The organism is Pseudomonas sp. GM55 (assembly GCF_000282395.1).
GTDB classification, from domain to species: Bacteria; Pseudomonadota; Gammaproteobacteria; order Pseudomonadales; family Pseudomonadaceae; genus Aquipseudomonas; species Aquipseudomonas fluorescens_CC.
Genome location: NZ_AKJJ01000141.1, coordinates 1 through 49,578, shown reverse-complemented (window position 1 = coordinate 49,578; position 49,578 = coordinate 1). Strand labels below are relative to the sequence as shown.

Here is a 49,578-nt window from a genome sequence, read left to right as displayed (position 1 = left end):
GCCAGCGAAAGCGGTTTACGCAAGTGACATAGAGGTTGGCAGGCCCGGCCTCTTCGCTGGCAAGCCAGCTCCTACGAAGAGCTGGCGGTGTCCGGTCTTACGAATAGCGCAGAGCGGTAGCCGGCTCGATCTTCGCAGCCCGCCATGCCGGGTAAACCGTGGCCAGGAAGCTCATGACGAAGCCCGCCGTGCAGATCAGCGCCACGTCAGCGCCTTGCAGCTCGGACGGCAGGTTGCTGACGAAATACACATCGGAACTGAAGATGTGCTGCCCGCTGACCCGCTCGATCCAGCCCACCATCGCACTGACGTTCAACGCGGCAATCACGCCCAGCACACCACCGATCAAGGTGCCGACGATCCCGATCACAGTGCCCTGCACCATGAAGATCGCCATGATCTCCCGCGGCGTGGCGCCGATGGTACGCAGGATCGCGATGTCCGCGCCCTTGTCGTTCACCACCATGATCAGGGTCGCGATGATGTTGAACGCCGCCACCGCGACGATCATCAGCAACAGCAGGCCGATCATGGTTTTTTCCATTTTCATTGCGCTGAACAGGCTGCCCTGGGTGTGGGTCCAGTCGTCAGCCTTGTAGGCGGCGCCCAACCCCGTGGCGATATCGCTCGACACTTGTGGCGCGGCATACAGGTCCTTCACCGCCAGGCGCACGCTCTGCACCTGATTCGGCTCCCAGTGCTGCATCTGCGCGGCATCGGCCATGTGGATCAGCGCCATCGTGCCATCCAGTTCGGCACCGACCTTGAACACGCCGACCACATTCAGCCGTTGCATACGCGGGGTAATGCCGCCCGGCGCATTGCTGACTTCCGGCACGATCAGGGTGATCTTGTCGCCGACGTTCAAGCGGAAGCGGCGCGCCGTGATCTCGCCGATCACCACGCCGAACTCGCCCGGCTTCAGGGCTTCGAGGCTGCCCTGAACGATGTGCTTGGCGACGATCGACACCTGGCCTTCCAGCGCCGGGTCGACACCGCTGACCTGGATTGGCTGCATCGTGCCCTTGTAAGAGAGCATGCCTTCCATCTCGGTGAACGGCACCGCCGCCGTCACTTGCGGATTTTTCATCGCCGCCGCTGCCACCGGCTTCCAGTCGTCAATCGGGTTGACGCCGACGATGGTGGCGTGAGGCACCATGCCGAGGATGCGCGAGCTCATTTCGCGCTGAAAGCCGTTCATCACCGACAACACCACGATCATCGCCAGCACGCCGAGGGCGAGGCCGATCATCGAGGTCATCGAGATGAAGGAAACAAAGCGATTGCGGCGCTTGGCGCGGGTATAGCGCGTGCCGATAAAGATCGATAACGGTCTGAACATTCGCTGGGGCACCGTATAAGAATAAAAGACCCGACACCCTTTCAGGCATCGGGCTTCAGCCAATCAGATAGGAGTGAGGCAACCTTCCTGCAGGTGCAGGACGCGATCCATCTGGCGGGCCAGGTTCATGTCGTGGGTCACCACCAGGAACGCCGTGCGCATCGAGGTGCTGAGCTCCAGCATCAAGTCCTGGATCCCCTGGGCGGTGTGGGCGTCGAGGTTGCCGGTCGGCTCGTCGAGCATCACCAGGCCCGGTGTGTTCACCAGGGCGCGGGCGATGGCTACACGCTGACGCTCACCACCGGACAATTCGGCCGGCTTGTGCTCCAGACGATGGCCCAGCCCTACCCGCTCCAGCAATGCCGTGGCACGTTGACGCGCTTCAGGGATCGCCGTCTTGCCGATCAGCAGCGGCATGCAGACGTTTTCCAGGGCGGTGAATTCCGGCAGCAGATGGTGGAACTGGTACACGAAGCCGAGGGCGCGATTGCGCAACAGGCCGCGTTTCTTCTCGCTCAGCGCCGACAGTTCTTCGCCGTCGAGCCAGACGCTGCCCTTGGTCGGTGTATCGAGGCCGCCCAGCAGATTGAGCAAGGTACTTTTGCCCGAGCCCGACTTGCCGACAATCGCCACACGCTCGCCCGGATGCATTTCCAGTTGCAGACCGGCCAGAACCTCTACCGACTCCGGACCTTCCTCGTAGGATTTGCCCAGGTTGCGGCAGCTCAAGATTGCTTTATCACTCATGCCCGACTCACTCATAACGTAGCGCCTCCGCCGGCTGGGTGCGCGCGGCACGCCAGGCTGGATACAGGGTGGCGAGGAAACTCAGGACCAACGCCGCGGAGCAGACCATCACGACGTCCTGGCTCTGCACCTGCGACGGCAGGTAATCGATGAAGTACACGTCGGCGTTGAGGAACTTGTGACCGATCAGGCCTTCGAGGGCCGAGATCGCGGCACTGACATTCAACGCGGCGAAGATGCCGACCACGGCGCCAATGGCCGTGCCGACCACGCCAATCACGGTGCCCTGCACCATGAACGTGCGCATGATCGTACCCGGCGTAGCGCCCAGTGTGCGCAGGATCGCAATGTCGCCCTTCTTGTCGTTCACCACCATCACCAGCGTGGAAATGATGTTGAACGCCGCGACGGCAACGATCAGCAGCAACAACAGGCCGATCATGGCTTTTTCCATGCGGATCGCCTGGTACAGGTTACCGTGGGTACGGGTCCAGTCCCGGGCATAGTAGCGGTCTTCACCAAGATCGCGGGCGATGCTCCATGCGGTACGCGGTGCCTGGAACAGGTCGTCGAACTTCAGGCGCAGGCCCTGGACCTGATCCGGTTTCCAGCGATGCAGCCGGGCCAGATCCTGCAGGTTGGTGACGCCGAGATAGCCATCGAGCTCACCGGCGCCGACATGGAAAATGCCGACCACGGTAAAACGCTTCATGCGCGGGAACATCCCGGCCGGGGTCACGGTGACCTCCGGGGCAACGAAGGTCAGCTTGTCGCCGACGGCCGCACCGAGCTTGGCCGCGGCCTTGTCGCCGATGACGATGCCGAACTCACCCGGCACCAGATCGTCGAGTTTCCCCTGGGTCATGAAGTGATCGATGATCGACACCTGGCGCTCTTGCGCCGGGTCGATGGCATTGAGCAGGACTTTCGAGACCTTGCCGTTATTGGTCAGCAAACCCTGCATTTGCGTAAACGGCGCCACGGCCGTCACCTGCGGGTTTTGCTTGACCTTGGCCGCCAGGTTTTGCCAATCGCTGATCGGCTCGCCGGACTCGATGGTCGCGTGGGGCACCATGCCCAGCACACGGGTGCGCATCTCATGATCGAAGCCGTTCATCACCGACAGCACCACGATCATCACGACCACGCCAAGGGCGAGCCCGATCATCGAAGTCAGGGAAATGAATGACACAAAATGATTGCGACGCTTTGCACGGGTGTAACGCGTGCCGATAAATACGAAGAGAGGTCTGAACATGTCGGGGCTTGTTCGGAGGGAAAAGGAACGTCCTTGTGGCGGGGGTCGATAACCAGCTTTACACTCAGACCACCGCCGCTACCATGGGTTCGCCATGTCGACATTAGATGAAGAAGATCGCCGCGAATACTACCGTATCGAGGATACGATCGCACTGGAAATTCGGCCCCTGACCGCTACTGAAGCGGCAGGCCAGGAAGTGTTGCAAGATGCTTCCCCGCTCTTCAACTTGCTCAGCGAACTGCACCTGAGCGAATTCGAGTCGCAACACCTGTTGCGCCAGATCAGCGAACGCGACCGGACGACCGCCGCATTCCTCAAATCCCAGAACAAACGCATCGATTTGCTGAGCCAGGTGATCGCCATCACTGTGCTCGGGCAAATCGGCGAGCCGCAGCCGGTGATCATCTCCGAAGGCGGCATCGACTTTCAGCATCCATCGCCCATAACCACCGGCGCACGCCTGTCGGTCAAGCTGGTGCTGATGCCGCAAGCCCTGGGCCTGCTATTGCGCGCTCGCGTCACCCATTGCGACCGCAAGGGCGATGGTTATGACGTCGGTACCGAGTTCGAGCACCTGACCGACGCCCAGCGCCAACTGTTGGCCCGCCACATCTTGCAAAAGCAGGCCCAGGAACGACGCCTGGCCCGCGAACTACTCGAATCAGGCAATTAATTTAAGGAAGAACCGTGACCCTCATCTACGGCCATCGCGGCGCCAAGGGCGAAGCACCGGAAAACACCCTGACCAGCTTTCAGGAATGTCTCAAGCACGGCGTGCGTCGCTGCGAACTGGACCTGCACCTGTCCATGGACGGCGAGCTGATGGTCATCCACGACCCGACCCTCAAACGCACCACTGACCGTCGCGGCAAGGTCGTCGAACACACGGCGGCCGAGCTTGTGACCTATGACGCACGCAAGGGCGGCCCGGGCTGGATCAAGCCCTGCCCGATTCCGACGCTGGAAGAACTGTTCGAGAAATGCGACTTCGATCACTGGCAGCTGGAAGTCAAAAGCGCATCACGGATGCGTGCCGCAACCACCGTGCTGGCGATTCGCGAAATGGTCCAGCGTCATGGCCTGATGGACAAGGTGACCATTACATCGAGTTCACGCGAAGTATTGAAGGCAGCACTGGAACTGGTCCCGGACGTATCCCGCGGGCTGGTCGCCGAGTATGCCTGGCTCGACCCGCTGAAGGTCGCGGCCAGCTATGGCTGTGAGATTCTGGCGCTGAACTGGACCCTGTGCACGCCGGAACGCCTGCAACGGGCGCAGCGTCAGGGGCTGCATGTGTCGGTGTGGACCGTCAACGAGCCTGCGCTGATGCGCAGACTCGCCGACTTCGGCGTTGACAGCCTGATTACAGACTTTCCCGGTTTGGCCACCGCCACGCTCGAGAATTGCTGAAATCGGTCTCCCCGGCCGGCTCAGGCCACCGGCCGGAGCCGCTCAAAAAAGCCGGTTGAGGCCGTCGTACGCCGCTACCCGATAGGCTTCGGCCATGGTCGGGTAGTTGAACGTGGTGTTGACGAAGTACTTGAGCGTATTCAGTTCGCCCGGCTGGTTCATGATCGCCTGACCGATGTGCACGATCTCCGACGCCTGATAACCGAAGCAGTGAACGCCCAGCACTTCCAGGGTCTCACGGTGGAACAGGATCTTCAGCATGCCTTGCGGCTCGCCGGCGATCTGCGCCCGCGCCATGCTCTTGAAGAACGCCTTGCCCACTTCGTATGGCACCTTGGCCTGGGTCAGCTCCTGCTCGTTCTTGCCGATCGAGCTGATCTCCGGAATGGTGTAGATGCCGGTCGGCACGTCGTTCACAAAGCGCCAGCTACCGTTATCGACGATGCTGCCAGCAGCCGAACGCCCCTGGTCGTGGGCGGCACTGGCCAGGCTTGGCCAGCCGATCACGTCACCGGCGCCGTAGATGTTCGGCACGCAGGTGCGGTACGCCTCGTCGACTTCGATCTGGCCACGGCTGTTGACCTTCACGCCGATGTTTTCCAGACCCAACTGATCGGTGTTGCCGGTACGACCGTTGCACCAGAGCAAGGCGTCGGCTTTGATCTTCTTGCCGGACTTGAGGTGCAGGATTACGCCATTGTCCACGCCTTCGACGCGGTCATAGTCTTCGTTATGGCGAACCGTGATGTTGTTGTTGCTGAAGTGATAACTCAGGGCCTGGGAAATTTCCGAATCGAGGAAGCTCAGCAACTGACCACGGTTGTCCACCAGTTCGACCAGCACACCCAGACCGCTGAAGATCGAGGCGTATTCGCAACCGATCACGCCAGCGCCGTAAACGATGAGTTTGCGTGGGGTGTGGCCGAGACTGAGGATGGTGTCGCTATCGTAGATACGCGGGTGGTGGAAATCGATGTCCGCCGGACGATAAGGACGCGAACCGGTAGCGATGATGATGTGCTTGGCCACCAGTTTTTCGACCACGCCGTTGGCGCAGACCACTTCGATGGTTTGCTCGTCGGCGAAGCTGCCGGTGCCGAAGAACACGTCGACGCGGTTACGCGCGTAGTAGCCGGTACGCGAAGCGACCTGTTTGGAGATGACTTTCTCGGCGCTTTTCAACACGTCCGGGAACGAGAACCAGCGCGGTTCACCAATGGCCCGGAACATCGGGTTGGTGTTGAACTGCATGATCTGCCGCACCGAGTGACGCAGTGCCTTGGACGGGATGGTGCCCAAGTGAGTGCAGTTGCCGCCGACCTGGCGACGGCTATCGACCATCGCCACCTTGCGCCCTGCCTTGGCGGCGTTCATTGCCGCGCCTTCCCCCGCCGGGCCGGAACCCAACACCACCACGTCGTAGTTGTAGACAGCCATGCGTACTCCTCAGAACAGGCCGCGGCACCCTCGGCACCTGCGGCTAAATCACGCCAATCTGTGGCATGAAGGAACAATTTGGGGCCAGTGCAGAACCCGGACACAGTCTATAGAAGCGTCAACGCCGCGCACATTAACCCTTGGTCGCGTCGTAGGCTACTTTTGCCTGCACTACAACGCCAGTTTTCAATGCTCAAATCGCCACAATCACTTGGCTTTTTCGCCACTGAGGCGTTCAAAAGCGTGACTGCTGCGTGTGACGAAACCTGTATCGGCACGAATCACAAAAAATGCACCGATATCGTGCTTTTCTGCGTAGTCCCAACCGCGCTCCGGGCCGAGAATCAGCAACAACGTCGATAAGCCGTCGGCCATCAACGCCGAAGGATGAATGACCGTGACGGACGCCAGGCCATGTGAGACCGGCGCACCGGTACGCGCATCGAAGGTGTGGGAAAAACGCCGACCGCCCTGCTCGAAGTAATTCCGGTAATCGCCGGAGGTGGACAGGCCATAACCGTCGACAAGCATGACGCGCTCGGCCACCTGCCGGTCATCCCGAGGCTCTTCCAGTGCAACACGCCATGGCGAACCGTCAGCCTTCCTGCCGGACGCCTTGAGCTCCCCAGTGGCTTCGGCGAGATAATCGTGAATGCCCATGGCCTCGAGCCTTGCGGCAATCCTGTCCACCGCATAACCGGCGGCGATGCTGTTGAAATCGACCTCGACGGCGGCATCCTTGCACAGCTGGTCGCCATCGATGCGCAAATGTTGGTGGCCGACGCGCTTGCGGACTTCAGCGAGCGCTTCGGCGGTCGGGACCTTTTCCTCACGGGCCTGCGGACCAAATCCCCAGAGGTTCAGCAACGGCTCCACCGTCAGATCGTAGGAACCGTCGCTTTGCACCGACAGTTGCTCGCCCACACGGACCAGTTCGAGGATCGGCGCAGGCATCACCTGACAACGGTTGGCCGGCAATGCGTTGAAGCGTTCGATGTCGGAATCGCTGCGGTAAGTCGACATTTGCCGGTCGACCTCGGCCAGGATCTTTTCGACTTCAACCTGGACGACTGCCGGAGCGGGAAGACCGGCGTGACGGACGTATTTGATCGACCAAGTGCTGCCCATGGTCGGTCCGCCCAAGGCTTCCAGGGAGTCACCATTGCCGCAGGCCGCCAACATGCCGAACAGCACAAAGAAAATGCTCCGCCACCGGATCAACAAATGCTGCATCTCCCGACCATGCCCCTGACACAACGCCATGGCACGCCATTATGCGCCACCTCTGTAGGAGCGGGCTTGCCCGCGAAGGACGTGAATGATGACGCGCGCTGCCTGGAGAACCGCGCCGCCTGTGATTTTTTCGCGAGCAAGCTCGCTCCTACGGAAACGTACAAACAAAAACGCCCCGACCAAGGCCGGGGCGTTTTCATGTGCAGCTAAGGCTTAGCGCGGGAATGCTGGCGGGTTTACACCGGCCATGTCTTCCATCACGCGAACCACCTGGCAGCTGTAACCGAACTCGTTGTCGTACCAAACGTACAGAACAACGCGGTTATCCTGGGTGATGGTCGCTTCAGCGTCCACTACGCCTGCGTGGCGCGAGCCAACGAAGTCGGTGGAAACCACTTCCTGGGAGCTCACGTAGTCGATCTGCTTGTGCAGTTCCGAGTGCATGGCCATCTGGCGCAGGTACTCGTTGATCTCTTCGCGGGTGGTGGCCTTTTCCAGGTTCAGGTTCAGGATGGCCATCGACACGTTCGGCGTAGGAACGCGAATCGCGTTGCCGGTCAGCTTGCCCTTGAGCACTGGCAGCGCCTTGGCGGCTGCGGTGGCGGCACCGGTCTCGGTGATGACCATGTTCAGCGGCGCGGCGCGGCCACGACGGCTGCCCTTGTGGAAGTTGTCGATCAGGTTCTGGTCGTTGGTGAACGAGTGAACGGTTTCGACGTGGCCATTAACGATGCCGTACTTGTCGTTGACTGCCTTGAGCACCGGCACGATGGCGTTGGTGGTGCAGGAAGCCGCCGAGATGATCTTGTCGTCAGGGCTGATGTCGCCGTGGTTGATGCCGTGAACGATGTTCTTCAGCGCGCCCTTGCCAGGTGCGGTGAGGATTACGCGGGCAGCGCCCGGGCAGGCCAGGTGCTGGCCCAGGCCGTCGGCGTCACGCCACACACCGGTGTTGTCGACGATCAGCGCATTTTCGATGCCGTACTGGGTGTAGTCGACTTCGGCCGGGCTCTTGGCGTAGATAACCTGGATCAGGTTGCCGTTGGCGGTGATGGTGTTGTTGGCTTCGTCGATGGTGATGGTGCCATCGAACGGACCATGGACCGAGTCACGACGCAGCAGGCTGGCGCGCTTGACCAGGTCGTTCTCGGCGCCCTTGCGGACAACGATGGCGCGCAGGCGCAGGCCGTCGCCACCACCGGTTTTCTCGATCAGGATGCGTGCCAGCAGACGGCCGATACGACCGAAGCCGTACAGGACAACGTCGGTGCCTTTGCGGGCGGAAGCGTTCTGCTGGCCAACCACGTCGGCCAGCTCTTCACGGACGAACTGCTCGGCACTACGGCCATTGGCTTCGGCCTTGAATTTGCCCGCCAGCTTGCCCAGGTCTACCGAGGCGGCGCCGAGCTTGAGCTCGCTCATCGCTTTGAGCAGCGGGAATGTTTCGTGGACGGAGAGTTCGGTTTCGTCGGTCTGGCGATGACGGGCAAAGCGGTGTGCTTTGAGGATCGAAATCACCGAGCGGTTGATCAGGCTGCGGCCATAGATCGAGCTCACCACGTTGTTATTGCGGTAGAGCTGACCGATAAGCGGAATCATCGCTTCTGCGAGTGCTTCACGGTCGATCCATTCACCAAGACACTGGTCGGGCTTCTGAGTCACGGGAACCTTCCACATGTAGGGGCAGAAAAAAGGGGCTACATTATGCCGCCGAGTGACAGCGGTAGCAATGCGCGCCCGTCGTGCTTTACGTAACAAATCGTCGTTCAAAAAAATTACGCCTCGCTCAAGCCCAATAAAACCGGGGCTTTCAGCACAGTCAATTTTTTGGAGCCAAAATCTCCTTATCCGTAACCCTCCGTAACACTCGTTGTTTTTGCCACTACATATTCATTAATTCTAGGTAAAAAAGCGCAGAATTTTGTCTTTACCACTACATTTCGCCAAACCCGTGCTTTAGACACAGTCAGCAACTGACAGGCGGCATCGTTGACCGCTACAATTACCGACTTTGTCGCAACGCTTGGAGCTCAACCTTCCGTGCCCGTTCTGCGTCTACCGCTTCTCCCTGCCGCGGCAGGTAAACAGCACTGGGGCAACCTGCCCGGTGCCGCCCTGAGCCTGGCCATTGCCGAGGCCGCCAGCGCTGCCAAGCGCTTTACCCTGCTGCTGACCGCCGACAGCCAAAGTGCCGAACGGCTGGAACAGGAGCTGGGTTTCTTCGCCCCGGATTTGCCCGTATTGCACTTTCCTGACTGGGAAACCCTGCCCTACGACCTGTTCTCACCGCACCAGGACATCATTTCCCAACGTATCTCGGCGCTCTATCGACTGCCGGAGTTGAGTCATGGCGTGCTGGTGGTGCCGATCACCACGGCCCTGCACCGCCTGGCGCCCACCAAATTCCTGCTCGGCAGCAGTTTGGTGCTGGATGTCGGCCAGAAGCTCGACGTCGAGCAAATGCGCACCCGGCTTGAAGCCACCGGTTATCGCTATGTCGATACCGTGTACGAGCATGGCGAGTTCACGGTCCGCGGCTCGTTGATCGACCTGTTCCCGATGGGCAGCAAGCTGCCATACCGCATCGACCTGTTCGACGATGAAATCGAAACCCTGCGCACCTTCGACCCGGAGAATCAACGCTCCATCGACAAGGTCGACTCGGTCAAACTGTTGCCGGCCAAGGAATTCCCGCTGGAGAAAGAAGCCGTGACCCGCTTCAAGGCGCGTTTTCGCGAGCGCTTCGATGTCGATTTCCGTCGCTGCCCGATCTTCCAGGACTTGAACAGCGGGATCACCCCGGCCGGTATCGAGTACTACCTGCCCTTGTTCTTCGAAGAAACCTCGACGCTGTTCGATTACCTGCCACAGGACACGCAAGTGTTTTCCCTGCCGGGCATCGAACAGGCCGCCGAGAATTTCTGGAACGATGTGCGCAATCGCTATGAAGAGCGCCGTGTCGATCCATCCCGTCCTTTATTACCGCCAGCCGAGCTGTTCCTTCCAGTGGAAGACTGCTTCGCGCGCCTGAAGAACTGGCCGCGCGTAGTGGCCAGCCAGCAGGACATTGAAAGCGGTGGCGGCCGCGAGCGCTTCCCGGCTCGAGAACTGCCGAACCTGGCCATCGAAGCCAAGGCCACCCAGCCATTGGCGGCACTGGCTGGTTTCCTCGACGAATTCCCAGGACGCGTGCTGTTTACCGCCGAATCCGCAGGCCGCCGCGAAGTGCTGCTGGAACTGCTGGAACGCCTGAAGCTGCGCCCGAAAACCGTCGACAGCTGGCCGGACTTTGTCGCCGGCAAGGAGCGCCTGGCGATTACCATCGCGCCACTCGATGAAGGCCTGCAGCTCGACGACCCGGCCCTGGCCCTGGTTGCCGAAAGCCCGTTGTTCGGCCAGCGCGTGATGCAACGTCGCCGTCGCGAAAAGCGTGCCGATGCCAACAACGATGCGGTCATCAAGAACCTCACCGAGCTGCGCGAAGGTGCGCCGGTGGTGCATATCGACCACGGTGTCGGCCGCTATCTGGGCCTGGCGACCCTGGAAATCGACAACCAGACCGCTGAATTCCTCGCTCTGGAATACGCCGAAGGCGCCAAGCTGTATGTGCCGGTGGCCAACCTGCACCTGATCGCCCGCTACACCGGCAGCGACGACGCCCTGGCCCCGCTGCACCGCCTCGGCTCCGAGACCTGGCAGAAAGCCAAGCGCAAGGCCGCCGAACAGGTGCGCGACGTGGCCGCCGAGTTGCTCGACATCTATGCACGTCGCGCAGCCCGTGAAGGCTACGCCTTCGCCGATCCGAAAGCCGACTACGCCACCTTCAGCGCCGGCTTCCCGTTCGAAGAAACCCCGGACCAGCAAACCACCATCGAAGCGGTGCGCGACGACATGCTCGCGCCCAAGCCCATGGATCGCCTGGTGTGCGGCGACGTCGGCTTCGGCAAGACCGAAGTGGCGATGCGCGCCGCGTTCATCGCGGTGCACGGCGGTCGTCAGGTGGCGATCCTGGTACCGACCACCCTGCTCGCCCAGCAGCACTACAACAGCTTCCGCGACCGCTTCGCCGACTGGCCGGTGACCGTGGAAGTGATGAGCCGCTTCAAGTCGGCCAAGGAAGTGAACGCGGCCGTCGCGGACCTGGCCGAAGGCAAGATCGACATCGTCATCGGCACGCACAAGCTGCTGCAGGACGACGTCAAAATCAAAAACCTGGGCCTTGTGATCATCGACGAGGAACACCGTTTCGGCGTGCGCCAGAAAGAACAGCTCAAGGCGCTGCGCAGTGAAGTCGACATCCTGACCCTCACCGCCACGCCGATTCCGCGCACGCTGAACATGGCGGTGTCGGGCATGCGCGACCTGTCGATCATCGCCACACCGCCGGCCCGTCGCCTGTCGGTACGCACTTTCGTCATGGAGCAGAACAAGAGCACGGTCAAGGAGGCCCTGCTGCGTGAGCTGCTGCGTGGCGGTCAGGTCTATTACCTGCACAACGACGTGAAGACCATCGAGAAATGCGCCGCCGACCTCGCCGAACTGGTACCGGAAGCACGAATCGGCATCGGTCACGGGCAGATGCGCGAACGCGAACTCGAACAGGTGATGAGCGACTTCTATCACAAGCGCTTCAACGTGCTGATCGCCTCGACCATCATCGAGACCGGCATCGACGTACCGAGCGCCAACACCATTATCATCGAACGCGCCGACAAGTTCGGCCTGGCACAGTTGCACCAGTTGCGCGGCCGGGTCGGACGCAGCCACCACCAGGCGTACGCCTACCTGCTGACGCCACCGCGCCAGCAAATCACCCCGGACGCGGAAAAGCGCCTGGAAGCGATTGCCAACACCCAGGACCTCGGCGCGGGCTTCGTCCTCGCCACCAACGACCTGGAAATCCGTGGCGCCGGTGAACTGCTCGGTGACGGACAGAGCGGGCAGATCCAGGCTGTCGGTTTCACGCTGTACATGGAAATGCTCGAGCGCGCAGTGAAGTCGATCCGCAAGGGCGAGCAACCGAACCTCGATCAACCGCTAGGCGGTGGCCCGGAAGTCAACTTGCGGGTACCGGCGCTGATTCCGGAAGACTACCTGCCGGATGTCCACGCCCGCCTGATTCTGTACAAGCGCATTGCCTCGGCCACCGATGAAGACGGCCTCAAGGATTTGCAGGTGGAGATGATCGATCGTTTCGGCCTGTTGCCGGAACCGACCAAGAACCTGATCCGCATCACGGCGTTGAAGTTGCAGGCCGAGCAGCTGGGCATCAAGAAAGTCGATGGCGGTCCCCAGGGCGGTCGCGTCGAGTTCGCCGCACAGACGCCGGTCGACCCGCTGACCCTGATCAAGCTGATCCAGAGCCAGCCAAAACGCTACAAATTCGAAGGCGCCACGATGTTCAAGTTCATGGTTCCGATGGAGCGCCCGGAAGAGCGCTTTAATACTGTAGAGGCACTCTTCGAGCGCCTCGTTCCGACAACTGCTTGAAGGACGCCGCATGCGCCTGTTTCGCTCACTGACCTTGCTGACCCTGTTGATGCCGGCACTGGTCGCACCTACGGCATTTGCCGATGACCTGTATCAGGTCGAAATGATTCTGGTCCGTCAAAACGCTGTGCCGGCGATTGTCAGCCGTGCCGCACCGGAAGACTGGGCGGCTGGCGCCCAACCCGTCAGCCCCGACAGCCTGCGCACGCCAAGCCTGAACGGCGAGGTCGAAAAACTCACCAGCAGCGCTGACTACACAGTGTTGCTGCACAAGGCCTGGCAACAGACCCTCGGCGAAGCTGGCAGCAAAGTGGCGATCAGCGACGGCAAGGAACAATATGGTCAGTTCCCGATCGAGGGCACGCTGAACATGAAGCTGGGGCGCTTTACCGACGTCGACGCCGACTTCTGGGTCAATCAGATCGATGCCAATGGCATGGTGACCGCCAGCGAGCGCTTGAAACAGGAAAGCCACACCAAGAACGGCCAGCTGAACTTCCTCGACAACGGCCACCTGGGCCTGCTGATCAAGATCACCTCGCTGACCGCTCCAGCCCCTCGGCCAGTCCCCGAAGAAATTCCGGACTGATCGAGTCCTTATGTCAGCGACCCTGAGCAAACCCCTGGCACCGTCCTGGGTCAGCCGATTCAAGGAACAGAGCCTGGAGCGTGGCCGCCGCTACGCGCTGGAGAATCGTGTCAGGATCGTTGAAGCAGGCGACGCCACTATCATCGCCGCCTGCGAAGGCTCTGGCGGTAACGTTTACCGTCAGACCATTCGCCTGCGCGAGTCAGCCAAGGGCACTCTGCTGATGGTCGACGCCACATGCTCCTGCCCGGTCCACAACAACTGCAAACATTGCGCAGCGGTGCTCCTGCAAGTGCAAGAAACCCTCGACTACCCCGCCGCCGCCAAAGACGCCGAACTCCTGGAAAAACTCCAGGCCGTCCTGGAAAACCGCAGCCCGAAAGCCCCGCCACAAGTGTTGGTGGACAATGTGCAACCCGTTCCGCGCCTGTGGCTGGCCAGCATCGAGTTCAGCGCGTTCGAACCGCGCAACGGGCGAATGCAGCGTTACATTCAGCATCGTGCGGCGCTGTCTTTCAGTTACCTGGACGAATACGTTTGCGGTCAGAAAAACGCCGACATCCTGATTCGTCAGGAAACCCAGACCCTGCGGATAAAACGCCACCCGGAAGTGGAGCAGTCCTACCGGGAACAGCTGCGAATCCTCGGCTTCAAAGTGGCCACCCGGCAAAGCAAGGCCTTGCCGGAAAGTGCCGGCGAGCTGTTCGAGATGGTCAATGACAGCGCCTGGCTGACCTTTACCCTCAATGAACTGCCGAAGTTGCGCACCCAAGGCTGGGAATTGCAGATCGACGAGGACTTCGGTTTCGACCTGACGGCGGTAGACGACTGGTACGCCACAGTCGAACAGGTACCGGAGCGCGACTGGTTCGACCTGGAACTGGGGATCATCGTCAATGGCGAACGCCTGAGCCTGTTGCCGATCCTGCTCAACCTGATGCGCTCCCACACCGAAATCCTCAACCCGGAACGCCTTGCCCGACGCCGCGACGACGAGCTGATCCTGGTCAATATCCCCAATCGCCCGAACTCCGAACACGGCCCACTGCAAGTCGCCCTGCCCTTCGGCCGCTTGAAGCCAGTGCTGGCAACCCTTGGCGAGTTCTACCTGCAGGAACCCGGCGAAACCACGCTGCGCCTGAGCAAGGCCGATGCCACGCGCCTGAACCCGCTGGAAGACATGCCGCTGCTCTGGGAGGGGGGAGAACAGATCCGCACCTTTGCCCAGCGTCTGCGCGACATCAAGGACCATACGGCCACCGCCCCGGACGGTCTGAATGCAACGCTACGCCCGTATCAGCTCGAAGGCTTGAGCTGGATGCAATCACTGCGACAGCTGGAAGTGGGCGGAATTCTCGCGGACGACATGGGCCTGGGCAAAACCCTGCAGACACTGGCGCACGTTCTGAGCGAGAAAAACGCCGGGCGCCTCGATCGGCCGTGCATGGTCGTGATGCCAACTAGCCTGATCCCCAACTGGCTCGACGAAGCGGCGCACTTTACGCCGCAGCTCAAAATACTGGCGCTGTACGGTGCCAGCCGCAAGAAGCACTTCGACAAGCTGGCCGATTACGATCTGATCCTGACCACCTATGCGCTGCTGCCCAAGGATGTCGAACGCCTCGCGGCGCAGCCCTTGCACATACTGGTGCTGGATGAAGCGCAATACATCAAGAACCCTGGCAGCAAGGCCGCCCAGGCTGCCCGCGAGCTCAATGCGCGGCAGCGCCTGTGCCTGAGCGGTACACCGCTGGAAAACCATCTCGGTGAACTGTGGTCGCTGTTTCACTTCCTATTGCCCGGCTGGCTGGGCGACGTCAAAAGCTTCAACCGCGATTACCGCGTGCCGATTGAAAAACGCACCAGCGAGGCCAGGCTTCAGCACCTCAACGGCCGGATCAAGCCGTTCCTGCTGCGCCGCACCAAGGAACAGGTGGCCACCGAGTTGCCGCCGAAAACCGAGATCATCCACTGGGTCGAGCTCAACGAAGCCCAACGCGATGTCTACGAAACCATGCGCCTGGCCATGGACAAGAAAGTCCGCGACGAGATCACCCGCAAAGGCGTGGCCCGCAGCCAGATCATCATCCTGGAAGCGCTGCTCAAGCTGCGTCAGGTGTGCTGCGATTTGCGCCTGGTGAACGAAGCGACCCTGCCAAGCCGTGGCAGCACGTCAGGCAAGCTCGACAGCCTGATGGAAATGCTCGAAGAATTGTTCGAGGAAGGTCGGCGGATCCTGCTGTTCTCCCAGTTCACTTCAATGCTGTCGCTGATCGAAGACGAACTGAACAAACGTGGTGTGGCCTACGCCCTGCTGACCGGCCAGACCCGTGACCGCCGCACACCCGTGAAGGAATTCCAGAGCGGCAAGCGTCAGATATTTCTGATCAGTTTGAAGGCCGGTGGCGTAGGCCTGAACCTGACCGAAGCGGACACGGTGATTCATTACGACCCGTGGTGGAACCCGGCGACGGAAAACCAGGCGACCGACCGAGCGTATCGCATCGGCCAGGAGAAGCCGGTGTTCGTTTACAAAATGATTGCCCGCGGCACGGTGGAAGAAAAGATTCAGCACCTGCAAAAGGAAAAATCCGACCTCGCGGCCGGCGTGCTGGATGGGCGCAAGGCCGGGGACTGGAAACTGCAGAGCGATGATATCGAGGCGCTGTTTGCGCCGCTGCCGAAAAACCTCGAAAAACGCTGAGATTTGCGGCGCATGAACCGGCCTCTTCGCTGGCAAGCCAGCTCCTACAGTGAGCGCGTCGAACACAATCTCTGCGAACGACACCAATCCTGTAGGAGCTGGCTTGCCAGCGAAAGACGCAACTCGGTACCCAGCGAACTCAGCCCCTGAGCACCCGCGCCAACGTCGATTTCACCTTGCCCATGCCATCATGCAAGGCCTGCTCGATCTCGGCCATGGTGATCACCGCCGTCGACTTGCCCGCCGCCGGGTTCACCACCAGCGCCAGGCAGGCGTAATCCAGTTCCAGTTCGCGGGCCAGGGCAGCTTCGGGCATCCCCGTCATACCGACGATGTCGCAGCCATCGCGCTCCAGCCGGGCGATTTCAGCCACTGTCTCCAGGCGCGGCCCTTGAGTGCACGCATACACGCCATGACTGCTGTAGCCCACGCCTTCCGCTGCCAATGCCGCGATCAGTTGCTGGCGCAACGGTTCGCTGTAGGGGTAGCTGAAGTCGATATGGGTGACGTGCTCCAGATCATCGGCAAAGTAAGTGTGCTCACGACCGCTGGTGTAGTCGATCAACTGATGCGGCACGCAGAAATGCCCTGTGCCCATGGCGCAATGAATGCCACCCACGGCATTGACCGCGAGAATCGCCTGCGCCCCGGCCTGCTTCAGCGCCCAGAGGTTGGCCCGGTAGTTGACCTGATGCGGCGGAAAACGATGGGGATGACCGTGACGTGCAAGGAACAGCACTTCCTTGCCGGCATATTCGCCGATCTGAACGTCGGCCGAAGGTGCGCCGTAAGGCGTGTCCACTGTCAGTGACTGACGAATGCTCAGGCCTTCGAGCTGAGTCAGGCCAGTGCCACCGATAATCGCGTAAACCGTCATAACGAACAGTCCTTAATCAATCAATTGAGCTTCTTTGAGCGCGCCAACAGCGGTCAGCCAGCGCGGGTCCTGACGGTATTCGGTGCTGGCGAACGACTGGCCGCGCATCCGCGCAATACGCTCGGATGGCTTGACCTTCAACCTTTGGGCAGCGCTCAGGGCGAGCTCGGCTGCCGCACGGTCGTTGCACACCAGGCCCATATCGCAACCGGCAGTCAGCGCTGCCTCGATTCGACTGGCGGCATCGCCGGCCACGTGAGCCCCCGCCATGGACAAGTCATCACTGAAAATCACCCCGTCGAATTGCAACTCGCCACGCAGGATTTCCTGCAACCAGCGACGGGAAAAACCGGCCGGCTGGGCGTCGACCTGTGGATAAATCACATGGGCCGGCATGACCGCGGCCAGTTGCTTGCTCAATTTGGCAAACGGCACCAGATCGTTGGCACGGATCTCATCGAGACTGCGCTCATCATTCGGGATCGCGACGTGGGAATCCGCTTCGGCCCAGCCGTGGCCGGGGAAGTGCTTGCCGGTGGCCGCCATGCCGGCGCTGTTCATCCCGCGGATGAATGCACCGGCCAACCGGGCGGCGCGCTCCGGGTCACCCTCGAACGAACGGGTACCCACCACCGCGCTGCGTTGGTAATCGAGGTCGAGCACCGGGGCGAAACTCAGGTCCAGGCCAACGGCCAACACTTCGGTCGCCATGATCCAGCCGCACTGCTCGGCCAGGTATTCGGCGTTCGGGTTGTCGGCAATGGCGCGCATGGCGGGCAGACGCACGAAACCCTGGCGCAGGCGCTGCACGCGGCCGCCCTCTTGATCCACCGCCAACAGCAGATCGGGACGAATGGCGCGGATGGCTGCACTCAGCTCGCGCACTTGACGCGGATGCTCGATGTTACGGGCAAAGATGATCAAGCCACCCACTTCGGGCTGGCGCAACAATTGGCGATCTTCGGCCGTCAGCCAGGTACCGGCGACGTCCACCATCAACGAGCCTTGCAAGCCAGCAGTCATAGTTTTTCCTTGATAACAGAAAACCCGTCCCACACGAATTCGCCGCCAGGGGCAGTGCCCGGCAGGTCGGCGGTATCGATGGAAAACGGGTTCAGAACGAGAGTCGGCATGGGCGGCTAGCTTAGCGGATGTCAGCTGCCGCGCCCACCCGTGTACGGTTAAACCTTGGCGGCAACCGGTGTCGATTTACTGCGTGGACGCAACTGGGCTGTGGCCATGGCCGCATCCGTCACACCGGATTCGGCGCGCATGCCGGCGGCCAGAAATGGCACCATCAGACGCATGACCTGCTCGATCGAGGTGTTCACGCCGAAGTCGGTTTCGGCAATCGCCCGCAAGGCCTTGATACCGGACATGCTGAACGCTGCAGCACCCAGCATGAAGTGCACGCGCCAGAACAGTTCGATGGGGGGAATGCGCGGCGCCGCTTCGTTGACCAGCATCATGTAGCGGCGGAACACCTTGCCGTACATGTCTTCCAGATAACGACGCAGGTGCCCCTGGCTCTGACTGAACGCCAGCCCCAGCAAACGCATGAAGATAGACAGGTCGTTGCCGCTGCGCGGCTGCACCACCAGCGCCTGCTCGACGAGGATTTCCAGCAACTCTTCGAGTGTCGGCCTGATGTCAGGCTTGGCCTGACGCCGCTCCAGCTCTTTATCGAGACTAATGCAGAACGGCCCGAGGAACCGCGAGAAAACCGCCTGGATCAACGCCTTCTTCGAACCGAAGTGATAGTTCACCGCCGCCAGGTTGACACCTGCCTTACTGGTGATCAGACGCAACGAGGTTTCAGCGAAACCTTTTTCCGCGAACAACTGCTCGGCGGCATCAAGAATGCGTTCAACGGTTTCCGACTGGGCCATGGCTACTCCGCCTGACAAACACTTGTTTGAAACATACGTTTCAGCCTGTGCCTTGTCAAGTCTGGCAGTTCGTTTTGGGAATGGTCGGTCAGACATTTAACCACACAACGACAAAGCTTCAATCCACTGACTGATTGACCGTCCGGCGGCGACTGAAAAATGGAGCATTGCCAAGACCGCCTTACTGTATATAATCCCAGTCACTGTATAAAAAAACAGAGCGATCAATATGCTAAAGCTGACGCCACGACAAGCAGAGATTCTGGCTTTCATCAAACGCTGCCTGGAAGACAACGGATATCCACCCACCCGCGCGGAAATCGCTCAGGAACTGGGTTTCAAGTCACCCAATGCGGCGGAAGAACACCTCAAGGCGCTGGCCCGCAAGGGTGCCATCGAGATGACGCCTGGCGCCTCCCGTGGCATTCGCATCCCTGGCTTCGAAGCCAAGGCCGACGACTCCACCCTGCCGATCATTGGCCGGGTCGCAGCCGGTGCCCCGATTCTTGCGCAGCAACACATTGAAGAGTCCTGCAACATCAATCCTGCCTTCTTCCATCCGCGCGCCGACTACCTGCTGCGCGTCCACGGGATGAGCATGAAGGATGTCGGCATTTTCGACGGCGACCTGCTGGCGGTCCACACCACCCGCGAAGCCCGCAACGGCCAGATCGTGGTTGCGCGAATCGGCGACGAAGTGACCGTCAAGCGCTTCAAGCGTGACGGCAGCAAAGTCTGGCTGATCGCCGAGAACCCCGAGTTCGCCCCTATCGAAGTGAACCTTCAAGACCAGGAACTGGTGATCGAAGGCTTGAGTGTCGGCGTCATTCGCCGCTAAAGGAGGCACCATGCAGTTCCCACAGACATCACCACAGCAAGCCCAACTGTCGTTGTTCGAAGCGTTCATGGCACAGCCATTGGCGCCGATTCTGAAAGACGTAGTCGAGTCCCCCTGGAACGCCGAACCTGACGTTTTCAGCGAGCTGTCACTGCGTGGTGCAGCCGGGAACTGCCTGAGCCTTCTGGCCCCCATCCTCAGGGAATTGAGTCAGGACCAGGATGCACGTTGGCTGACATTGATCGCGCCGCCCGCCAGCCTGACTCAAGCCTGGCTGCGAGATGCCGGCCTCAACCGCGAACGCATCCTGTTGCTGCAACCGCGGGGTAGCCAGAGCGTCCAGCAACTGACCTGCGAGGCACTGCGCCTGGGTCGTAGCCACACGGTGGTCAGCTGGATCAACCCACTGAACCCCCAATCGCGGCAACAGTTGATCAGCGCCGCCCGCACCGGGGACGCTCAGAGCCTGAATATTCGACTGGGTTAACTGACAGGCAAGACGCGGGCTTCGCCGCGCGAGGCTTCTCCAGGGACAGAGAAGCCGATGAGTAGCGATATCAAGAAAAACGACAGACGGGGATCAATGCAGAACCCGCGTCCCCTCTTCCTTGTCGAATTCGCCTTCAACCAAGCGACCTGCCATCTGCACACCGACGCTCAACATCGCCTTGGCGACTTCCACGTGTTGCCCTTGCAGGAACGCTTTGGCGTCCTCAGAGAAATCCAAAGTAACCAGAGAACCCTCGTCCTCGGCCCTGCGCAGCTCGATTCGGCCGTCTGGTAACTCGACAATTTCTAGAAAGGACGTTGGCATAAAGGACTGTTCTCCACGAAAGGCGGGGATTATATAGGCATCGCTCGGGCTTCGCTTGGGATCTTGACCAGATGTCATCACCCGACTGCGAGTATCAGCACTCATTCAACCCTTCACGAAACCGGATCGCCAACGCTTTCAGGTTCTGACGCCAGCTCTCCAGCTCCTCCCGACTCAGCTCCTCCGGCGCGTCCTCTTCATCCAGATTGACAGCCTGAATCAGTGGCTGAGTCACGTCCCCTTTCGGCTTGTGCGGCGCACGTGGCGGCTGAAACAGCGCAGCGTGGGCGGCCAACAGTCTGGCCAGCCAGGTTTCCGGGTTATTGGCCAGCTCGACCATCTCGGCCATTTCCGGAATGGCGATGGATTCCAGCACCTCGCGAGTCAGCAACAACTCTGCACGGGACGCATTGGCCTGAGGCAAGCGATAGAAACCGGCGATTTCATGACACAGGCCCAACAGCGCGCCGTACAGGTGAAACAGCGCGGATTCGCGTCCGGCCTGGATCAGCGCCAGCGAATTCATCGCCCGACTTTCTTCAGTACGGGCCAGTGCTTCCAGCGACAAGCCGGCGAAGTAAATCTTCTGATTGGTGCGGGTATAGAGTTCGTGGGCCATGACGGCAGCCTCCACAACGAATAATTGCTTCACGCAGGTATGACAGTGTCGTGGATCAGCCGATCCGACCGCAAGCCCAAAACAAAAAGGCCGCATGAAAACCCGAGGGTTTCCATGCGGCCTTGCGCACTGACTGTAGGAGCGAGCTCGCTCGCGATGTTCGTCAACGATGACGCGGGCCTACTGGATGCCCGCGTTGCTCTCAGGTCCATCGCGAGCAAGCTCGCTCCTACAGGGGGTTTGGCGGCGTTAAGCCTTGGCTGCCGGACGCTTATCCTCGACCGCCCACTTACCACCGTCGTAGAACGCTTTCCAGCCAGTCGGCTTACCGTCGACCTCGGTCTGCACGTACTGCTCCTTGGTCTTGCGACTGTAACGAATCACAGCCGGGAGGCCATCCGGGTCTTTCTTCGGCGCTTCGCAGAGGAAGTGATACTTCGGATCGATTTCATCCTTGTGCGGGATGATTTCCATCACCAGCGGAGCACGCGTCTCGCGGTTTTTCGGGAACTGGCTGGCCGCCAGGAACAGGCCGGATGCACCGTCGCGCAGAATGTAGGTGTCGTTGACCTTTTCGCACTTCAGCTCAGGCATCTTCACCGGATCCATCTTCGGCGGCGCCGCATCACCGCTCTTCAGCAGTTTGCGGGTGTTCTTGCAGGTGGCGTTGGTGCAACCGAAGAACTTGCCGAAACGGCCCGTCTTGAGTTGCATTTCGCTGCCACACTTGTCGCATTCCAGGCTCGGACCTTCATAGCCCTTGATGCGGTAAGTGCCCTCTTCGATTTCGTAGCCATCGCAATCCGGGTTGTTACCGCAGATGTGCAACTTGCGCTTCTCATCGAGCAGGTAGGCATCCATCGCCGTGCTGCAGATCGGGCAGCGATGCTTGCCACGCAATACCAGCGACTCCGATTCACCCTCGTCGTCTGCGGCAATTTCATCGCCCGGCACCAGGTTGACGGTGGCCTTGCAGCGTTCTTTCGGTGGCAGGCTGTAGCCCGAGCAACCGAGGAACACACCGGTCGACGCAGTACGGATCTGCATTGGGCGACCGCAGGTAGTGCACGGGATGTCAGTCATCACCGGCTGGTTGGCACGCATGCCGCTTTCCGGGCTTTCGGCCACTTCGAGTTTCTTCTTGAAGTCGCCGTAGAACTCGTCGAGCACGTTTTTCCAGTCACGTTCGCCCTGGGCCACGTCATCGAGATGCTCTTCCATGCCCGCGGTGAAACCGTAGTCCATCAGATTGGAGAAGCTCTCTGCCAGACGCTCGGTGACGATGTCGCCCATCTTTTCCGAGTAGAAGCGACGGTTGTGCAGCGCCACGTAGCCGCGGTCCTGGATGGTCGAAATGATCGCCGCGTAGGTCGAAGGACGACCGATACCGCGTTTTTCCATTTCCTTCACCAGGCTGGCTTCCGAGTAACGCGCCGGCGGTTTGGTGAAATGCTGGGATGGATCAAGCTTGATCAGCTTCATCGCGTCGCCCTGGGCCATGTCCGGCAATACGTCGTCGTCGCCCGGCTTGGCGATTTGCGGCATGACACGGGTGTAACCGTCAAACTTCAGGATGCGGCCCTTGGCGCGCAGCTCGAAGTCGCCAGCACCGACAGTGACGGTGGTCGACAGGTACTGCGCCGGCAGCATCTGGCAAGCGAGGAACTGGCGCCAGATCAGCTCGTAAAGGCGCTCAGCGTCACGCTCCATGCCCGACAGCTTGCTTGGCTCGGTATTGGCGTCGGACGGACGAATCGCTTCGTGAGCCTCTTGTGCGCCTTCTTTGCTGCTGTAGACGTTCGGGGTTTCCGGCAGGTACTTCTTGCCGAATTCGCCTTCAATATAGGTACGCGCCATCGCCACGGCATCAACCGAGAGGTTGGTGGAGTCGGTACGCATGTAGGTGATGTAGCCGGCTTCGTACAAACGCTGGGCCATCATCATGGTTTTCTTCACACCAAAACCCAGGCGGTTGCTCGCGGCCTGCTGCAGGGTGGAGGTGATGAACGGTGCCGACGGCTTGCTGCTGGTCGGTTTGTCTTCGCGCTTGACGATGCTGTAGCTGGAAGCCTTGAGCTTCTCCAGCGCCGCCATGGCCTGGGCTTCATTCAGCGGCTTGAAGGCTTCGCCTTTCTCGCGGGCCACGTCGAAACGCACGGTCGCGCCCTTGGCGGTGCCCAGGTCAGCGTGAACTTCCCAGTACTCTTCCGGGATGAACGCGCGGATTTCACGCTCACGCTCAACCACCAGCTTCACGGCAACCGACTGCACGCGACCGGCGGACAGACCACGAGCGATCTTGGCCCACAGCAGGGGCGAAACCATGTAACCCACGACACGGTCGAGGAAGCGACGCGCCTGCTGGGCGTTGACACGGTCGATATCCAGCTCGCCCGGCTGGGAGAAAGCTTCCTGAATCGCCTTCTTGGTGATTTCGTTGAACACCACGCGCTTGTAGCGGCTGTCGTCACCACCGATGGCTTCGCGCAGGTGCCAGGCAATGGCTTCCCCCTCGCGGTCCAAGTCGGTTGCGAGATAGATGGTGTCAGCATCCTTGGCGAGCCGGCGCAGCTCTTCGATGACTTTTTCCTTGCCCGGGAGGATCTCGTACTTGGCCTTCCAGCCATGATCCGGATCGACACCCATGCGCGCGACCAGCTGCTTGCGCGCCTTTTCTTTCGGCGACAGTGCCGGCGCTTCACCCGCAGCAGCCTTGCCGCGCTTGGCGGCTGGCTCTTTGCTGGCGCTAGCCGAACCGCTGGTGGGCAGGTCTCGGATATGGCCGATACTCGACTTCACCACGTATTCGTTGCCCAAATACTTGTTGATGGTCTTGGCCTTAGCCGGGGATTCCACAATGACCAGCGATTTGCCCATGGATCGGAAAATTCCTGAATTCGAGAAGTGAAAGGCGATTGGCGCCTGACGCGGCACCGCTATATATAGTGGCAACAAGGTGAGGTCAAGCGCAGGGTTTTGCGCGAACTCAGCTTATGGCTTGGTAAAAAGGCTTTCTTCGGCCTGCACCAAAGCAAAGCGTGGCACCTGTTCACCGTCAACTTCGACGGACTCCAGGAACATGCTCAAGGGACGCACCCAAAAGCCGTAATCGCCATACAGGGCTTGGTAGAAGACCACTTCTTCTTCGGTTTCCGAATGCCGCGCAACACTGAATACGCGGTACTGCGGACCTTTGTAATGTTGGTAGAGCCCAGGTTGTATCGGCATGCTTTGGCCCTCACTCAAATTTTTTCAAATAAAAAACAAAATAAACCCGGAAAAACAAAAACCGGGGCACTTGGCCCCGGCTTCCATCAACGAGACGCTTAAACGCGTTCGAAGACGGTGGAGATGCCTTGGCCGAGACCAATGCACATGGTGGCCACCCCGAAGGTGCCGCCATTCTGCTTCATCACATTGAGCAAAGTGCCGGAGATACGCGCACCGGAGCAACCAAACGGGTGGCCCAGGGCGATGGCGCCACCGTGCAGGTTAACCTTCTCGTTCATCTTGTCGAGCACTTTCAGATCTTTCAGCACTGGCAGGGCCTGTGCGGCGAAAGCTTCGTTGAGCTCGAAGAAGTCGATGTCGGAGATACCCAGACCCGCGCGCTTCAATGCTTTTTGTGTGGCCGGTACTGGACCATAGCCCATGATTGCCGGATCCACACCCGCCACTGCCATCGAGCGAATCACCGCCAGAGGCTGGATACCCAGGTCCTGTGCGCGCTGCGCCGACATCACGATCATGCACGAAGCACCATCGGTGATCTGCGACGAAGTACCGGCAGTCACGGTACCACCCTTCGGATTGAACGCCGGCTTCAGAGCCGCCAGGCTTTCCAGGGTGGTTTCCGGACGAATGGTTTCGTCGTAGTCGAAGGTTTTCAGGAAACCGTTCTCGTCGTAGCCCTGCATCGGGATGATTTCGTCTTTGAACTTGCCTTCCACGGTCGCCTTGTGGGCGAGTTGGTGGGAGCGCACGCCGAAAGCGTCCTGTTGCTCGCGAGTGATGCCGTGCATCTTGCCCAGCATTTCCGCGGTCAGGCCCATCATGCCCGAGGCTTTTGCCGCGTACAGCGACATGTGCGGGTTCGGATCGACACCGTGCATCATGCTCACGTGACCCATATGCTCGACGCCGCCAACCACGAAAACGTCACCGTTGCCGGTCATGATCGCTTGCGCAGCCGTGTGCAGAGCGCTCATCGACGAGCCGCACAGGCGGCTGACGGTCTGGCCGGCCGACGTGTGCGGGATCTGGGTCATCAGCGACGCCATGCGCGCGATGTTCCAGCCCTGCTCCAGGGTCTGGTTCACACAGCCCCAGATCACGTCTTCGACTTCGTTCGGGTCGACCTTGACGTTACGTTCCAGCAATTTGCTGATCAGGTGCGCCGACATGTCTTCGGCGCGGGTGTTGCGGTGCATGCCGCCCTTGGAGCGGCCCATCGGAGTACGACCGAAGTCGACAATCACGACGTCTCTAGGATTCAAGCTCATAAGTTCACTCTCACTCTAGTTGGGGGCGCTTAACCGAAGAAGCTCTGGCCGTTCTTGGCCATTTCACGCAGCTTCGCGGTCGGGTGGTACAGCGCGCCCAAATCAGCGTACTGGTCAGCCAGGGCAACGAACTCTGCCACACCGATCGAGTCGATGTAGCGCAGCGCACCGCCACGGAATGGAGGGAAACCAATACCGTAGACCAGGCCCATGTCGGCTTCGGCAGCGGTTTCGACGATGCCGTCTTCCAGGCAACGCACGGTTTCCAGGCACAGCGGGATCATCATCCAGTTGATGATGTCTTCATCAGTGACTTCGCGTTGCTCGTAAACGATCGGCTTGAGCACTTCCAGCACCGACGGATCGGCCACTTTCTTTTGCTTGCCCTTCTTGTCGGTCTCGTAGGCGTAGAAGCCCTTGCCGTTCTTCTGGCCCAGGCGCTTGGCTTCGTAGAGCACGTCAACGGCCGAGCGACGGTCATCCTTCATGCGGTCCGGGAAGCCCTCGGCCATCACGTCACGACCGTGGTGGCCGGTGTCGATGCCGACCACGTCCATCAGGTAGGCCGGGCCCATTGGCCAGCCGAACTTTTCCATGATCTTGTCGATACGGACGAAGTCCACACCGGCGCTGACCAGCTTGGCGAAACCGCCGAAGTACGGGAACAGCACGCGGTTGACCAGGAAGCCCGGGCAGTCATTGACGACAATCGGGTTCTTGCCCATTTTCTTGGCGTAGGCAACGGTCGTCGCAACGGCCAGCTCACTGGACTTCTCGCCACGAATCACTTCCACCAGCGGCATCATGTGCACCGGGTTGAAGAAGTGCATGCCGACGAAGTTTTCCGGACGCTTGAGGGCTTTGGCCAGCAAGGTGATGGAAATGGTCGAGGTGTTCGAGGCGAGGATAGTGTCCTCTTTGACCTGGTCTTCGACTTCGGCCAGAACGGCTTGCTTGACTTTCGGGTTCTCGACGACCGCTTCAACCACCAGGTCTACGTGACCGAAATCACCGTAGGACAGGGTCGGACGAATGCCGTTGAGCACTTCAGCCATTTTCGCGGCGGTCATGCGGCCTTTATCAACGCGACCTACCAGCAGTTTGGCGGCTTCGGCCAGACCCTGCTCGATACCGTGCTCGTTGATGTCCTTCATCAGGATCGGCGTACCTTTGGACGCCGACTGATAGGCGATACCGCCACCCATGATGCCGGCGCCCAGTACGGCAGCCTGCTTCACGTCCTTGGCGATTTCGTCGTAGGCCTTGGCCTTTTTCTTCAGCTCCTGATCGTTCAGGAACAGACCGATCAAGCTCTGCGCGGCAGAGGTCTTGGCCAGCTTGACGAAACCGGCGGCCTCGACTTCCAGCGCCTTGTCACGACCGAAGTTCGCGGCTTTCTGGATGGTCTTGATCGCTTCGACCGGCGCCGGATAGTTCGGGCCCGCCTGGCCGGCCACGAAACCTTTGGCGGTTTCGAAAGCCATCATTTGTTCGATCGCGTTCAGCTTGAGCTTTTCCAGCTTCGGCTGGCGCTTGGCCTTGTAGTCGAACTCGCCGGAGATGGCGCGCTTGATCAGTTCCAGCGCGGCGTCCTGCAGCTGCTCTGGAGCAACCACTGCGTCGACAGCGCCAACTTTCAGCGCGTCCTCAGGACGATTTTCCTTGCCGGCGGCAATCCACTCGATGGCGTTGTCGGCACCGATCAGGCGCGGCAAACGCACAGTACCGCCGAAGCCCGGGTAGATGCCCAGCTTGACTTCCGGCAGACCGATCTTGGCCTTGGTGGACATGACGCGGTAGTCCGCCGCCAGGCACATTTCCAGACCACCACCCAGCGCGATGCCGTTGATCGCGGCGACGGTCGGGACGTTGAGGTCTTCGAAATCGCTGAAAATCCTGTTGGCTTCGAGGTTGCCAGCAACAAGTTCTGCATCCGGCAGCTTGAAGTTGTCGACAAATTCGGTGATGTCGGCTCCGACGATGAACACGTCCTTGCCACTGCTGACGATCACACCCTTGATCGAAGCATCTGCCTTGATGGTGTCTACGGCCTGACGCAGTTCGTTCAGGGTTAGACGGTTGAACTTGTTGACGGACTCACCCTTGAGGTCGAACTTCAGTTCGACGATGCCACTTTCAAGAGCCTTAACCGTGATGGCTTTACCTTCGTAAATCATCAACTGATCTCCACGATATGGAAGCTGAACAGTACACGTCGGACGCAGGCGAATGGCTGGCAGGGACGTCAATCGTCAATGCTACGCCTATCCACCCGGCACACCCGCCAACGCGATAGTCGGGATTCTGTAGGAGCGATCTGAAAACAAACGCTCAATTCATACGCCCGTTTGATTTGGGTACGCCACCTTCACGGAATTTCCGCCAATTGTCAATCGCCCAGAATGCGGGTTGAAAAGCGACTTTGCGGTCATTTCTGCAAGACGAAGGCCTGCAACACGCGGCTGCATGTGGAGACATTCATAAGATCAATCATTAGAAAAGTCGCCCTAATTCGCTGCAGCCCGTATTTAACGAGCTACGCTGGCGGAACCAAGGGAAAAAGTTGAACGCTTTGGCGAATGCCCAGCGTAAGATCAGCCCACACCGTTTTTACCGGCCTGCCTGGCCAACTCCAGCCCGATGATGAATGTCGGGCTTTTTATTGCCTGCGAAAAACACCTGTAGGAGCGAGCTTGCTCGCGATGAACCTGAGAGCACCACGGGGTGTCAGGTTTCCCACGTCATCGTTGACGACCATCGCGAGCGAGCTCGCTCCTACACAGGGGGTCGGGTTTCAGGCGAGGGCTTTGAGCGTCGCATCGATTTGTTGCAAAACAGTCGCCTCACCCTTCTCGCCCCAGTACAACGTGATCATTTGCTTGTCCGCCTCGACTTTGTAGACGTTGGCCGGCAATTTTTCGAAATGATCGAGCAGCGCCCTGTCCTCACAGGCTTCCTGCCACTGATTCACCCACAGACCCGGTGATTTTTGCCAATAGCTCCAGCACGCCGGCTGATTGCCGCGGCGCGGACGATGGTACTGGGCGCACGGGCTTGGCGGCTCCTGGCTCAGCCAGTGCGGCCATTCCTGCGGCGCCAGTTGCATGGCCAGGCCGATGCGCCGGGCCTCCATCCGCAGACCGATACGCCCACTCTGGGCACGTGAGGGGCGCAACCATGCCAGCGGGCTGAGTACCACCAGCAGGATTGACACCACTATCCAGACCGTCATATCTGTACTCCCGAATTTGAATGAGCCCATTGTGTCACTTTGGAACCAATGCGCTCGAAACCAGCCATACTTACCAATATTGCAATCCTCAGGAGGAGCACCTCATGCCCTACAACCATATTCTGGTCGCTGTAGATCTGACCGAAGAGTGCGACCCTGTGATCCACCGCGCTCGCGAGCTGTCGGTGAGCAACGGTGCGAAATTGTCGCTGGTGCACATTGTCGAGCCGATGGCGATGGCCTTCGGCGGCGACGTGCCGATGGACCTGTCACAACTGCAACAGCAGCAATTCGATCAGGCCAAGGAGCGCCTCGACCGGTTGATCAACAAGTATCCTGAACTCTCAAAAGAGTACAGCCACCTGACCTATGGCCAACCACGCCAGGAAATCCATCATATGGCCAAGGAACAGGAGTGCGACCTGATCGTCGTAGGCAGTCATGGCCGCCACGGCCTGGCGCTGCTGCTGGGCTCCACCGCCAATGACGTGCTGCATGGCGCGCCTTGCGATGTGCTTGCGGTGCGCCTGCAAAACAAAAGCTGACAACACGCCCCTGTAGGAGCGAGCCTGCTCGCGATGAACCTGAGAGCGCCACGGGGTATCAGGTTCCCCGTGTCATCGTTGACGACCATCGTCGGAACGCCGCCCGGAGCAAGCTCGCTCCTACAGTGGGATTGCATTCCTTATGAAAAGCCCGGCTTTCACGTGTGTGAAGCCGGGCTCTTTTATTGGCTATGTCTGCATTAGTGGTTGAAAATGCTGTTTTGCCCCTAAAGCCACGGTGATAGCCATGTCGGTGTGGGTTGTCCGGCATGTCATCCTGCTTCTTTTCGTCACGGCTGAAGATACGAATATTCAGCAATATCCGTATCAAGAAAACGTTTAAGCACGGCATTACCAAAGGAGCCAGCGCCACCTGTAATCAATAGACGCTTATTTGCAAAACTCATCTCAGTAAAAACCCCTACAATGCCAATACCCTTCCCGTCCAAATTCGTAAGTTACACGCGACGGTAGTTTTGATAGGGTTGCGCTCTCCTTATGGAGAACCTTCAAGCTCGGATCATAATAAAGCTTTCCGTCAGCGGAATGAACCTGCCGAGTCAAGTAGGCTTCCTCACCATAGAGGAAGTGCGGGAAATCCAAGCGCGAAAACCTACGCAGAAATGCGGGAAGCAAAATATAACAAGCGCCTATGCCCAGATGAAGATAACCAGGAGGGGATGACTCAACTCTTTTCTTGCCCCCACCCAAGCGATGCAGGCCTCGCTGGACCCACTTTAGAACGCACGCCAGATAATAATGCGCAAAATACAAATCCAATCTTAATCTCGCAATTCTTCCCAACGGCGTTAACACATGGGGATTCTGATGAACACCATCAACCGTTATCACATCCGGACACACCACAAAAACATCATCAGGGTAGCGAGCACACAAGAATTTTTCACAAAATTCGCGCGCAAACACCAGATCGTTATTGCACAATACAACTATATCTTCACGCTCAAAGAATTCACTCTCGAAAAAACAGTTGAACGCACCAAAATACCCAAGATTGCGCTCAGGCCGCAATATTTTTACAAATGGAAATTCAACCACCAGCGAGTCAATTCTTTCCTGGGCCTCCAACCGATCCGAGTTATCAACAAGAACACAGACAAGGCGAGAACCACCAGACACGATTTCCGCCAATGACTGACAAAAATCAAACGTATCTTGATAGTTATTATATACCACACCAACAAACGCGAACCTAGGAGTCACAAGCAGCACCTCATAAATTAGTCACATCTGAATCTCGAGATTTTCTCAATACAATAGAATGCCGCATAGACATCCTAAAGAGCAAAATCAACACGACACTAATAGCCGCTGAAACTGGAACCGAAATCCAAGTGAAAGAACTTACAACATAACTCTGGTAGATCACACCAACCATATATATGAAAGTCACAATGGCAGTAACAGCGAATCTCTTACACAACAAAAAATAGAACGACAGGTTAGCTACAAGCCCAGCCAGGACTGCAAACAAGAGGGAACCAAAAAGCCCAAAATCAACAATCAAACCACGAAAAGCCGTATATATATTAGTAGCCAGCACACCGTCAATTACAAAAAACTCATCATAAACACCCATTGGCACAGGACGCGCATCCCCAAGCGCACGAAAAAAGCCCATAAACGTATAGAACCCTACTTGCAACTCCGACTGGTCATAGCCTCGAAACAGCGCCCCCCCAAAGTACCTATCAGAAAACCAGTCCGAAAAAGCAAAGAAATGCCCCGACGAATATGAAGCCAGATAATACCGCAATATATCCACATCGGATCCAAATCGAGCAACGAACGATGCGACAACCAACCCAAATAACACCAACACTCCCAGCAATACAGGTACAAGCGGTACTTGAGGTAGCCGAAAATCATTTGCAAAAATTCTAGTAACTAGCCAAGCACCAATAAATAAGGCAGCGGACAAGAACAGAAGCCCCTTAGCGCTTTGCAACAACATAACAAGCACCGAGGGAATAAAAGCAAGAAGCAAAACAATAATTTTACGACTTTTCCGAGAGGCCCCTCCAAACACAAGACCACCAAAAACCACAACTTGAAAACTTGCAAGCAACGCCAGCTTTTGAAAAATATTTTCGTTAAGCTCACCCGCATAACGCCGACTAGCATACTCTCCCCCACTTGAAAGAGCATCTAAGCTCACCGCGAACCCCTGCGCGTTAAGATCAAGAAGGTGAAACATCACAGCAAGAACTAACAACAACAGAAAAAAATAAATAAGCGACTTGTGCGAGAATATCTCCCCCAAAAAAACCTTAAACTTATTCTGATCAACCACCACACTCCATCGCATGCCAAAGGCACTCAAAGAAAAACAAAAAACAAAAAACACAATATATAATGCTGCAGCAGGATTAAAACCAACACCAAAGCCAACCAGTAACGGCACAGCAACATATACGACCCACGCCATTGCCAACAACGATGCTGGGTTAAACCAAATCCCTGTCTTACGCCACGCAGCAAAAAAAATGGCTCCTAGGCACAGTAACGAAAAAAGCCCAACAAGCCCGGGTATAATCACATCCATTCTAAGCGCCTCTCCTCAGCGTCAGCAAAATCAACATAAACAGAAAGGCCTCACCAAAAATATACGCTACAGCAGCCCCTAACTCGGAAAAAAACGAGATTAAAATCGCAGAGAGCGTGACCGTCACGAACCCCGTAGCCGCGACAATTTTTGCGTAAGCTCGCTCCTTCCCAAGCGTACTCAAAGCCATTGTACCGCAAATATAATTAGCCACCCCAAACAAAACCGACCCAATCATGACTCCAATGAGAGCCATAACCTCAGTGGAGAGCGGAAGAACCCCCCAGAATCGCAACATGCCTGCAAACAGAAAAAAGAGAAATATCACGATAGATGATACAAAAAGCTGAACCCTTACACTCTTCCAAAGCACAGTAAAAACACTCAACTCAGCACCCGGGCAAGACAAATCAACTACGGTACGGACCGCATATAACTGACTCAATGGAAAAGTAAGTGCCTGAATCATACGAACGTATTTCTCAGCAATTGCATATGCAGAAACCGCCAACGGACCGACCGACATTATAGACAAGAGCAAGGTATTGCTAGCACGATACAACAGCACAGAAACACTTGCGACAAATAGCGCCCGCCCCTTGAATAGCAACTCAACGGATCGCTTGAATAATTTTAGCGGCGAACAAAACCCGACATTCGACGCAATATAGAAAAACGAAATAAAACCTGATATCAAATAACTTACGGAAATAAACCCCGATACAAAAATTTTATCAGACGCACTATCAACAAAAATCACTCCCAATACACATGAGAACAACCGAGGAATAACCACAAACACCGCCAATGGTTTATTCTTCCCAAGCGCCTGATAATAGTAAGACGATTGCAACACACCTCCCAAAGGAAATAAAAGCCAAATTAGCGCAAGCTCAAGAAACGACGGAAACAAAAAAACCACAAATCCAATCAATACGATCGAAATCCCACTCAACATAATTAAGCGAGCATACAAAATTGAATAATACACCTCAGCTTCTTCGACCCGTCCTTTACCTTTCGATTCAATTACCTGCTTCAAACCACTGATATCAAAACTATACAAAGCGAAGGTCAAGACAATAAACGCGACAGCCTCCATAGTCACTACGCCGGCAAACTTTTCCGCCCCTATCACACTCAAAAAATAAGGGAACAAGAACAATGGCAGAAGAGCATTCCCTCCTTGAATAGCTGCCAATGAAGTTAAGTTAATCAAATTATCAATATTTTTTTGCAAATGCACATACCCTTTCAGAATCATTCACTGCTTTACCTTTGCGCGCAATGCATAAAAAACCAATAAAAAAACTACCTAACTTTGCAGCAACCCTGGAGGCCCGAGCCTCGCCCCGAATTATCGGAACACTCAAAAACCCAAAGATAACCCGCATTTTTTGCAGCATTGGCGTTGCGAGTGATCTGGCGAATAAACGCAGAGCCAATAGAGCCGGCACCGTCGGTGACAAGAATTCTCATTTAGTCTACGAGCTCTGGATACTTAAAATTTAATTCGTTTACCGAGTTACGCCTGCGGCTAACCCGCCCCGCCAACCCGACGCTTAACCTATAATGCGAAATTTGACTAACACTCTTGACCTTTGCCATAGAACACCCGCCCAACACGTTCGATGTGTTCGAGCAGGCCCGGATTACCCAACTGCCGGTAGAGCGACAGGTCGAACTTGTACGGGAGCAGCAGGTCGTCAGGGTCACCATACAGGTTCAACAATTCTTGATCACTCAGCTCACCCTTTAAGGTCAGATCGATATCCGATCCGGGCCTGAAGGTGTCCTTGGCTCGCGAGCCATAAAGGACGGCCTGCGCCAAGCCTGGGTAACGCTCAAACACCTGGCAGATGGCATGGATGGCAGCTACCGGTAATCCGCTGTCCGGCAGGCTATTCATGCTTTTTTGTGCGACTCTGGCAAGCAGTACCTTTTCCAGTGCCATCAGCAAGGCATGGTGCTGCAGGCGGATGTTCCCGAGGATAGCTTCTGCCGTTTCTTCGTTGTAGGCATGCGACGTTCTATTGCGATCGGCCAGCATGCTCATCCAGCCTTGACCCTCTTCAATGAGCCCCTTGCTGAATGCTTCCCGGATAGTATCCCGTGAGCCGGTAATGCCTTCGATACCCTGCCATATCAGGAAATCCTTCAAGGCATTCCAAGCCAGCCCGTAAGTGTACTCGAAGGCCTGGATACCCCCCTTGCTTCTCCAGCCTGGAGAGTTCTCGAACCTGCATCAAGGCAACAGCCTCGCCCAACTGCGCAAAGGCTTTGCAGAAGTTGGGCAAGCGTTGTTCCCAGCGGATAGCTTCAGCATTCAAGGTCATCTTTAACCAGAGACAAGGGAATCGATTAGCTTAGGCTTGGCTGACGACGCTTCACCCTCATACCACGGATCAGAGCAATAAACACGCCTAACATACCGCCAAGAACAACACCAAGAGCTATTATCAGCGTCTTTTTAGACTTGATTGGGGCTTCAGGGGCTTCGGCAGTATTATCCAAGGTGAAAACCGTAACGTTATCTGGACTCACACTAACCTTGGAGAGAAAATCCAATTGATTTTCAAAATCACGTAGACCGGCTATAAATGGATCGTCATTCGTACGGCTTTGCAATACTGTCAGTTCGGCGCGAATGGCTTTGGCACCACGCATATATATCAAGTTACCATCAACGAACTGCTCCAACTCACCATCCGACGATGTTCTACTGGCTTTGACCTGTGGCGCTTGCACACCCACTTTATCCGCAACGATCAAAGCCTCATTCAGGCGAGCGATGCGGTCCTCGCGAAGCTTTTTGGCATTCTCACGTAACACCTCAATTCGACTCTTGATCGACTTGACTCGCGTACTGATTTCAGTCGCGACCGTATCAGCCATATCTTGCCGGGTCTTGTTCGCCGCCCGCTCAACATACAAATTCGCCCACTCTGCCGCCCTGCTCGAGACTGCAGACTGCACTGCCACTTCGAATCGATCGGGGTTATTTTTAGCATCTGGATTGCTGACGACTAGCTTCCTATTGAGAGCTTCCCGAAGCTGATCTTTCGTTTCTGGAGCACCCTCAGCTACCTGCGCAGGAAGATAGACTTGCTCAAAAAAACTATTGCGCTGATATTCTGAGCGAAGGTTTCGGGTGAAAATAGAGTATATTTTTTCCACAGTAAATTCTGGAAGCCCGGCCTCAGCTCGACCCAGATTATAACCTGCGATATCTGCCAAGCGCGGCGGCAACAAACTGGTTTTTGCCTCGTAGACTGGCGCGGACAAAAAGGTATAACTAGCGGCTAGGACTGTGACTATCAGTGTAACAAGAGCGATCAGGAGCTTTTGCTTCCAGAGTTGCTCAAGCAACTCAACTAAGTCAATCTCATCTGAGGGTATGTTGCTGCTAGCAGGTGGAATCTGACTCACTGAAACTCCGGACTAATAAAAAAATTAATATCGGCAGCTCAGCAATGGGATGAGAATGGGGATGGGGACTAAAAAATCCGCTCGCAACCCTTTGATTCTTTGGCCTAGATAACAGCCTCTCCTTCAGACGCTCCAAAGAAGAGAATCCTCACTGCCGGAACGAGCTACAAACTCAGCGCGATATTCTCTCAGTATGTGAACTATTACAAGGCCTGACAGGCTGCAGGATGCGTAAAACCGTCCTTACCGACAGACCCTACGCCCTACCATTCCTCCTCATTCACCCGATCGCGCAACGCCTTTCCCGGCTTGAAATGCGGCACAAATTTACCATCCAGGCGCACGGAAATGCAGGGGGAAGCTGCCAAAGCCACGGATTTCGATACGATCACCGGTCGATAGCGCCTGCGACAACTGCTCGAACATGGTCTTGATGGCCAGCTCGACATCCTTCGGCGACAGCAGCCCTTGGTACGTAACGATCCGCTCGATCAACAAGCTGGCGCCATGTGCTCCAGGAGCGCAATCACCTCCTCTTGCTGCGCGGCCTGCGTCAGGCTCGCCTTTACGCGCCCACACTGCTCCCGACTTAGCGGCGACAACCCCTCCAGCCAGCCGCGAAACTCGACCGATTTCATGGCGACCTCCCGTGAAGACTCACCATGAAATTCAGGCCGCTATTGGCCATTAAACCACTAGCGCAGACATAGCCTTTTTATTGCCGGATCAATCAGGCATCCAGCTCGGCCCAACGCTCAACCATGATGTCGAGCTCAGCCTGCAACTGCTCCAGCTGAGCAATCACCGCAGCCGTTTCGGCAGCAGGACGCTGATAGAAGCCCGCATCCGCCATCTGTGCTTCAACGGCGGCAATCTGCTGCTCCATGGCTTCGATCTGCCCCGGCAACGCTTCCAGCTCGCGCTGCAACTTGTAGCTGAGCTTTTTCTTCGCCACTGGCGCTTCGACGGCTGCCGCCACCGGCGCAGGCTCGGCCTTCACCACGGCGGAGTTCAGGTCGGCCTTGCCAGACTTGCTCTCGGTCACGCCCAGCAGGCGCGGCGAGCCGCCCTGGCGCAGCCAGTCCTGGTATCCACCGACGTACTCGCGCACCTTGCCTTCGCCTTCGAAAACCAGGGTACTGGTGACCACGTTATCGAGGAATGCCCGGTCGTGGCTGACCATCAGTACGGTGCCGTTGAAGGTCAGCAGGACCTCTTCGAGCAATTCGAGGGTTTCGACGTCGAGGTCGTTGGTCGGTTCGTCGAGTACCAGCAGGTTCGCCGGCTTGCTGAACAGCTTGGCCAGCAACAGACGGGCACGCTCACCACCGGACAGCGCCTTGACTGGCGTGCGCGCACGCTGCGGGCTGAACAGGAAGTCGCCGAGGTAGCTCAGCACATGGCGGCTCTGGCCGTCGATATCGATGAAGTCGCGACCTTCGGCGACGTTGTCGATCACGGTTTTTTCCAGGTCCAGCTGATGGCGCAACTGGTCGAAGTAGGCGACATCGATCCGGGTGCCCTCTTCCACTTTGCCGCTGGTCGGCTGCAAACCGCTGAGCATCAGCTTCAGCAGGGTGGTCTTGCCGGTACCGTTGGCGCCCAGCAGACCGATACGGTCGCCACGCTGCAACACCATGGAGAAGTCCTTGATCAGGAACGGACCGTCCGGGTGAGCGAAGCTCACGTTATCGAGGACCATCACCTGCTTGCCGGACTTGTCGGCGGTTTCCAGCTGGATGTTGGCCTTGCCGGTACGCTCACGACGCTCGCTGCGCTCGACACGCAAGGCTTTGAGCGCACGTACGCGGCCTTCGTTACGGGTGCGGCGGGCCTTGATGCCCTGGCGAATCCACACTTCTTCCTGGGCCAGGCGCTTGTCGAACAACGCATTGGCGGTTTCTTCGGCCGCCAGTGCGGCTTCCTTGTGCACGAGGAAACTGGCGTAGTCGCCGTTCCAGTCGATCAGGCCGCCGCGATCCAGTTCGAGGATGCGGGTTGCCAGGTTCTGCAGAAAAGAACGGTCGTGCGTGATGAACAGCACGGCGCCCTGGAAGTCCTTCAGCGCTTCTTCAAGCCAGGCGATGGCACCGATGTCCAGGTGGTTGGTCGGTTCGTCGAGCAGCAGCAGGTCCGGCTCGGACACCAGGGCCTGGGCCAGCAGGACGCGACGACGCCAGCCGCCGGACAACTCGGCGAGAGTCTTGTCGGCCGGCAGTTGCAGACGGCTCAAGGTGCTGTCGACGAGGGTCTGCAAGCGCCAGCCATCGCGGGCTTCGAGGTCGTGCTGGACGTGCATCAGTTTGTCCAGGTCAGCATCGGTGACGATGTTCTGGCTCAGGTGGTGATACTCGGCGAGCAACGCACCGACACCATCAAGGCCTTCGGCCACCACGTCGAACACTGTCCGCTCGTCGGCCACCGGCAATTCTTGCGGCAATTCGCCGATCTTGAGCCCGGGTGCGCGCCAAACGGAGCCGTCATCGGGCTTCTGGTCGCCCTTGACGAGCTTCATCATGCTGGACTTGCCAGTGCCGTTGCGGCCGATGATGCACACCCGCTCACCACGGGCGATCTGCCAGGACACCTTGTCCAACAACGGCATAGCGCCGAAAGCAAGGGACACATCGCTGAATTTGAGCAGGGTCATGAGCTTCTCCAAAAACCGGGCGCGCATTCTACCTGACTTGAGGCTTCAGAAGGCCGGCAATTTCACTCTCGTCGTACTCTGAACGACAAATGTTGCGAACTGATGCGGGATCACCCGCAAAGCTTTCGCCGGCTGCTGGCAAAAGGCTAAGCTACAGACAATTCAGTGCGGGCCCGGCCCGCACTTGTCATGATTTCTCTGCCCGGACGTCTCATGCGCAGTCGCCTCTTCAGACTTTTATCCTGCTTTCTTCTCTCTGCCGCTGCCGTTCAATCCGCCCAGGCGGTGGACCTTTCCACCCAACGCCAGTATTACGATGAAGCCAAACGCGCCCTGGCCAAGGGCGATAGCGGCCCGTACTTCCGTTACAGTCGGGCCCTCGCCGATTATCCACTGGAACCGTACCTGGCTTACGACGAGCTGACAGCGCGCCTGAAAACCGCGAGCAACGCCGAAATCGAGAAATTCCTCGCCGAACACGGTGACCTGCCCCAGGCCAACTGGATGAAACTGCGCTGGTTGCGCTGGCTGGCGGAGCGGGACGACTGGGCGACCTTCGTCAGGTATTACGACCCCAAGATGAACTTCACCGAACTGGACTGCCTGAATGCGCAGTACCAGATCAGCCATAACCTCAAATCCGAAGGTTATGCCAACACTGAAAAGCTCTGGTTGACCGGCAAATCCCAACCCGAAGCCTGCGATACCGTGTTCGGCATGTGGGCCGCGGATGGCCAATTGACCGAGCAAAAACGCTGGGAGCGCGCCAAACTCGCCGCCCAGGCGCGCAACTACCCGCTGGCCAACAGCCTGGTCAACAGCATGACCACCCTCGCCCCTCGCGGCCGCTTGCTGGTAGACGTCGCGCAGAAACCGGAACTGCTCAACCAGCCGTCACGCTTCACCCCGGCCGATGAAGCCATGTCCGACGTGGTCAGCCTCGGCCTGCGCCGTCTGGCCCGCCAGGACCCGGACAAGGCCATGGACCTGCTCGATGGTTACGCCAGCAGCATGCACTTCTCCCGGGATGAAAAAGTGGCGATCGCCCGGGAAATCGGCCTGACCCTCGCACGACGCTTCGACAGCCGTGCACTGGATGTCATGACCAAATACGACCCCGAACTGCGCGACAACACGGTTTCCGAATGGCGCCTGCGCCTGCTCCTGCGCCTGGCGCGCTGGGACGATGCCTATCAGTTGACCCGCCGCCTGCCCCAGGACCTGGCCACCACCAACCGCTGGCGCTACTGGCAGGCCCGTAGCCTGGAACTGGCGCAACCGCAGAATCCGGAAGCACAGACGCTCTATAAAAGCCTGGCCCGCGAACGCGACTTCTACGGTTTCCTCGCCGCCGATCGCTCACAGTCACCCTACTCGCTGCTGAACAAACCGCTGGTGCTCAGCCAGGCCACCATCAACAAGGTGAGAAACACGCCCGGTGTGCGTCGCGCCCTGGAGCTGCACGCCCGCGGGCAGGTCGTCGATGGTCGCCGCGAGTGGTATTACGTCAGCCGTCATTTCAGCCGCGACGAAATGGTCGCCCAAGCCAAACTGGCCTACGACCTGAAATGGTACTTCCCGGCGATCCGCACCATCAGTCAGGCGCAGTATTGGGATGACCTGGATATCCGCTTTCCGATGGCTCACCGCAACACCCTGGTGCGTGAAGCGAAGAACCGTGGCCTGCATCCGAGCTGGGCGTTCGCCATCACCCGCCAGGAAAGCGCATTCATGGACGACGCCCGCTCCGGTGTCGGCGCCTCGGGCCTGATGCAACTGATGCCCGCCACCGCCAAGGAAACCGCACGCAAGTTCAGCATTCCGTATAGCTCGCCACAGCAATTGTTCGATCCGGACAAGAACATCCAGCTCGGCGCCGCTTACCTGAGCCAGGTGCACAGCCAGTTCAACGGCAACCGCGTCCTCGCCTCCGCCGCCTACAACGCCGGCCCCGGCCGCGTACGCCAATGGCTGCGCGGTGCCGACCACCTGAGTTTCGACGTGTGGGTGGAAAGCATCCCGTTCGACGAAACCCGCCAGTACGTGCAAAACGTATTGTCGTATTCGGTGATCTACGGCCAGAAGCTCAATTCGCCACAACCGATCGTGGATTGGCATGAGCGGTTTTTCGATGATCAATGATTCTGTAGGAGCCGGCTTGCCGGCGAAGGCGGCGACTCATTCAGCATAGAGTTGCCTGACACTCCCCTTCGCTGGCAAGCCAGCTCCTACGGTTCAGCGACGACCTTGTCGTCGCTGAACTGCAACGCCGCCAACCGCGCATACAATGCATTGCTGGCAATCAGTTCCTGATGCGTCCCCACCGCCACCAGCTTCCCCTGATCCATCACCGCGATTCGATCGGCGTTTTTCACCGTGGCCAGACGATGGGCAATCACCAGGGTGGTACGGTTTTTCATCAGGCTCGGCAATGCCTGCTGGATCAGATGTTCGCTCTGGGCGTCGAGGGCGCTGGTGGCTTCGTCGAGGAGCAGGATCGGGGCATCCACCAGCAATGCGCGGGCGATGGCCAGGCGTTGGCGCTGGCCGCCGGACAAGCCGAGCCCCCCATCCCCCAGATGCGTCCGGTAACCGTTGGGCATGGCTTCGATAAAGTCATGGGCGTAAGCGATTTTTGCCGCTTCCTGTACCTCGGCCGAAGTCGCCTTCGGATTGCCATAGCGAAGGTTTTCTTCAATGCTGCCGAAAAACAGCGCCGGGGTTTGTGACACCAGGGCGAAGCAGCGGCGCAGATCCAGTGGATCGAGTTGAGTCAACGGCACGCCATCAAGCAGGATGCGTCCCTCGGCCGGGTCGTAAAAGCGCAGCAGCAAGTCATACACCGTCGACTTGCCGGCCCCTGATGGCCCGACCAGCGCCAACGTCTCACCGGCATTCACGGTCAGGTTCAAGCCGTCGACAGCATAACTTTCCGGCCGCGACGGGTAGGAAAAACGCACATTTTGCAATTGCAGGTGGCCGTCGACCCGTTCCGGCAGTGTCACCGCGCCTGAGACCGGCGGCAGAATGATGTTTTCCGAGCGCAACAGCTCGGCAATCCGTTCGGCCGCACCGGCCGCCCGCTGCAATTCGCCGATCACCTCGCTCAAGGTGCCGAACGCACTGCCGACGATCAGGCTGTAGAACACGAACGCCGCCAGCTCGCCGGCGGATATTCGCCCGGCGATGACGTCCATGCCGCCAACCCAGAGCATCACCCCGACCGCGCCCAATACCAGAACGATCACCAGGGTAATCAGCCACGCCCGCTGGAAGATACGCTTGCGCGCAGTGTTGAACGCCTCCTCCACCGTCACGGCAAACCGTCCCTCATCCTGGGCCTGATGGTTATAGGCCTGCACGGTCTTGATCTGGCCAAGGGTTTCCGACACATAACTGCCGATATCGGCAATCCGGTCCTGACTCAGGCGTGAAAGGTTACGCACCCGACGTCCGAAGATCAGGATCGGTGCGATCACCAGGGGCAAGGCCACCACCACGATGCTGGTGAGCTTGGGGTTGGTGATGAACAACAGGACGATCCCGCCGATCACCATCAACAGATTGCGCAAGAACAACGACAGCGAAGAACCGATGACCGACTGCAGCAGCGTGGTGTCGGCGGTCAGGCGGGACTGGATTTCGGAACTGCGATTGTCTTCGTAAAACCCGGGGTGCAGATAAATCAGATGATTGAACACCTGACGCCGGATGTCGGCGACGCAGCGCTCGCCGATCCACGACACCAGGTAAAACCGTACAAACGTACCGATCGCCAGCCCCAGGACCAGCAACATGAACAGAGTGATGGATTGATTGAGCAGATGCGGTGACTGGGTCATGAACCCCTTGTCCACCAGCAGGCGAATGCCCTGTCCCATGGACAAGGTGATGCCAGCGGTGACGATCAACGCCAGCAAGGCGCCGAAGGCCTGCCAGCGATAGGGCGCGATGAAACGACTGGCCAGGCGAAAGGCACGGCGGTGACGGGCAGAGAGCATCGCATTCATCCAGAACAAAGCAGTCATTAGGGTCAGCCTACACCGCTCAATGGGGTGGCTCGCTGCAAATCACAATGAGTCAGGTTAATTATGTCCTCCAACACTAGAGGCTAGACGCTATTGGTCTAAAGTTCGGCTAGCCACGTCGTGGCATTTCTGGTGGACTGGTTGTGCCCCCCCGGAAAGATCGCAGGGAGTTGTCATAGCCCGGTCACCTGGCGGCTCTACAGTAAGCAAACAACCTGATGAGGAGACAGGCCATGTCCTTGCAACACCGCAGCGATGACAAGATTCAAGTGATCCGCACACAACCAGACCAGTCTCTGGGTTGCTCGATTATTGACGAGCAAGGTCGCGAAGTACCGATCACTGAAAAGATGATCCAGAAAGCGTGCAGCGAACTGGAAAAGCGATTGGTCAAGCCTGCCGAACAAAAGTGATATAGCCACCGTCTTCTTGACCCGGCCCATTGTTGGCCGGGTTTTTTATTGCCGGTAAAAAAGCAATTCCCCCCTCTCTGTAGGAGCGAGCTTGCTCGCGATGAACCTGAGAGCGCCACGGGGTGTCAGGCTGCCCACGTCATCGTTGACGACCATCGCGAGCATGCTCGCTCCTACAGGGGATTTGTGGCGCATGAAGATCCCGTGTGGGAGCGAGCCTGCTCGCGAAGGGGCCATATCAGACTGCCGTCGCCCCCAACGCCGCCACAATCCTCTGCAACTCCGCCGAGTCACCCTCGATCCGCACCTGCAACCCGTCGATCTCACGGCGCGAAGGATAATTTTTGCGCAGCACATCAAACGCCGCACGCTGCTCGCTGACACTGCCGACCAGGCTGCGACGGAAATCCGCATCGTCACGACGCGGGTCATACACGCCACGGCACAGCATCGCCAACGCCCAGGCCGGGTCGCTTTGCGCATTCAGGGTCACGTGCGACAGCCAGGGTGCCGGCAGCAAATCGCTCAGGCTGACGCGGGCCGGTTGCCCGAGGAAATCGCAATACGCCTGATAGATCTGCGCGGTCCCTCGCTGCTTGCCATCGAGGCTGTAACCGGCAATGTGCGGCGTTGCCAGCACGCACAGCTCGGCCAGCGCCACGTCGACTTCAGGCTCGCCTTCCCAGACATCGAGCACCGCTTGCAGGTCTTCGCGCTCCAGCAGCACATCGCGCAGTGCCGCGTTATTGACCACCGGTCCGCGACTGGCATTGATCAGCCAGGTACCGGGCTTGAGCTGGTTCAGACGTTTTTCGTCAAACAAATGCCAGGTCGACTGCTGGCCCTGCTTAGTCAACGGTGTGTGCAGACTGATGACGTCGCAGGCCTCGATGATTTGCTCGAGGCTGACGTAGTCACCCCCTTCAGCCGCTTGCCGTGGTGGATCGCACACCAGCACCTTCCAGCCCAGGCCTTGCAGGACCTTGACCAGCCGTCCGCCCACTTCGCCGGCACCGACCACACCGTAGGTACGTCGGGTCAGGTCGGCGCCTTCGATTTCGGCCAGGGTCAGCAAGCTGCCGAGCACATAGTCGACCACGCCGCGGGCATTGCAGCCCGGTGCGCTGGACCAGGTGATACCGGCCTGCTGAAAATAATCCAGGTCCAGATGATCGGTGCCGATGGTGCACGTACCGACAAAGCGCACCTTGCTGCCTTCGAGCAGCGCGCGGTTGACGTTGGTCACCGAACGCACCAGCAGCACATCGGCTTGCTCGACCGTGGCACGGTCGATGGCGCGACCCGGCATCCGGCGGATTTCACCGAAGCCTTCAAAGAAAGCATCGAGCAGGGGGATATTTTCGTCGGCAACAATCAGCATGGCAGGCTCCTTTGGCGGGTTGGCAGTGTAGGCGCAGAATTCATCTCTGTGTAGGAGCGAGCACGCTCGCGATGGATGTGAGGGCACCGCGTTCATTCAGGCAGCCCTCGTTATCGTTAACGCCCATCGCGAGCATGCTCGCTCCTACACAGGGAGAGCGGTGCGATTACAAATACCCAACACAGTCTTTTCCTGACCGATGCGTCAACGCGTAGAATGCGCGGCCCTGCGCATCAAAACCTCTGGACGCTTCGCTTGTGAATTCCGTGACTGACACTACCGCCGCCCCACGCACGACCCCGGTTCGCCTGGAACTCAAGGGCCTGCTCGGCCTGGCCCTGCCCATCATGATCGCGCAACTGGCCACCACGGCCATGGGCTTCGTCGATGCAGTGATGGCCGGCCGCGTCAGCCCACGGGACCTGGCCTCCGTGGCCCTGGGCAACTCGATCTGGATTCCGGTCTACCTGTTGATGTCCGGCGTCCTGCTGGCGACCACACCCAAGGTCGCACAACGCTTTGGCGCCAGGCAGTTTGACGAGATCGGGCCACTGGTGCGCCAGGCGCTGTGGCTCGCACTCTGTGTCGGGTTGATCGGCAGTGGTCTGCTGCTCAGCGCCGAGCCGATCCTGCACTGGATGAAAGTCGATCCGCAATTGATCGAGCCGAGCATGGGTTACCTGCACGGTATCGCCTTCGGCTTGCCGGGCATGGCTTTTTATTACGTACTGCGCTGCTACAGCGATGGTATGGGGCGGACCCGTCCGAGCATGGTCATTGGCTTGTGCGGCCTGCTGTTAAACATTCCGCTGAACTATGCGTTGATCTATGGCCACTTCGGTGCACCCGCCCTGGGCGGCGTCGGTTGCGGCTGGGCCAGCGGCATTGTGATGTGGTTCATGGCGTTGAGCATGGCCGGCTGGACGTTCTGGGCCCCCTTCTATGCCCGTACCCGTGTGCTGGTACGCTTCGACCGTCCGCAATGGGCCGTGATCAAGCGCCTGGTCGGGATTGGCCTGCCGATCGGTATCGCGGTCTTCGCCGAGTCCAGCATCTTCGCGGTCATCGCCCTGTTGATCGGCAGTCTCGGCTCTACCGTGGTGGCCGGGCATCAAATCGCTCTCAATATCAGCTCGTTGCTGTTCATGATTCCTTACTCGCTGGGCATGGCGGTAACGGTGCGGGTGGGTCAGGCACTGGGGGCCGGCAATCCCTGGCAGGCGCGCTTCGCGGCGAAGGTCGGGCTCGGCGCAGCACTGGTGTTCGCGGCGTTCTCGGCGAGCCTGATCCTGCTTCTGCGCGAACCCATCGCCTCGATCTACACGCCTGACAGGAACGTGATCCAGATTGCGTCGATGTTGATTGTCTATGCCGCGCTGTATCAGTTTTCCGATGCCATCCAGGTGATTTGCGCGGGCGCGTTGCGTGGCTACCAGGACACCCGGGTGACGATGATCCTGACCTTGTTCGCCTATTGGGGCATCGGCCTGCCGGTCGGTTACGTGCTGGGGCTGACCGACCGGTTCGGTCCGGCCAGCGGCCCGAGCGGGCTGTGGGAAGGGCTGATTGCCGGCTTGAGCTGTGCGGCGCTGATGCTGTCGATCCGCCTGACGCTCAGTGCGCGCAAACGGATTCGTAACAACCAGGGTTGATCGCCGCAATCCTGTAGGAGCTTGCTCGCGAAAGCGGTGGGTCATTCAAGTTTGATAGTGACTGATAGACCGCCTTCGCTGGCAAGCCAGCTCCTACAGGAGGGGGGGCTGATCAGCCGGACTTTTTGCGAATCCAGTAGAGGTAGGTGCCCTCCTCCTCGTGCTGCGCCACCAGTTCGTGGTCGAGAAACACACAGAACTTGGGAATGTCGCGACGGGTCGACGGGTCGGTGGCGATCACCTTGAGCAGGCCGCCGGGCACCAGGTCACGAATGTGCTGGTGCAGCATCATCACCGGCTCGGGGCAGTTGAGGCCGGTGGCGTCGAGGGTGCCGTCTACCGGCGTATCAAGCATTTCACTCATGATTCACTCCTGAAACTGGCCGGCATTGTCGCGCATTGCCGGGGCCTGCGTCATCTTTGACTCGCACTGCCCTTTGTAGGAGCTGGCTTGCCAGCGAAAGCGTCCGCAAGTTGGGTGCATGACGAAAGGGACCCTTCGCTGGCAAGCCAGCTCCTACAGATTAACGGGACTTGGGTTTCTTCACGTCCAGCCGACGCAAATGGCACGTCACTTCCTCGCGGTCGTGGTACAGCTGCTTGCAGCCAATTTCGACCTTGATGCCCCGTGCCTTGAAGCCATCGGCGATACGCTCCAGCAACCGTTTCACTTCGGCATAACGCTGTTTCATCGGCAGCTTGAGGTTGACCACTGCCTCGCGGCAATGGCCGTCACCGATCCACTCTTCCAGCATTGCGGCGTTGCGCGCCGGCTTCTCGACGATGTCGCAAACCATCCAGTCCACCGGCTGCTTGGGCTTGAAGGTGAAACCGTCAGCCATCAGATGCTGCACCAGACCGGTGTCCATCAGGCTTTCGGCCATCGGGCCGTTGTCGATGGCGGTCACCAGCATGCCGCGGTTGACCAGTTGCCAGGTCCAGCCACCGGGAGCGGCTCCCAAGTCGACGCCGGTCATGTCGCTGTGCAGGCGCTCGTCCCACTGGTCGCGCGGGATGAAGTGGTGCCAGGCCTCTTCCAGCTTCAGGGTCGAGCGGCTCGGCGCCTCCCGTGGAAACTTCAAGCGGGGAATGCCCATCGGCCACATGGCCGAGTTGTTCGACTCGGCCAGGCCCATGAACACTTCACGGCCGCTTTTGAAGGTCAGCAGCAGACGCGGCTTGTGCGCGTCCTCCACCAGTTTGCCGGCGGCCATCAGCGCCTTGCGCAGGTGCACTTCGAATTTCTTGCAGAAGTTCGACAGTTCCTTGCCGTCGTTGGTGTCGACCATTTCCAGCCACAGGCTGCCGCACAGCGGAAAGTCCGCCATATGATCGAGGATCACGCTGATGCGGTCGGTTTCCGGCAGATCGATGAAAATCCCCCGGGCCCACTGACGCGGGAAAATCAGCTCGGCGAAACGCTGCCCGCGCATCAGGCGCTCGGCGCCGTCTTCTTCGGTGCAGACGAATTCGGCGCAAGCCGTGGCGGCCTTGGCCTTGGCATAACCGGCCACGTTCAGCCGTGCGGCAAGGTCGGAAATCTCGGAACAGACTTCACCTTCGAAGCCCGGCCGGCAATGCATGAATAGGGTGTTCATTAATACTCCTGGACCCTGTAGGAGCGAGCTTGCTCCGGGCGGCGTTCCGACGATGGACTCAAGGGCGGCGCGTTTATTCAGGAAACACGCGTTATCGTTAACGTCCATCGCGAGCAGGCTCGCTCCTACAAAGAGAGACCGCTTGCGCTAAAGCAAAGCCTGTCACGAAAACCGGCGCATGATAGCCGAGATCGGGAGCTGGAGCTTGTCGATAGAGTCAGGTTATTAGCCAGCTACTGAAAACAGGGCTAGGTTTAATGCTCTGCCCGTCCCCTCAGTCCGTAGCCGTGCGGACTTCAAGGAGTGATTGCAATGCCGTCCCTCGATAGCCTGAAGACTTTGAAAACCCTGCAAGTTGGCAACAAGACCTACCACTACTTCAGCCTGCCCGCTGCCGCCAGGAGCCTGGGCGAGCTGGACAAGTTGCCGATGTCGTTGAAGGTACTGCTGGAAAACCTGCTGCGCTGGGAGGACGAAAAAACCGTCACCGGCGCCGACCTCAAGGCACTGGCCGCGTGGCTCAAGGAGCGTCGCTCCGACCGCGAAATCCAGTTCCGCCCGGCGCGGGTGCTGATGCAAGACTTCACTGGCGTACCGGCGGTGGTCGACCTGGCCGCCATGCGCGCGGCGATGGCCAAGGCCGGCGGCAATCCGCAGCGGATCAACCCGCTGTCGCCGGTAGACCTGGTGATCGACCACTCGGTGATGGTCGACAAGTTCGCCAGCAGCAGCGCCTTCGAACAGAACGTCGACATCGAAATGCAGCGCAATGGCGAACGTTACGCCTTTCTGCGCTGGGGCCAGAGTGCCTTCGACAACTTCAGCGTAGTGCCGCCGGGCACCGGGATCTGCCACCAGGTGAACCTTGAATACCTCGGCCGCACGGTCTGGACCAAGGACGAGGGCGGCCACACCTATGCCTTCCCCGACACGTTGGTGGGCACCGATTCCCACACCACCATGATCAACGGCCTCGGCGTGCTCGGCTGGGGCGTCGGTGGTATCGAGGCGGAAGCGGCGATGCTCGGGCAACCGGTGTCGATGCTGATTCCGGAGGTGATCGGTTTCAAACTCACCGGCAAGCTCAAGGAAGGCATCACCGCCACCGACCTGGTGCTGACCGTCACCCAGATGCTGCGCAAGAAAGGCGTGGTGGGCAAATTCGTCGAGTTCTACGGCGACGGCCTCACCGACCTGCCGCTGGCCGACCGCGCGACCATCGCCAACATGGCCCCGGAATACGGCGCCACCTGCGGTTTCTTCCCGGTGGACGAGGTAACGCTGGAGTACCTGCGCCTGTCCGGTCGCCCCCTCGAAACGGTGCAACTGGTCGAGGCCTACAGCAAGGCTCAGGGCCTGTGGCGCCTGCCCGGCCAGGAACCGCTGTTCACCGACAGCCTGGCGCTGGACATGGGCAGCGTCGAAGCCAGCCTCGCGGGGCCGAAACGCCCGCAGGACCGGGTGTCGCTGCCGAATGTCGCCCAAGCCTTCAGTGACTTCATCGACCAGCAATTCAAACCCACCAGCAAGGAAGTAGGTCGTCTGGAAAGTGAAGGCGGTGGCGGCGTCGCCGTCGGCAACGCGGATCTGGCCGGTGAAGCGGATTACCACCACGAAGGCCAGACCTATCGCCTGAAAAACGGCGCGGTGGTGATTGCCGCCATCACCTCCTGCACCAACACCTCCAACCCGAGCGTGATGATGGCGGCCGGGCTGGTGGCGAAGAAAGCCGTGGAAAAAGGCCTGAAACGCAAGCCTTGGGTGAAGAGCTCGCTGGCACCGGGCTCGAAGGTGGTCACCGACTACTACAAGGCGGCCGGCCTGACCCAATACCTCGATGAATTGGGCTTCGCCTTGGTCGGCTATGGCTGCACCACCTGCATCGGCAACTCCGGGCCGCTGTCGGAGCCCATCGAAAAAGCCATCCAGCAAGCCGACCTGACCGTGGCTTCCGTGCTCTCAGGCAATCGCAACTTCGAAGGCCGGGTGCATCCATTGGTGAAAACCAACTGGCTGGCCTCGCCGCCGCTGGTGGTGGCCTATGCGCTGGCGGGCACGGTACGCACCGACCTCAGCCGCGAGCCGTTGGGCAATGACAAGGACGGCAAACCGGTTTACCTGCGGGACATCTGGCCAAGCAGCAAGGAAATCGCCGACGCGGTGAATCAGGTCAACACCGCGATGTTCCACAAGGAATACGCCGAAGTGTTCGCCGGTGACGCGCAATGGCAGGCGATTGAAGTCCCGCAAGCGGCGACTTATGTCTGGCAGGACGACTCGACCTACATCCAGCATCCACCGTTCTTCGACGACATCGGCGGCCCACCGCCAG

Annotated in this window: 39 protein-coding genes and 3 pseudogenes; 12 read left to right on the top strand and 30 right to left on the bottom strand. The window is 58.8% G+C overall.

Annotated elements, in window-relative coordinates:
* Window positions 1-97: 97 nt before the first annotated feature.
* The 3 genes from PMI31_RS27510 to PMI31_RS27500 form a co-directional block, all read right to left on the bottom strand.
* Entirely contained in the window at window positions 98-1,342 is a 1,245-nt protein-coding gene (locus PMI31_RS27510; protein WP_008023047.1) for a lipoprotein-releasing ABC transporter permease subunit, read from the bottom strand.
* A gap of 63 nt (window positions 1,343-1,405) precedes the next feature.
* Window positions 1,406-2,089 (bottom strand): lipoprotein-releasing ABC transporter ATP-binding protein LolD, encoded by a 684-nt coding sequence (gene lolD / locus PMI31_RS27505; protein WP_177323586.1) that lies wholly within the window; start codon window positions 2,087-2,089, stop codon window positions 1,406-1,408.
* A 7-nt stretch (window positions 2,090-2,096) separates the two neighbouring features.
* On the bottom strand, window positions 2,097-3,347 hold the full coding sequence (locus PMI31_RS27500) for a lipoprotein-releasing ABC transporter permease subunit (RefSeq protein WP_008023035.1): 1,251 nt from the start codon (window positions 3,345-3,347) through the stop codon (window positions 2,097-2,099).
* A 94-nt stretch (window positions 3,348-3,441) separates the two neighbouring features.
* On the opposite strand from PMI31_RS27500, the gene PMI31_RS27495 reads away from it, so the two are divergent.
* The gene (locus PMI31_RS27495; RefSeq protein WP_008023033.1) at window positions 3,442-4,023 is read left to right on the top strand and encodes a PilZ domain-containing protein; all 582 of its coding nucleotides are present in this window, start codon (window positions 3,442-3,444) and stop codon (window positions 4,021-4,023) included.
* A 14-nt stretch (window positions 4,024-4,037) separates the two neighbouring features.
* Window positions 4,038-4,760: a glycerophosphodiester phosphodiesterase gene (locus tag PMI31_RS27490; protein WP_007984279.1), complete on the top strand. Its 723-nt coding sequence runs from the start codon at window positions 4,038-4,040 to the stop codon at window positions 4,758-4,760.
* A 42-nt stretch (window positions 4,761-4,802) separates the two neighbouring features.
* Here the strand turns inward: PMI31_RS27490 and sthA are convergent, their stop codons facing one another.
* The 3 genes from sthA to PMI31_RS27475 form a co-directional block, all read right to left on the bottom strand.
* Window positions 4,803-6,197 (bottom strand): Si-specific NAD(P)(+) transhydrogenase, encoded by a 1,395-nt coding sequence (gene sthA / locus PMI31_RS27485; RefSeq protein ID WP_007984277.1) that lies wholly within the window; start codon window positions 6,195-6,197, stop codon window positions 4,803-4,805.
* Window positions 6,198-6,404: 207 nt separating this feature from the next.
* On the bottom strand, window positions 6,405-7,430 hold the full coding sequence (locus PMI31_RS27480) for an FAD:protein FMN transferase (RefSeq protein ID WP_052037672.1): 1,026 nt from the start codon (window positions 7,428-7,430) through the stop codon (window positions 6,405-6,407).
* Between the two features lie 213 nt (window positions 7,431-7,643).
* Complete coding sequence (locus PMI31_RS27475; RefSeq protein WP_008023028.1) at window positions 7,644-9,107, bottom strand: glyceraldehyde-3-phosphate dehydrogenase; 1,464 nt, start codon at window positions 9,105-9,107, stop codon at window positions 7,644-7,646.
* Between the two features lie 363 nt (window positions 9,108-9,470).
* Between PMI31_RS27475 and mfd the strand changes: the two genes are divergently transcribed.
* The 3 genes from mfd to PMI31_RS27460 are packed head-to-tail and all read left to right on the top strand — an operon-like array spanning window position 9,471 to window position 16,213.
* Window positions 9,471-12,920 (top strand): transcription-repair coupling factor, encoded by a 3,450-nt coding sequence (mfd, locus tag PMI31_RS27470; protein ID WP_008023026.1) that lies wholly within the window; start codon window positions 9,471-9,473, stop codon window positions 12,918-12,920.
* A gap of 10 nt (window positions 12,921-12,930) precedes the next feature.
* A complete protein-coding gene (locus PMI31_RS27465) occupies window positions 12,931-13,509 on the top strand; it encodes a CsiV family protein (protein WP_008023024.1) in 579 nt (192 codons plus the stop codon).
* A gap of 10 nt (window positions 13,510-13,519) precedes the next feature.
* Window positions 13,520-16,213 (top strand): DEAD/DEAH box helicase, encoded by a 2,694-nt coding sequence (locus PMI31_RS27460; protein WP_008023022.1) that lies wholly within the window; start codon window positions 13,520-13,522, stop codon window positions 16,211-16,213.
* 139 nt (window positions 16,214-16,352) lie between these two features.
* Here PMI31_RS27460 and PMI31_RS27455 read toward each other — a convergent pair whose 3' ends face one another.
* The 3 genes from PMI31_RS27455 to PMI31_RS27445 all read right to left on the bottom strand — a co-directional run bounded on the left by PMI31_RS27455 (window position 16,353) and on the right by PMI31_RS27445 (window position 18,979).
* Complete coding sequence (locus PMI31_RS27455) at window positions 16,353-17,090, bottom strand: S-methyl-5'-thioinosine phosphorylase (protein ID WP_008023020.1); 738 nt, start codon at window positions 17,088-17,090, stop codon at window positions 16,353-16,355.
* Between the two features lie 12 nt (window positions 17,091-17,102).
* Window positions 17,103-18,113 carry a beta-N-acetylhexosaminidase gene (gene nagZ, locus PMI31_RS27450; RefSeq protein WP_008023017.1) on the bottom strand — a complete coding sequence of 337 codons (1,011 nt, stop codon included), beginning with the start codon at window positions 18,111-18,113 and terminating at the stop codon, window positions 17,103-17,105.
* Between the two features lie 158 nt (window positions 18,114-18,271).
* Window positions 18,272-18,979: a TetR/AcrR family transcriptional regulator gene (locus tag PMI31_RS27445; RefSeq protein ID WP_008023015.1), complete on the bottom strand. Its 708-nt coding sequence runs from the start codon at window positions 18,977-18,979 to the stop codon at window positions 18,272-18,274.
* A 229-nt stretch (window positions 18,980-19,208) separates the two neighbouring features.
* Here PMI31_RS27445 and lexA point away from each other — a divergent pair, with 229 nt between their 5' ends.
* Complete coding sequence (lexA, locus tag PMI31_RS27440) at window positions 19,209-19,817, top strand: transcriptional repressor LexA (RefSeq protein ID WP_007974043.1); 609 nt, start codon at window positions 19,209-19,211, stop codon at window positions 19,815-19,817.
* A 10-nt stretch (window positions 19,818-19,827) separates the two neighbouring features.
* Window positions 19,828-20,304, top strand: a complete 477-nt coding sequence (sulA, locus tag PMI31_RS27435) for an SOS-induced cell division inhibitor SulA (protein WP_008023013.1) — start codon at window positions 19,828-19,830, stop codon at window positions 20,302-20,304.
* A gap of 93 nt (window positions 20,305-20,397) precedes the next feature.
* On the opposite strand, the gene PMI31_RS27430 is transcribed toward sulA, so the two are convergent.
* The 7 genes from PMI31_RS27430 to PMI31_RS27400 all read right to left on the bottom strand — a co-directional run bounded on the left by PMI31_RS27430 (window position 20,398) and on the right by PMI31_RS27400 (window position 28,984).
* Entirely contained in the window at window positions 20,398-20,631 is a 234-nt protein-coding gene (locus PMI31_RS27430) for a hypothetical protein (RefSeq protein WP_008023011.1), read from the bottom strand.
* Window positions 20,632-20,725: 94 nt separating this feature from the next.
* Window positions 20,726-21,250 (bottom strand): DUF6586 family protein, encoded by a 525-nt coding sequence (locus PMI31_RS27425; RefSeq protein ID WP_008023010.1) that lies wholly within the window; start codon window positions 21,248-21,250, stop codon window positions 20,726-20,728.
* Between the two features lie 249 nt (window positions 21,251-21,499).
* The gene (gene topA, locus PMI31_RS27420) at window positions 21,500-24,127 is read right to left on the bottom strand and encodes a type I DNA topoisomerase (protein ID WP_008023008.1); all 2,628 of its coding nucleotides are present in this window, start codon (window positions 24,125-24,127) and stop codon (window positions 21,500-21,502) included.
* A gap of 114 nt (window positions 24,128-24,241) precedes the next feature.
* Entirely contained in the window at window positions 24,242-24,478 is a 237-nt protein-coding gene (locus tag PMI31_RS27415) for a DUF1653 domain-containing protein (RefSeq protein ID WP_007986363.1), read from the bottom strand.
* A 98-nt stretch (window positions 24,479-24,576) separates the two neighbouring features.
* Window positions 24,577-25,752 carry an acetyl-CoA C-acyltransferase FadA gene (gene fadA / locus PMI31_RS27410; RefSeq protein WP_008023006.1) on the bottom strand — a complete coding sequence of 392 codons (1,176 nt, stop codon included), beginning with the start codon at window positions 25,750-25,752 and terminating at the stop codon, window positions 24,577-24,579.
* Window positions 25,753-25,781: 29 nt separating this feature from the next.
* The gene (fadB, locus tag PMI31_RS27405; RefSeq protein WP_008023001.1) at window positions 25,782-27,929 is read right to left on the bottom strand and encodes a fatty acid oxidation complex subunit alpha FadB; all 2,148 of its coding nucleotides are present in this window, start codon (window positions 27,927-27,929) and stop codon (window positions 25,782-25,784) included.
* 617 nt (window positions 27,930-28,546) lie between these two features.
* Window positions 28,547-28,984, bottom strand: coding sequence for a hypothetical protein (locus PMI31_RS27400; RefSeq protein ID WP_008022999.1), 438 nt, complete (start codon window positions 28,982-28,984; stop codon window positions 28,547-28,549).
* Window positions 28,985-29,088: 104 nt separating this feature from the next.
* Between PMI31_RS27400 and PMI31_RS27395 the strand changes: the two genes are divergently transcribed.
* Window positions 29,089-29,529, top strand: a complete 441-nt coding sequence (locus tag PMI31_RS27395; protein ID WP_008022997.1) for a universal stress protein — start codon at window positions 29,089-29,091, stop codon at window positions 29,527-29,529.
* A gap of 268 nt (window positions 29,530-29,797) precedes the next feature.
* On the opposite strand, the pseudogene PMI31_RS31135 reads toward PMI31_RS27395, so the two are convergent.
* From PMI31_RS31135 to PMI31_RS27350, 9 genes and pseudogenes are all read right to left on the bottom strand, one after another.
* Window positions 29,798-29,936, bottom strand: a pseudogene (locus PMI31_RS31135) (polysaccharide biosynthesis protein); the annotation flags it as partial.
* Between the two features lies 1 nt (window position 29,937).
* Window positions 29,938-30,753: a glycosyltransferase family 2 protein gene (locus PMI31_RS30435; protein ID WP_008022996.1), complete on the bottom strand. Its 816-nt coding sequence runs from the start codon at window positions 30,751-30,753 to the stop codon at window positions 29,938-29,940.
* A 10-nt stretch (window positions 30,754-30,763) separates the two neighbouring features.
* On the bottom strand, window positions 30,764-32,095 hold the full coding sequence (locus PMI31_RS27380; protein ID WP_008022995.1) for an O-antigen polymerase: 1,332 nt from the start codon (window positions 32,093-32,095) through the stop codon (window positions 30,764-30,766).
* A gap of 1 nt (window position 32,096) precedes the next feature.
* Window positions 32,097-33,359 (bottom strand): oligosaccharide flippase family protein, encoded by a 1,263-nt coding sequence (locus PMI31_RS27375; RefSeq protein WP_008022994.1) that lies wholly within the window; start codon window positions 33,357-33,359, stop codon window positions 32,097-32,099.
* Window positions 33,360-33,680: 321 nt separating this feature from the next.
* Entirely contained in the window at window positions 33,681-34,256 is a 576-nt protein-coding gene (locus PMI31_RS31530) for a nucleotidyltransferase substrate binding protein (protein WP_008022993.1), read from the bottom strand.
* Between the two features lie 200 nt (window positions 34,257-34,456).
* Window positions 34,457-35,524 carry an LPS O-antigen chain length determinant protein WzzB gene (locus PMI31_RS27360; RefSeq protein WP_008022992.1) on the bottom strand — a complete coding sequence of 356 codons (1,068 nt, stop codon included), beginning with the start codon at window positions 35,522-35,524 and terminating at the stop codon, window positions 34,457-34,459.
* 263 nt (window positions 35,525-35,787) lie between these two features.
* Window positions 35,788-36,022: pseudogene (locus PMI31_RS27355) on the bottom strand (HU family DNA-binding protein).
* Window positions 36,016-36,162, bottom strand: coding sequence for a hypothetical protein (locus tag PMI31_RS30895; RefSeq protein ID WP_008022991.1), 147 nt, complete (start codon window positions 36,160-36,162; stop codon window positions 36,016-36,018). The pseudogene PMI31_RS27355 and the gene PMI31_RS30895 overlap by 7 nt, the downstream one beginning before the upstream one ends.
* A gap of 92 nt (window positions 36,163-36,254) precedes the next feature.
* On the bottom strand, window positions 36,255-38,174 hold the full coding sequence (locus PMI31_RS27350) for an ATP-binding cassette domain-containing protein (RefSeq protein WP_008022990.1): 1,920 nt from the start codon (window positions 38,172-38,174) through the stop codon (window positions 36,255-36,257).
* Between the two features lie 213 nt (window positions 38,175-38,387).
* On the opposite strand from PMI31_RS27350, the gene PMI31_RS27345 reads away from it, so the two are divergent.
* Complete coding sequence (locus PMI31_RS27345; protein ID WP_008022989.1) at window positions 38,388-40,316, top strand: transglycosylase SLT domain-containing protein; 1,929 nt, start codon at window positions 38,388-38,390, stop codon at window positions 40,314-40,316.
* Between the two features lie 86 nt (window positions 40,317-40,402).
* On the opposite strand, the gene PMI31_RS27340 is transcribed toward PMI31_RS27345, so the two are convergent.
* Window positions 40,403-42,184 (bottom strand): ABC transporter transmembrane domain-containing protein, encoded by a 1,782-nt coding sequence (locus PMI31_RS27340; protein ID WP_162130452.1) that lies wholly within the window; start codon window positions 42,182-42,184, stop codon window positions 40,403-40,405.
* 251 nt (window positions 42,185-42,435) lie between these two features.
* Here PMI31_RS27340 and PMI31_RS27335 point away from each other — a divergent pair, with 251 nt between their 5' ends.
* On the top strand, window positions 42,436-42,615 hold the full coding sequence (locus tag PMI31_RS27335; RefSeq protein WP_008022987.1) for a PA1571 family protein: 180 nt from the start codon (window positions 42,436-42,438) through the stop codon (window positions 42,613-42,615).
* Window positions 42,616-42,693: 78 nt separating this feature from the next.
* Here PMI31_RS27335 and PMI31_RS31525 read toward each other — a convergent pair.
* Together PMI31_RS31525 and pdxB are read right to left on the bottom strand one after the other, a co-directional pair.
* A pseudogene (locus PMI31_RS31525) lies at window positions 42,694-42,780 on the bottom strand (outer membrane lipoprotein carrier protein LolA); the annotation flags it as partial.
* A 73-nt stretch (window positions 42,781-42,853) separates the two neighbouring features.
* A complete protein-coding gene (pdxB, locus tag PMI31_RS27330; RefSeq protein ID WP_008022985.1) occupies window positions 42,854-43,996 on the bottom strand; it encodes a 4-phosphoerythronate dehydrogenase PdxB in 1,143 nt (380 codons plus the stop codon).
* A gap of 257 nt (window positions 43,997-44,253) precedes the next feature.
* Here pdxB and PMI31_RS27325 point away from each other — a divergent pair, with 257 nt between their 5' ends.
* Window positions 44,254-45,648 carry an MATE family efflux transporter gene (locus PMI31_RS27325; RefSeq protein WP_008022983.1) on the top strand — a complete coding sequence of 465 codons (1,395 nt, stop codon included), beginning with the start codon at window positions 44,254-44,256 and terminating at the stop codon, window positions 45,646-45,648.
* A gap of 112 nt (window positions 45,649-45,760) precedes the next feature.
* Here the strand turns inward: PMI31_RS27325 and tusA are convergent, their stop codons facing one another.
* A complete protein-coding gene (gene tusA / locus PMI31_RS27320; protein ID WP_007974070.1) occupies window positions 45,761-46,012 on the bottom strand; it encodes a sulfurtransferase TusA in 252 nt (83 codons plus the stop codon).
* A 160-nt stretch (window positions 46,013-46,172) separates the two neighbouring features.
* A complete protein-coding gene (gene rlmM, locus PMI31_RS27315) occupies window positions 46,173-47,246 on the bottom strand; it encodes a 23S rRNA (cytidine(2498)-2'-O)-methyltransferase RlmM (protein ID WP_008022982.1) in 1,074 nt (357 codons plus the stop codon).
* Window positions 47,247-47,558: 312 nt separating this feature from the next.
* Between rlmM and acnA the strand changes: the two genes are divergently transcribed.
* The coding region (gene acnA, locus PMI31_RS27310) for an aconitate hydratase AcnA (protein ID WP_008022981.1) at window positions 47,559-49,578 on the top strand (2,020 nt) is incomplete at its 3' end.

What these genes read in the sequence shown, in the direction of transcription:
- tusA (WP_007974070.1), bottom strand. Translation starts at nt 46,012, where the DNA reads ATGAGTGAAATGCTTGATACGCCGGTAGACGGCACCCTCGACGCCACC.
- PMI31_RS27425 (WP_008023010.1), bottom strand. Translation starts at nt 21,250, where the DNA reads ATGGCCCACGAACTCTATACCCGCACCAATCAGAAGATTTACTTCGCC.
- lexA (WP_007974043.1), top strand. Translation starts at nt 19,209, where the DNA reads ATGCTAAAGCTGACGCCACGACAAGCAGAGATTCTGGCTTTCATCAAA.
- PMI31_RS27460 (WP_008023022.1), top strand. Translation starts at nt 13,520, where the DNA reads ATGTCAGCGACCCTGAGCAAACCCCTGGCACCGTCCTGGGTCAGCCGA.
- PMI31_RS27445 (WP_008023015.1), bottom strand. Translation starts at nt 18,979, where the DNA reads ATGGCCCAGTCGGAAACCGTTGAACGCATTCTTGATGCCGCCGAGCAG.
- PMI31_RS27380 (WP_008022995.1), bottom strand. Translation starts at nt 32,095, where the DNA reads ATGGATGTGATTATACCCGGGCTTGTTGGGCTTTTTTCGTTACTGTGC.
- PMI31_RS27375 (WP_008022994.1), bottom strand. Translation starts at nt 33,359, where the DNA reads ATGATTCTGAAAGGGTATGTGCATTTGCAAAAAAATATTGATAATTTG.
- PMI31_RS27495 (WP_008023033.1), top strand. Translation starts at nt 3,442, where the DNA reads ATGTCGACATTAGATGAAGAAGATCGCCGCGAATACTACCGTATCGAG.
- fadA (WP_008023006.1), bottom strand. Translation starts at nt 25,752, where the DNA reads ATGAGCTTGAATCCTAGAGACGTCGTGATTGTCGACTTCGGTCGTACT.
- PMI31_RS27395 (WP_008022997.1), top strand. Translation starts at nt 29,089, where the DNA reads ATGCCCTACAACCATATTCTGGTCGCTGTAGATCTGACCGAAGAGTGC.
- PMI31_RS27415 (WP_007986363.1), bottom strand. Translation starts at nt 24,478, where the DNA reads ATGCCGATACAACCTGGGCTCTACCAACATTACAAAGGTCCGCAGTAC.
- PMI31_RS27510 (WP_008023047.1), bottom strand. Translation starts at nt 1,342, where the DNA reads ATGTTCAGACCGTTATCGATCTTTATCGGCACGCGCTATACCCGCGCC.
- rlmM (WP_008022982.1), bottom strand. Translation starts at nt 47,246, where the DNA reads ATGAACACCCTATTCATGCATTGCCGGCCGGGCTTCGAAGGTGAAGTC.
- PMI31_RS27455 (WP_008023020.1), bottom strand. Translation starts at nt 17,090, where the DNA reads ATGACGGTTTACGCGATTATCGGTGGCACTGGCCTGACTCAGCTCGAA.
- PMI31_RS27345 (WP_008022989.1), top strand. Translation starts at nt 38,388, where the DNA reads ATGCGCAGTCGCCTCTTCAGACTTTTATCCTGCTTTCTTCTCTCTGCC.
- PMI31_RS27340 (WP_162130452.1), bottom strand. Translation starts at nt 42,184, where the DNA reads ATGAATGCGATGCTCTCTGCCCGTCACCGCCGTGCCTTTCGCCTGGCC.
- lolD (WP_177323586.1), bottom strand. Translation starts at nt 2,089, where the DNA reads ATGAGTGATAAAGCAATCTTGAGCTGCCGCAACCTGGGCAAATCCTAC.
- PMI31_RS27335 (WP_008022987.1), top strand. Translation starts at nt 42,436, where the DNA reads ATGTCCTTGCAACACCGCAGCGATGACAAGATTCAAGTGATCCGCACA.
- PMI31_RS27480 (WP_052037672.1), bottom strand. Translation starts at nt 7,430, where the DNA reads ATGCAGCATTTGTTGATCCGGTGGCGGAGCATTTTCTTTGTGCTGTTC.
- PMI31_RS27400 (WP_008022999.1), bottom strand. Translation starts at nt 28,984, where the DNA reads ATGACGGTCTGGATAGTGGTGTCAATCCTGCTGGTGGTACTCAGCCCG.
- nagZ (WP_008023017.1), bottom strand. Translation starts at nt 18,113, where the DNA reads ATGACTGCTGGCTTGCAAGGCTCGTTGATGGTGGACGTCGCCGGTACC.
- sthA (WP_007984277.1), bottom strand. Translation starts at nt 6,197, where the DNA reads ATGGCTGTCTACAACTACGACGTGGTGGTGTTGGGTTCCGGCCCGGCG.
- topA (WP_008023008.1), bottom strand. Translation starts at nt 24,127, where the DNA reads ATGGGCAAATCGCTGGTCATTGTGGAATCCCCGGCTAAGGCCAAGACC.
- PMI31_RS27350 (WP_008022990.1), bottom strand. Translation starts at nt 38,174, where the DNA reads ATGACCCTGCTCAAATTCAGCGATGTGTCCCTTGCTTTCGGCGCTATG.
- fadB (WP_008023001.1), bottom strand. Translation starts at nt 27,929, where the DNA reads ATGATTTACGAAGGTAAAGCCATCACGGTTAAGGCTCTTGAAAGTGGC.
- sulA (WP_008023013.1), top strand. Translation starts at nt 19,828, where the DNA reads ATGCAGTTCCCACAGACATCACCACAGCAAGCCCAACTGTCGTTGTTC.
- PMI31_RS27500 (WP_008023035.1), bottom strand. Translation starts at nt 3,347, where the DNA reads ATGTTCAGACCTCTCTTCGTATTTATCGGCACGCGTTACACCCGTGCA.
- pdxB (WP_008022985.1), bottom strand. Translation starts at nt 43,996, where the DNA reads ATGCTGATTGTTGCCGACGAAAATATCCCCCTGCTCGATGCTTTCTTT.
- PMI31_RS27465 (WP_008023024.1), top strand. Translation starts at nt 12,931, where the DNA reads ATGCGCCTGTTTCGCTCACTGACCTTGCTGACCCTGTTGATGCCGGCA.
- PMI31_RS27475 (WP_008023028.1), bottom strand. Translation starts at nt 9,107, where the DNA reads ATGTGGAAGGTTCCCGTGACTCAGAAGCCCGACCAGTGTCTTGGTGAA.
- PMI31_RS27430 (WP_008023011.1), bottom strand. Translation starts at nt 20,631, where the DNA reads ATGCCAACGTCCTTTCTAGAAATTGTCGAGTTACCAGACGGCCGAATC.
- PMI31_RS30895 (WP_008022991.1), bottom strand. Translation starts at nt 36,162, where the DNA reads ATGAAATCGGTCGAGTTTCGCGGCTGGCTGGAGGGGTTGTCGCCGCTA.